We start from the raw sequence: 56,505 nt of genomic DNA on the forward strand, positions 1-56,505 counted from the left end.
CCCTAAACTTGGCTCAGCAATCGTTGGTTACATCTTTGATTTCTCGCGGAGTAACTTGTGATGCTGATAATCTTGTTGACTATCAGTCTGACTCCACAAGCACCCACACGAATTGCTTGATTCAGTTGTTAAAGAGCGGTTGGTTAAGATCTTTCGTCTCAACCGAGGCGCGCATTCTACAGCAGCCTCATTTGCTGTCAAGTGATTATTTTCAGAAGCTTTCGAAGAATTCTTCAACAACTTCAACCACTTGCGCTTACGATCTCTCGTTAGCGGGAGGCGAATTCTACAGCGTTACACGCTGCTGTCAACACCTCTTTTTCAACTCCCTTTTGGCTTCGATGAACTGAAGCAACCCGCTGCCGAAAACTTCATAACTCTTTGTTTATCAAGGAGTTTTCCGTTTCGACTGCGCCGGAAGTGGGGCGAATTATAGACAAATATAAAACACCGTCAACACTTAATTTAGGTTTTCTATCAAACAGCCCAAAATGCCCCATCTCCTTCTATATAAAGAGCACAGCAAGCCGAACTGAGCAATATATTGCTCAAAGCCAGACAGTTAAGCATCATAGGCGCTCTGCTTCTTTACCATGACTTCGGACACCCGCCCCAATGACCACACCACCTCGCAGCCTGGCCTCGGCATTGTTCCCGGTCGGCCTGCTGTTGATCGCCATGGCCTCCATCCAGTCCGGCGCCTCGCTGGCCAAGAGCATGTTCCCCATCGTCGGCGCCCAGGGCACTACTACTCTGCGGCTGATTTTCGCCAGTGTGATCATGCTGCTGCTTTTACGCCCATGGCGCGCCAAACTCACGGCCAAGTCCCTGCGCACGGTCATCGTCTACGGCATGGCGTTGGGCGGCATGAACTTTCTCTTCTATATGTCTTTGCGCACAGTGCCCCTGGGCATCGCAGTAGCGCTGGAATTCACCGGCCCGCTCGCCGTGGCTATCTATGCCTCGCGCCGGGCGGTTGACTTTGTATGGATCGGCCTCGCGATCGCGGGCCTGCTGTTATTGATCCCCACCGGCGAAACCAGCAGTGGTATCGACTTGATTGGCGCCACTTATGCACTGGGCGCCGGCGTTTGCTGGGCGCTCTATATCCTGTTTGGCCAAAAAGCCGGCAACGACAACGGCGTGCAAACTGCCGCCCTGGGCGTGATGATCGCCGCTTTGTTCGTGGCGCCGATCGGCATCGTCCATGCCGGCGCCGCCCTGCTGACGCCCTCGCTGATTCCCGTTGCCATCGGTGTGGCCATCCTCTCCACCGCCTTGCCTTATACCCTGGAAATGGTCGCGCTCACTCGCCTGCCCGCTCGCACCTTCGGCACCTTGATGAGCATTGAGCCGGCATTCGGTGCGCTCTCCGGCCTGTTCTTCCTGCAGGAGCACTTGTCCCTCGCGCAATGGCTGGCAATCACCTGCATTATCTTCGCCTCCGTCGGAGCCACACTGACGATGCGCAATGAATCCAAACCATTGGTGCCCGCTGATTGACGCTCATCGCAGGTAGCTCTGGTATTTGCCGCTCATTTAGGCCATGTTTAGGCCGTAAACGAATGTCTTTCATGGAGAATTTCGACAGGGACTGCTGAACGCTACAATCGAGAGCGAGTGAAGCCTGCATCGAGCCCTTTTGCGACGCGGCTATAAGGATAGTAATGAAACGAATTTTGATACTGTTACTGGTCGTGGGTATTGCTGGCTGTGCTGCGACCACCAAGACAGAAGTAAAACGGGGCAAAAAAGGCATGCACATCAATTGTTCCGGCCTGTCCTCCTCCTGGGACCAGTGCTACACCAGCGCAGCCAACTCCTGCGGCGCCAAGGGCTACCGGGTTGTCGCCAAATCCGGTGACAACTCCGAAGAGCCAGGGGACTATCCTTTCGGTATCAACCCTGCCGGCTATACCAGCCGCAGCATGATCGTCATCTGTAAATGACCGCCCGAGCAGTCCTATTCCGGCTGCTCCCTCCTCTTTACATGCCCTACGCCCTGCTGCGGCTACACTCCTGCTCGACATTCGAGCAACGGAGTTCCCATGACACCCAACAAGAAAATCGTATTGGTGGTTGGTGCCGGTGATGCAACCGGTGGCGCCATTGCCCGGCGCTTTGCCCGCGAAGGCTATGTAGCCTGCGTCACCCGTCGCAGTGCCGATAAGCTGCAGCCCCTGGTCGACAGCATCCAGGCCGCCGGCGGCGAAGCCCACGGTTTTGCCTGTGATGCGCGTAAAGAAGACGACGTGATCGCGCTGGTTGAACAGATAGAAACCCAACTGGGGCCCATCGAAGCTTTCGTTTTCAATATCGGCGCCAACGTGCCGTGCAGCATCCTCGAAGAAACCGCGCGCAAATATTTCAAAATTTGGGAGATGGCCTGCTTCTCCGGATTCCTGAACGCCCGCGAAGTCGCCAAGCGCATGGTCACGCGCGAACGCGGCACTATCCTGTTAACCGGTGCCACTGCCGGGCTGCGTGGCGGTGCAGGGTTTGCTGCGTTCGCCGGCGCCAAACACGGCATCCGCGCGCTCGCGCAAAGCATGGCGCGGGAATTGGGCCCGCGGAACATCCATGTGGCCCACGTGGTGGTCGATGGCGCCATCGACACCGACTTTATTCGCGACAATTTCCCGCACAAATATGCGCAAAAAGACCAGGACGGCATCCTCAACCCAGAACACATCGCCGACAACTATTGGTACCTGCATACCCAACCACGCGACGCCTGGACCTTCGAACTGGACCTGCGCCCCTGGAATGAACCCTGGTAAACGCACCGCCCCTGATCAAGAACAACAATAACTAGCGAGAATCGACCATGAGTAAAACCCTGGAATTTTTTTTCGACCTCGGCAGCCCCGCCACTTACCTGGCCTTTACGCAATTGCCTGCGCTATGTGCCGAGACCGGCGCGCAACTGGTGTATCAGCCCATGCTACTGGGTGGCGTGTTCAAAGCTACCGGCAACGCCTCCCCCATCACTGTGCCCGCCAAAGGGCGTTACATGTTTAATGACCTGGCGCGATACGCCAAGCGCTACAACGTGGCGCTCAAGTTCAACCCGCACTTCCCGATCAATACCCTGGTGCTGATGCGTGCCGTCATGGGTATCCAGATGCGCCAGCCCGAGCGCTTCCAGGCCTTCGTCGATTGCCTGTTTCGCGCCCTTTGGGTCGAAGGTCGCCACCTGGGCGACCCCGCCGTCGTGGCCGCGGTGTTGAGTGAGGCGGGTTTCGACCCAGAGGAAGTCCTGAACCTGGCCAACGATGAAAAGGTCAAGGCCGCCCTCAAGGACAAAACCGAACAGGCTGTTCAGCGCGGGGTATTTGGTGCACCCAGTATGTTTGTAGGCAATGACCTGTTCTTCGGTCAGGACCGTCTGGAGTTTGTGCGCGAAGCGCTCCGCTAAAACTGGATCGCCAAGCGCCCTTGAGCGCCGCTTACGAGCAAATCGTAAGCGGCGCTTACCGTTGCCGGTCGAAACGGTGTGGGTCCATGTCACGTTGCGTATCGGCGAATTACGCGGTGTCGACACCCAATCGACGCCAGTCAGCCAGGGGCAAGGCGTTCGACAACTGTCTCGCCGACGCCCTGGCCAAGGCTCCTGAGCTGCGACCGATCAGATCGCGGCGGTACGCACCTGCAGCCATTCCAGGGCTGCTCCGCTAAGCAGCGGGCTCAGGCGTTCACGCACCTCGGCGTGGTAAGCGTTAAACCACTCGCGTTCATCCGCCGTCAGCAACGACGGCTCCAGGCAACGGGTGTCGATCGGGCAAAGGGTCAAGGTTTCAAACTTGAGGAACTCACCAAACTCGGTCTTGCCCGCTTCGCGGTTCAACACCAGGTTCTCGATGCGTACGCCCCAGCGACCCGGACGATAAGTGCCCGGCTCAATCGAAGTAATCATCCCCGGCTGCATTGCCGTCTGCGGTGCCGCGACGGCCTGGTAGGCGATTACCTGCGGGCCTTCATGCACATTCAGGAAATAGCCTACGCCATGACCTGTACCGTGGCCGTAGTCCACGCCTTCGGCCCAGATCGGCGCACGGGCGATGGCATCCAGCAATGGCGAGAGAATCCCCTTGGGGAAGTGCGCACGCGACAAGGCAATCACGCCCTTGAGCACGCGCGTGCAGTCGCGCTTCTGCTCATCACTCGGCGTGCCGATCGGCACCATCCGCGTAATGTCCGTGGTGCCGCCCAGGTACTGGCCGCCGGAGTCGATCAGCAACAGGCCATCGCCTTCGATCAACGCATGCTCTTCTTCGGTGGCGTGGTAATGGGGCATCGCACCGTTGGCGTTGAACGCCGCGATGGTGTTGAAGCTCAGCGACACATAATCGGGGCGACGGGTACGCGCGGCGGTCAAGTGCTCGTCGATCGTCAGTTCGGTGATGCGCTCACGGCCCAACGCGCTGTCCAGCCAGGCGAAGAATTCGCACAGCGCTGCGCCGTCCTGCTCCATGGCTTGGCGGATATGTTCGGCGTCCGCCAGGCTTTTGCGCGACTTGGCCAGCGTGGTCGGGTTCAAGCCCTCGACCAGCTTGACACCGGCATCGAGGTTTTCCAGCAAACCGGTGGTCACGCGTGCCGGATCAACTTGCAGGCTGACACCCGCCGGAACTGCACGCAGCGCATCTGCCACTTCGCTGTAGTCGCGCAGGGTCACGCCGTCCCGCTCCAGTACCGCGCGCAGCTCGGCATCGACCTTGCTCAGCGCCACAAACAACGTGGCCTGCTGTTGATTGATCAAGGCAAAGGACACAAACACCGGGTTGAACGACACATCACCGCCGCGCAGGTTGAACAGCCAGGCGATGTCATCCAGGGTCGCGATAAAGTGCCAATCGGCGCCCTTCTCTTTCAAGCTGGCACGCAGGGCCGCGAGTTTGTCGCCACGGCTGACGGTCGCCTGCGGCGGCAGGTGTGGGTAGATCGGCTGGTTCGGCAAGGCCGGACGGTCTTGCCAGACTTCATTCAACAGGTCGATATCGGTACGCAGGCGAGCGCCGCGCTCGGCCAGCTTGGCGCCCAAGGTACGTGCCGAGGCCACGGCCATTACTGCGCCGTCCACTGCCACCACGCCACCCTCCGGGGTTTGCTCGGCCAGCCATTCCAGCGGGCCGGGTTGGCCAGGTTGCAGCTTCACCAATTCGATGCCGCTGCCCTTGAGTTCCTTGGTGGCCTGCTCCCAGTAACGGCTGTCGGCCCACACACCGGCAAAATCCGCGGTGACAATCAACGTGCCTACCGAGCCATAAAAACCCGACAGCCATTGCCGCCCCTGCCAGTAACCCGGCAAGTACTCGGACAAATGCGGGTCGGCCGACGGCACCAGCAGGGCATGGATCCCCTCGCGGCGCATCAGTTCACGGGTATGCGCCAGGCGCTCGGGAACCGTTCCATGGGTCAAAGGCTGCGTACTCATCATGTCTCCTGCTAAGCACTCATAATTGTTATGTGTTGTGACTGAAAAATCAGACCGCCCAGAACGCCGGCGCACTGGCCAACGCGGCTTTGATCAACTGCACTGCGGCATCGATATCCTGCTCGGTGGTAAACCGGCCCAGGCTCAAGCGAATGGTCCTGCCGGCGCTGCGTGCGTCCATGGCCCAAAGCCAGAAGCACGTGGGACGGCGCATTACTCGCCGAATTGCACGCCGAGGTGGCCGAAAACGCGATACCTGCGCTCAGGGCCTGGGAATTAAATTCACCCTCGGAGAACGTGAGGCTCAGTGTATGGGGAATGCGCTGGGTGGCGCTGCCATTGAGGCGCACGCCGGCAATCGTTTCCAGCTGATCGAGCAGGCGCTGACGCAACGCGACGATAGCGGCTTTTTCTTCAGCAAAGGACTGCGCCGCCAGGGCGAATGCAGTGCCCATGCCGGCAATCTGATGGGTCGCCAGGGTACCGGAGCGCAATCCGCCTTCGTGGCCGCCGCCGTGAATCTGCGCCAGCACCTTCTGCTGCGCACGCGGGCCGACATACAGCGCGCCAATGCCTTTGGGGCCGTACAGCTTGTGCGCCGAAAACGACATCAGGTCCACCGGCCATTCAGCCAGGTTGATCGCGACCTTGCCCGCGCCCTGCGCCGCATCCACATGCAGCAGCGCGCCGTGCTCACGTACGCGTGCACCAATGGCAGGAATGTCATTGAGGGTGCCCAACTCGTTGTTCACCAGCATCAGCGACACCAGGAAGGTGTCGTCGCGCAGGGCTTCACTGACTGCCTCGGCGCTGATCAAGCCTTCAGCGTCCGGCACCAGGTAAGTGACGGCCACGCCGGCTTCCTGCAACTGCCGCGCCGTGTCCAGCGTAGCCTTGTGTTCGATCTGGCTGGTGATGATATGCCCACCTGCCACACCTCGCGCCTGGGCCACGCCTTTGATGGCCAGGTTGTTGGATTCTGTGGCACCGGAGGTCCAGACGATTTGCTCAGGCTGGGCACCGACCAGCTCGGCCACTTGGCGCCGCGCCTGCTCGACCGTGTGCCGGGCCGCCTGGCCGAACGCATGGGAACTGGACGCAGGGTTGCCGAAGTTGGCATTGAAGCCCAGACACTCGACCATCACTTGAATGACCCGCTCATCCACCGGCGTGGTGGCGGCGTAGTCGAAATACAACGGACGTTTATTCATGACGTTAAGACTCGCAGAGCGTATTCCCCAGGACAGCGCCCAGGGAGGGCATCGACCGGAACAGAGGTCGTCAGGTTTAACCCGTCGGATGCCATAAAAGAAGGACCACTTTATGTAAATGTGCGTAGGAACGCTCCTGAAATTCAGCTTAACAGGCTGAAGTATCCCAATGGCAAACAAAAAGCCCGAGTTTCCTTAAGGGAATCCTCGGGCTTTTTGCCGCCTGGCGCCGGCTCAACTGGGGCGACCGTGCATCACCACGCTGCGCTCGGCGTTCATTTCGCCCTGGTGGTCGAAACCGAACGGCTTGTGTGGCTGACCGGTCAACGCGGCGCGCTGCTGTTGATATTCATCAAACGACAGGCCGCGACGGCTCAAGGCTTCAAGGGCCAACTGCCTGGTTTCTTCGGCGGTGTAAGGACGCGATTCAGGCGATGGATGGGTCGCACATCCGGCAAGGACAGCGCTGACAACTATTAAGGAAACAGCCAGGAAGTGGTTCATGGTTAAGGCCCTGCGAAGGAGGTTTTTAGTCAATGAACACAGGCTACTCCCGCCCTTGCGCAGTGAAAAATCATCCGCCGTGATAGTCGCTATCAACCGTTCCGGCATGCTTGATAGGGGGCCGCTCATATTCATTTACGATCTATAAATATGGAAATACGTTCGTTTACGGAATAAACGTAACCTTCTATAAATGGCTCTGCGCGCAATCAACACTGTTCGCCACGCAACTGTTGCCCAGGCAACAGCCATTCAACAAAACCGCTGACAGGCAACAGCTTCTTTTTTCAACAGGACGCCTGCAGCCCTCGTCAATCAAGGCTCGCAGCCATTGGTACAGCTCTTGCTCAACACGTTCCATCTCACCTGCTACCCACCCCTGTTGAAAAAGGAACTGTCCATGTCCCGTCCTCTGAATGTCGTTGCCCTCTCCGGCGGAACCTGGCGCCCGTCGCGCACCTTGGTGCTGACCCAAGCCGTGCTGGCCGAACTGGCGACGTTGCTGCCGATCCAGACCACCCTGATCGAGTTGGGTGACATTGCCCGGCCCTTGGGCGGCGCACTCTCACGTGATGAACTGCCGGCCGAGGTCGAAGCGCAACTGTTGGCCATCGAACAGGCCGACCTGCTGATCGTCGCCGCGCCGGTGTATCGCGGCTCTTATCCTGGCCTGCTCAAGCACCTGTTTGACCTGGTTGGCCTCAACGCCTTGATCGACACTCCGGTATTGCTCGCGGCCACCGGCGGCAGCGAGCGCCATGCGCTGGTGCTCGATCACCAATTGCGCCCGCTGTTCAGCTTCTTCCAGGCCTTGACCCTGCCGATCGGCGTGTACGCCACCGAAGCTGACTTCACCGACTACCAAATAACCAGCGAGTTATTAAAAGCCCGCATTCAACTGGCCGCAGAACGCGCAGCGCCGTTGTTTGCCGCGCACTCCCCTTCTCTGCTGAAAATCGCTTAAGGATTTGTCATGGATGTTTTCTGGTTTCTGCCCACACATGGCGACGGCCATTTCCTCGGCACCACCCAAGGTGCGCGCCCGGTCACCCTCAATTATCTGAAGCAGGTGGCGCAAGCGGCTGACAGCCTCGGTTATTTCGGCGTGCTGATTCCTACCGGGCGCTCGTGTGAAGATTCCTGGGTAATCGCCTCAGCACTGGTGCCACTGACCGAACGCCTGCGTTACCTGGTAGCGATTCGCCCGGGGATTATTTCGCCCACGGTGTCGGCGCGCATGGCCGCGACTCTGGACCGCCTGTCCAACGGCCGATTGCTGATCAACGTGGTCACCGGTGGCGACCCCGACGAAAACCGTGGCGACGGCAGTTTCCTCGACCACAGTGAGCGCTACGAAGTCTCCGACGAATTCCTGCAGATCTGGCGCCGAGTGTTGCAGGGCGAGTCGGTGGACTTTGAAGGCAAGCACCTGCGTGTGCAGAACGCCAAAGCGCTTTATCCACCGGTGCAGAAGCCGTATCCGCCGCTGTACTTCGGCGGTTCGTCGGAGGCTGCCCACGACCTGGCCGCCGAGCAGGTCGACGTGTACCTGACCTGGGGCGAGCCGCCCGCCGCCGTTGCGCAAAAACTTGCCGACGTGCGTGAACGCGCAGCGCGCCATGGGCGCACCGTCAAGTTCGGCATTCGCCTGCATGTCATCGTGCGCGAAACCGAAGAAGACGCCTGGAAAGCCGCCGACAAACTGATCGCGCACATCAGCGATGAAACCATCGCTGCCGCGCAAAAATCCTTCTCGCGCTTTGATTCCGAAGGCCAGCGGCGCATGGCGGCGTTGCACGACGGGCGCCGCGACAACCTGCAAATCGCCCCCAACCTGTGGGCCGGTGTCGGCCTGGTACGCGGCGGTGCCGGCACCGCGTTGGTGGGCAACCCGCAGCAAGTGGCCGAGCGCATCAAGGAATACGCCGACCTCGGCATCGAGAGCTTCATCTTCTCCGGCTACCCGCACCTGGAAGAAGCCTATCGCTTTGCCGAGCTGGTGTTCCCGCTGTTGCCGGAACCTTACGCCAGCCTCGCCGGGCGCGGCATCACCAACCTCACGGGGCCGTTTGGCGAAATGATTGCCAATGATGTGCTGCCGAACACTAAAGCCTGAGCGCACTGAAACCCACTTCGTGTGGGCACTGCTTTCCTGTGGGAGCCGGGCTTGCCCGCGATGCAAACGACACGGTGTTTCAGTTGCACCACAGTGATGCTATCGCCGGCAAGCCAGCTCCCCCGTTTGAACGTGATTGCCAGACCGACATTGAGGAACCCCGTGTGACAGCCAAACCCCACAGCGTCCTGCCTTCACCTTTGCAGACCGCCAAACTGCTGGCCGCCGAGTTCGCCCTCACCGCCGTTGAACGCGATGAGCGCGGCGGCACGCCCAAGGCCGAACGGGACGCGCTGCGCCAAAGCGGCCTGCTGGCTCTGAGTATCCCCACGCAATACGGCGGCCTCGGCGCGCGGTGGAGTGAAACCCTGGGCATCGTGCGCGAGTTCGCCAAGGTCGACAGCTCCATCGCCCATGTCTTCGGCTTTCACCACCTGATGCTCGCCACCGTGCGCCTGTTTGCGCGCCCGGACCAATGGCAGCCGTGGTTCGAACAGACCGCGCGCAAAAACTGGTTCTGGGGCAATGCCCTCAACCCGCTGGACACGCGCACGCTGGTCAAGGATTTCGGCGGCTGGCGCGAATTTTCCGGCAAGAAAAGCTTCTGCTCCGGCGCCAGCGATTCGGAAATGCTCATCGCCTCGGCCGTGGACGAAAGCGCCGGCGGCAAGCTGCTGATCGCTGCGATTCCCAGCGGGCGCAGCGGCATTACCTTGCACAACGACTGGAACAACATCGGCCAGCGCCAGACCGACAGCGGCAGCGCCAGCTTTGAACGGGTGCGTGTCGAAGAGTCGGAATTGCTGCTGGATCCCGGCCCGTTGAGTACGCCCTTCGCCTGCCTGCGCCCGCTGATCGCGCAGTTAACGTTCACGTATATGTTTCTCGGGATTGCCGAAGGCGCCTTTGAAGAAGCGCGCAATTACACCCTCACCGAAACCCGTGCGTGGCACAAATCTTCGGCTGGCGATGTGCGCCAAGACCCTTACGTGCTGCACCACTACGGCGAATTCTGGGTGGCCCTGCAAGGCGTGCGCCTGCTGGTCGAACGCGCTGGCGAATTGCTCGACCAGGCCTGGGCCAAAGGTGCCAGCTTGAGCGAACAGCAACGGGGCGAACTGGCCATTGCCATCGCCACCGCCAAAGTCGCCGCCACGCGCCAGGGCCTGGACCTGTGCAGCCGCCTGTTTGAAGTCACCGGCGCGCGCTCGACCCATGCCTCGCTGCGCCTGGACCGCCATTGGCGCAACTTGCGCACGCAAACCCTGCACGACCCGGTGGATTACAAACTCCACGAACTGGGGGACTGGGCGTTGAACCAGTCCCTGCCGATCCCGACGTTCTACTCCTGAGAGAGGTGCCCATGCAGCTGTTGACCTTACCGCCCTCGCCCGCCCTCGCGACCTCGATTCGCGCCACGGCCCAGGTCTTCGAAGACCCCAAATCCCAGGCGTTGCTCGACCATATCCAGCAAGTGGCGCCCAGCGAAGCCAGCGTGTTGATCATCGGCGAGACCGGCACCGGCAAAGAGCTGGTGGCGCGCCATATTCATAACCTCAGTGCGCGGCGCAACCGGCCCTTTGTGGCGGTCAACTGCGGCGCGTTTTCCGAATCCCTGGTGGAAGCCGAGTTGTTCGGGCACGAAAAAGGTGCGTTTACCGGCGCCCTCAGCGCCAAGGCCGGCTGGTTCGAAGAGGCCGACGGCGGCACCTTGTTCCTCGATGAGATCGGCGATTTGCCGATGGCGATCCAGGTCAAATTGTTGCGCGTACTACAGGAACGTGAAGTGGTGCGCCTGGGTTCGCGCAAGAGCATTGCGATTGATGTACGCGTACTGGCGGCCACCAACGTGCAACTGGAAAAAGCCATCAACGCGGGGCACTTTCGCGAAGACCTCTACTACCGCCTGGATGTGGTCAGCCTCGAACTCAGCCCACTGCGCGAGCGCCCCGGCGATATCCTGCCGCTGACCCGGCATTTTATCGAAGCCTATAGCCGGCGCCTGGGCTACGGCCCCATCACCATCAGCCGCGAGGCCGAGCACAAGCTCAAAAGCTACAGCTGGCCGGGCAATATCCGCGAGCTGGAAAACGTGATTCACCACACGTTGCTGATCTGCCGTAACGGCCTGATCGAGCGCGATGATCTGCGCCTGTCGAACATGCGCATCGAGCGCCAGGACGACAGCCAGCACGGCACCGACAACAGCGCCGACGCCTTGCTGGCCCGCGCCTTTCAAAAGCTCTTCGAAGAACAGGCCGGCGCCCTGCATGAAAAGGTCGAAGACGCGCTGTTGCGCGCCGCCTACCGTTTCAGCCATTACAACCAGGTGCACACCGCCAACCTGCTGGGCCTGAGCCGCAACGTCACGCGCACGCGCCTGATCAAAATCGGCGAACTGGCGGTGAACAAACGCCGCCCCGGCGAAAACGTGCAGGGCGAACGCATGCTGCACTTATCCATTTAGGCGGCAGTGCAACGCGTTGTCATGGCTGCGCTCGAAACTGCGCAGCACCTGGAATGAACCGAAGGTCACCGCCGTGGCCTGGTGGGCGCGAATCAGCGTCCAGAAGTCTTCCTCGCCGTGCTCAAAACACTTGAACGCCGCCTCGCCGTCCTCACGCGAGCGCCATTGCAGGTAATTGAGCACCCGCCGCCCGTCGTCGCTGACTTGCACACTGGCATTGATAAAGCCGCCATGGCCCTGGGCCAGGCGTTCGCTCTGGGTGGACAAGGCCGCCACCAGGGCAAATTGCTGCTGAGGTTCGATCTGAAACTCGATCAACTGAGTGAAGCTGCGATTTTTCTCTGATACCTGCATGAACACTCCCCTCTCTCTGTAGGCAGAATCTTGCGATTCGATGCCACGCAGCGTAAAACCTCTAGTTAAGTCAAGGTCAAGCGCTTATCCGGAGTTTTTATGCTTACCAAGGAACTCACCGTCGGCCAACTCGCCGCACGAAGCGGCGTGGCGGTTACGGCGCTGCACTTTTATGAGTCCAAGGGGTTGATCAAGAGCAACCGCAACGCCGGTAACCAGCGGCGCTACCCACGGGATGTGTTGCGGCGCGTGGTGGTGATCAAGATCGCACAACGCCTGGGGATTCCACTGGCGACGATTGGCGAAGCGTTACAGACCTTGCCGAACGGGCGCACGCCCACTGCACAGGACTGGGAACGCTTGTCGGCACTGTGGCGTGAGGATCTGGATCAGCGCATCAACAAGCTGATGCTGCTGCGCGACAAACTTAGTGGTTGTATTGGTTGCGGGTGTTTATCGCTGGAGGCGTGTCCGTTGCGTAATCAGGATGATCAGTTAGGTGAGCATGGCCCAGGCGCCCAGTTACTGGAGCCCACCGCATCCTCCTGAATTGGCCATGCGATCAATGTGGGAGCTGGCTTGCCAACACCTCGTCGGTTACCTGCAGGCTACGGCGGGCGTGGCCTATAGTGAAAATACCGGACCTCCACAACCACCACCTAAGGAGAACGATATGAGCGTTAAGCCAATCCCCGAGGGTTATCACAGCGTCACGCCGTATATGGGCATCGATAACGCCGCCGAGGCCATCGAGTTCTACAAGAAAGCCTTTGGCGCTACCCAGGTCATGCGCCTGGACATGCCCGATGGCAAGGTCGGCCACGCCGAGCTGCGCATCGGTGACTCGGCGATCATGCTCGGCTCGCCCTGTGCCGACATGGCCCTGCGCAATCCGGATGAGCACACCAGCGTCGGTTTGCACCTGTATGTGAACGATGTGGATGCGCAGTACAAACAGGCTATTGTGGCGGGCGCTACTTCGGTGTCCGAGCCCAAAGACCAGTTTTACGGCGACCGCTCGGCGAGCGTGAAGGACCCCTTCGGTCACCTGTGGTTTTTGGCTACGCGCAAAGAGGATCTGACTGAAGCGCAGATCCGCGAGCGGGCCATGGAAATGTTCAAGCAAGGCTGAAGTTTCAATAACCCTGCACATCCAATGTGGGAGCTGGCTTGCCTGCGATGCAGACACCTCGGTGTGTCAGGTACACCGAGTTGATGCCATCGCAGGCAAGCCAGCTCCCACAGAAAAGCAGATCCCAGGTGTATGCAAATCCGCTTTTCGCTTTTGATCCAACCACTCAGGTCGGCTACTAGGCCGCCGTTACCCAAATAACGGATATGCACACCGAAAAACCGCCACCGCAACCCACCCCGCAACACACTTCATGAACAACCCCTCCACGCTTTCCCCCTTGCCCCAAACCCCGCGTGATTCCACGATGCAAGCACTTACAAAGAGGAGTCATTCCATGTTCGCCGGATTCCAAAAAGACCAGTGCCACGTCAACGGCGTGGACATCAGCTACCGCAAAGGCGGTACAGGTCCCGGTCTGCTCCTGTTGCACGGGCACCCGCAAACCCATGTCATCTGGCACAAAGTCGCCGAACAGTTGGCCGAACACTTCACCGTGGTTGCCGCCGACCTGCGCGGTTATGGCGACAGCAGCAAGCCACCGGCCAACGACCAGCACACCCATTATTCCAAACGCGAAATGGCCCGCGACGCCGTCGAGCTGATGCAAGCCCTGGGCTTCGACAATTTCTCGGTACTGGCCCACGACCGTGGCGCCCGCGTCGCCCATCGCCTGGCCCTGGACCACCCCGCCGCCGTGCAGCGCATGGTGCTGCTGGACATCGCGCCCACCTTGTCGATGTACGCCCAGACCGACGAAGCCTTCGCCCGCGCCTACTGGCACTGGTTCTTCCTGATCCGCCCGGCGCCGTTGCCCGAAGCGCTGATCGAGAGCAACCCCGAGTTGTACCTGCGCAGCGTCATGGGCAGCCGCAGTGCCGGGCTCAAACCGTTCACCGATGAAGCCTTCGCCGAATACCTGCGCTGCCTGCAACTGCCCGGCACCGCTCGCGGCATCTGCGAGGACTACCGCGCTGCCGCCGGCATCGATCTTGAGCACGACCAGGCCGACATCGACGCCGGCAATCACCTGAACCAGCCGTTGCTGGTGATGTGGGGCGCCGAAGGTACGGTCGGGCGCTGCTTCGAGCCGCTCAAGGAATGGCAGAAAGTCGCCACAGACGTGCGTGGCAAAGCCCTGCCGGCCGGGCACTACATTGCCGAAGAGGCGCCTGAGTTGTTGCTGGGCGAAATCCTGGCCTTCCTGCGCTGAATGCACTGACACCCTGATCTGAAACACCCGCCTCGCAGGCTGCCAATGGCCTGCGACGGGGTCGCTTTGCCCAAAAAACATCCCGAGATAATAACAATGACAATCCGAAAACTGCTGGGAACCCTGTATGTCCAGGTGCTCATCGCCATCGCGCTGGGTGTGTTGATCGGCCATGTCCGGCCGCAAATCGGTATCGACCTCAAGCCCCTGGGCGACGGGTTTATCAAGCTGATCAAGATGATCATCGGCCCGATCATCTTCTGCACCGTGGTCTCCGGCATCACCAGCATGCACGACGTGAAGCAGGTGGGCCGCGTCGGCGGCAAGGCGCTGCTGTACTTCGAGATCGTCTCCACCATCGCCCTGCTGATCGGCCTCCTCGCCGCGCACCTGCTGCAACCGGGCGTGGGTTTCAACATTGATGTGAAGAGCCTCGACAGCTCGGCCATCGCCGGTTTTGTCGGCCAGGCCGAACACGGCGAAGGCATCACCGGGTTCCTGCTGCACGTGATCCCCACCACGTTTTTTGATGCCTTCTCCAAAGGTGAAATCCTGCCGGTACTGTTTGTCTCGGTGCTGTTCGGCGTCGGCCTGGTGATGGTCGGGGAAAAAGGCCGGCCATTGGTGGGCGTGGTCAACCAGGCCAGCGAAGTGTTCTTTCGCATCGTCGGCATCATCAGCCGCGTGGCGCCCATTGGCGCGTTTGGGGCGATTGCCTTCACCATCGGCAAATACGGCGTGGGCTCGTTGCTGCCGTTGCTCAAGCTGGTGGGTACGTTCTACCTCACCGCGTTTTTCTTTGTCGCCGTGGTGCTGGGCAGCATCGCGCGCTACGCCGGCTTCAGCATTTTCAAGTTGATGGGCTATATCAAGTCGGAGCTGTTGATTGTGCTGGGCACCAGCTCGTCGGAGTCGGCGCTGCCGCAACTGATCCAGAAACTCGAAAGCCTGGGCGCGTCCAAAGGCGTGGTGGGCATCGTGGTGCCGACCGGCTACACCTTCAACCTCGACGGCACCAACATCTACATGACCCTGGCGGTGTTGTTCCTGGCGCAAGCCACCAATATTCACCTGCCGCTGGAGCAACAATTGACCTTGCTGGCGGTGGCCATGCTCACCTCCAAGGGCGCCGGTGCGGTGGTTGGTGCAGGTTTTGTGGCGCTGGCCGCGAGCCTGGCGGTGGTGCCCACCGTACCGGTGGCGGCGATGGTGCTGATCCTGGGTGTCGACCGCTTCATGGCCGAATGCCGCTCGCTGACCAATATCATCGGCAATGCCGTCGCGGCATTGGTGGTAGCCGCCTGGGAGGGTGAGCTGGACCGCGAAAAAATGGCCCCTATCGCCCTCAAGCATGGCCGCCATGCGCGGGCTGCCGCGCAGGCGAAGGTCGCCGCCGAGTAAGCAGTAACGGATCGGCAGGCCGGAAGGCATGCCGATCCGGTGCTATTCTGGCGGCTCATACCGCCACGTCTGTTTCTGATGACTCATAAGAAAGATACCGTGCCCCTACCCGAAGACCTGCGGGTGTTCCTCACCGTGATCCGCAAGGCCGGCTTCGCTGCCGCCGCTGATGAACTGGGGCTGTCGCCTGCGTATGTGAGCAAGCGCATTCAGATCCTCGAAACCACCCTGGCCACGCGCCTGCTGCACCGCACCAGCCGCCGCATCGCCCTGACCGAAGACGGCGAGCGGGTGCAACGCTGGGCCGTGCGCATCCTCGAAGATTTCCAGCAACTGTCCGATGAACTCAGCGATGCCCACGACAGCCCGCGCGGGCATCTGCACTTGTGCAGCAGCTTCGGCTTCGGCCGCAATCATGTGGCGCCGGCCCTGTCGCTGCTGGCCGAGCAGTACCCGGACCTGGAAATCCGCCTGGACCTGTTCGACCGCGTGGTGGATATCGTCAGTGAAGGGTTCGACCTGGAAATTCGCGTCGGCGATGACATCCCTGGTCAGCACATCGGCAGGCGGCTGGTGAGCAATCGCCGGGTGCTGTGCGCAGCACCGGCGTACCTGCAACGCAAAGGCACGCCGCAACAGTTGAGCGACCTGGAGCAGCACGACTGCCTGGTGCTCAAGGAGCGTGACAACGCCTTCGGTATCTGGAACCTGGAGCGTGACGGCGCGCCCGAAAGCGTGCGTGTACGCGGGCCGCTCTCATCGAACAACGGCGAGATCGTGTTGCAGTGGGCTTTGGACGGGCGCGGCGTGTTACTGCGCTCGATGTGGGACGTAAAACCGCTGCTGGAACAGGGCAGGCTGGTGCAGGTGCTGCACACCTACACCCAAAGCGCCAACGTGTGGGCGGTGTACCCGACACGTTTGGCCTACTCCGGCAAATTGCGCGCCTGCGTGGAGTTTTTACAGGAGCACTTCAAGGGGTTGTCGATCTGACGCCCCGCGTGGCGTTGACACCCAGCCATACCGTCATGATCACCAGGGCCGTCAACGGCAGCCCGTGGAACAGCACGATCACCTGGGCCGGCGTCCACGTCAGGTAGAACGGCCCCACCACCAGCATGCCCACGCCAAAGCCGGCCATCTGGATCAGCGTCAACAGGCTGAACAGCGGCAGGCGCAAGCTATCGGGTTCACTTTGTGCGCGGGAAACCAGCGCCACTTCGGAGATACCATCGCCCAGCCCGGCCCACACCACCAGCAACAGCGCCAGCCACAGTTCGGTTTGCTGGAAGGTCAGGATAAAGCCGCTGGACATCAGCGCCACACCCGCCATGAACCAGCGTTCCATGCCTTGGGTACCACGGCTCTTGAGTAGCGCACTGGCCACGCGCGCGCCGATGAACTTGCCGCAGGCCCACACCGCCAGCAGGTAGCCCATGACGGTTTTCGCGGTGTCCGGCGAAATGTATTGCGACAACACCGGCCAGCCGACGTTATGTGCAGCACTGCCGAGGGTGTCGAGCATGCTGATCAACAACATCGCCGCCAACACCGGCGCACCGCGCAGGCCTTTGGTCAGCTCATGCCATTCGGCGGCAAGCCCGCGATGCGCGGCCACGACGACTGAATACAGGGCGCGCAACGGCAGGATCAGGCAGGCCGCCGCCACGTAAGTGCCGATGTTGACGGCAAACACCGCCTCGAATCCGCCCGTGGCGATCAGCAAGCCGGAGAGCAAGCTGCCAAATACCGCACCGGTAGCCGCCGCCGAGGTGATCCAGGCATTGGTGCTCACCCGCTGCTCGAGCGCCACCCAGGTCGGCAACTGGCTATTGAGGCCAATGGCAAACAGCGAGTTGCACAGGCCGATGCCGAACGCGATAAACGGCAGCACGTTGAGTTGATGCGCCGGTATCAACACCAGCAGCGGCACCAGTAACAACGCGCGGGCCAGGTCCAGCCCGGCCAGGGTACTGCGCCCCGGGAAGCGCCGGAAAAACGGGATGCCGAACAGGCTGGCGACAATCCCGCCCGTGACCCGGCACGCCAGGAACACACTGACAAACACCACGCTTTGGCTGAGCCAGTAAACATAGGTCGAGAGCGCCACCATGTTGAGGAATGCGCCGAAGTCCGACACGCCCCGCGCAAAGATGATCAAGCGGGCGTTGCGGGTCGACAAGCCCAATGGCTGAACGTCGCTCATGCAGGTTGCACCTCGTCTTCCAGCTGAACATCAGCAGCCACGCCGCGCAGGCTGACCAGCAGCACATCACGCCAGGCCGGTGCCGAATCGGCCTGCGGCCGGACAGCGCCGGCGCGGTGATACAGTCCACGGTCGTTGATCACAATGGTTTCCAGAAACTGCTCCATCGCCAGGTTCAGCACGCGGCTGTGCTCGGCCTCAGCGGTAAATACCTCGGACACCACCGGCACGGTATTGCTCTGGCCAATGAAGTGCATGAACACCCAATCCAGGCCGTCCTGGTGAATCCCCGAGGTGGTCGGGCTGGCCGATGGCCCCTCAGCACGCACGCGGAACTGGTGGATATCAATGGTGTAGGCATGCGGGCCCAGGTGCGGTTCGATCACCGCCAGGTCGGTGGCGAGCAATTTCTGCATCAGTGGGTGCTCGATAAAGCCCTCCTCGCTGTAGCTCAAGTGGTTCACGCCCTGGCGATAGTTGACCGCATAGGTGACCGGCGACTTGAACGCGGTCGTGCGGTCGATCTGCAACTGCCGCGACGGGGATAAACGATAGCGCAGGATCCGCCGTTCGCGATGGGTGTATGCCTTGAACGCCTCGTCGCGCACCAGGTTCGCCCAGTAGGCGCGAAAGCTTTGCTCCTCGCCGGGCTCAACCTTGAGCAACTGGACAAAGTCCCGACGGTGACAATAGTGGTGCTCGCGCAAATGCGCGCCAATCTGTGGGATGTCCATATCGCTAAACCTTACTGTCGATGATCACGCGCAGGTTGTGCCGGATTGCATCATGCACGGCATGGGCGTCGGCAGCATCGTCGACCTTGGCCCAGCACTTGAGCAAATAGTGCTCCTCGATATCTGCATCGATGCAGTTGCCGGGTTCCTGCTGGAAATACTCCAGCACCGCTGGGTGCTCATCGAGGAACTGCGTCCCCTCAATGCCCTTGAACCGACCACTGTGCTCCGGGTAGAGCGCCAGCATCGAGTAATGCTGGGAGGCGCTCGCGATGTTATGCGCACAGGCTTGCAACCGGGCATTCAGGTCCGGCTCGCCCAACAGCAGGGACAGATAAAGGTCGTACGGGTCAATACCGGCCAGGTCACGGAACGCCGCATTGACGTAAAGCCCGCCGACGCGCGGGTTGATCTCAATCACCACCGGCCCCGCCTCCGTCATACGAAATTCGAAATGCACCAGCGCGTTGGTCAGCCCCACAGCACGCAGGCAATCCCCGGCGTACTGACGAATTTGCTCGCACTGGGTGTCGGTAAAAGACGTGGGCGGGGAAATCAGCAGGTTCTCCAGCACCGTGCCACTGCGCTCGGTCAACATCAGTTTTTCGTTGATCAACAGCGCATGAACCTGACCACCGACGATTACACACTCCACGCTGCCTTCAACGCCTTGGATAAACCCCTCCAACAATAGGCTGTGCCCTGGAATGTAACGGCGTTGCTGCCCTTCTTCGTCAGCCAGGATGTGCTCACAACCGTAGAAATCGGCGTAGGCCGCATTGGCGTGACCACTGCGAAATTGCGCATAGTGCCGGCTTAACTCTGGCCAATTGAAGCACTTCTTGATAAACGCCGAGGCGCCACCAAACGGCGGTTTGGCAATCAGCGGATAGCCCATGCGCTCGGCGCTTTGCTGCAGTTGTTGTTCGTCATTGCACAGCGCGAAGGGCACGGAGCGCACGCCATGCCGGCTGAGCGCCCGGCGCATGAGGAACTTGTTGTTACACGCGGCAATGGCCTGCGGGCAGCTGTACACCAGGCCCAGGCGCTGACTGGCCTGCGCTACGATGCAACCGACTTGCCCCAGCGCAGACGAATGGCCGGCCTGGCAGAAAATCGCGCGGATCTGATAGCGCCTATCCAGCTCGCCCACCAAGTCAAGAATGGCCGGTTCGCTGAGTGTATCGAGCAGGAACACTTCATCACTGTCGTCCTGCAGCCGTTGCAGGTGCTTGCGCCCCACCAGACCCGCAGTCAAACACACCAGGCCTTTGGCCCGGGCCGCAACAAAGTGCGGCTCTCGGTAGCTATAGCGAATGGAAGCACTGTCATCGACATCAATAAAAAGAATGGCATCTTGTTTCATTATTCATACCGCCTCATGCGTCAATAACTTCAGGCATCCTGCCAACTGCACCACTGCCCTTCCCAATTACGGAAACGGTAATGACGTTGCCCATCGCGCACTTCAAAGTGCGGCAAGTCTTGTGGGTTTTCAAAGTCCAGCAGCGGCACGGTAAATTTGCCCTGTGCGTGGGGCAGTACATATTCCGGCATGGCTATATTGGACACGCGTCGCTTGAGGCGATCCATAATAGCGATGGCGTGGCTTATCGATGCTTTATATTCCGACGCCCCCGGTGAAAACGGCATGAAGTGATACAGGTAATACGGCTTTACGCCCAACCGATACAGATCAATAAACAGTTTATGCAAGGTGGCCTCATTGTCGTTCACGCCCCGCAACAGCGGCATGTTGGAGAACACAATCGGCACCACACTTTGGATACGTTTAACCGCCACGGCAAAGTCTTCACTCAGTTCCAGCGGGTGGCACACATGCACGCCAAACGCATTAACCTTGTACTTCTCCAGCATCGCCAGTAACTCATCGGTCACGCGAAACGGGTTAAAGCTCAAGGCCCGTGTGTGCAGGCGAATCAGCAAGTCATCGCGGATGCCACGCAGGGCGGCGAGGTTCTCTTCGAGCTTGCGGTCGGCGAGCATCAACGGGTCACCGCCGCTGAGAATCACCTCTTCGATGGCCGGGTTGTTGCGGATGTACTCAAGCGAGTCCTTGAACGAGTCGGCGCTGGCATTGGCCTTCTCGGTGCCGACTTGCAAGGTGCGCAGCGCTTCGAAGCAGAACTGGCAATAGGCGTTGCAGGTGTTGGTCATGCGCAGGATCACGCGGTTGTCGTACTTGTGCTGGCAGATCGGCGTTTTCATCTCGTGGCCGAGTTCCCAGTTCTCCGAGGTGCCGTCGTAATCGCCAGCGACCTGCTCGCTCCAGTAGGGCACCACTTGGCGCCACAGCGGATGGTCCATCACCTGGCCCTCGGTGAGGGAGCGCTTGATCAGGTCAATGTAATAAGGCGTTATCTGCAACTTGCGGTCTCGCAAGTTGTGCTCGATATGCGCGCTGGTTTCCTCATTCCAGCCACCGCAGGCGGCACGCAGTGCCGGTTCGTCGCGGATGGCATTCTTCTGCTGCCAACGCCAATCCTGCCACTGTACCGAACGATGGATCGCTTGATCAAAAATCGACATGAGTTTGAACTCTCTGTGTTCTGAACGGATGTTAAGGCATAGGCTTACGCGTCTTTTCACAGTGGAAAAAACAGTGGCAACCGCAACAATGACAACTGATTGACAGGTGGCAGAACTCGATCAAGTTACAAACTTGATTACCGCCACCAGAGAGGTATGAACGCTAACTGATTCATCGGTCATGGCTTCAACTTCCTTTTTTTTATAATGTGCGACTTTCCAAGTCAGCACTCACTTAAGCCGATGGCCTACAAGGTGTCAACAACCTGCCCATGTATTTTTTCAGGGTTTAACCTGGCACCTCAACGACGCCTTTGAAATCACTGAGGTTATGCGGTGTAACGCGCGTTATTTGAAAAGTAAATAGTCCAAGAAAAACGCCCTGCAGTAACGCGAGGGCGTTATTCTCTACTTATATGACTACGTAGTTAAACCATTGAGGCGTTTAACCCAGCCAGGGATTGGCCGCCAGATGCCGGCGCTCGAACGTTTTGATCTGCTCACTGCGTTGCAACGTGCTGCCAATTGCATCCAGGCCGAGTAACAAAGCGGTCTTGCGCAACGTATCGATCTGGAACGGGATCATCTGGCCATCGGCCAAGCGAATCTGCTGCGCCTCAAGGTCCACGCTGATCTGCGCCTGCGCAGGCTGGCTGACCGTCTGCCCGAGTGCGTGCAACACCGCCTCGTCCAAGGTAATCAACAACACCCCGTTGCGCTGGCAGTTGTCATAGAAAATCCCGGCAAAGCTGCTGCCGATCAGCGCGCGAATGCCCATCTGCTTCAAGCCCCACACCGCGTGTTCACGGCTCGAGCCACAGCCGAAGTTGGGCCCCACCACCATAAAACTCGCGCCCTGCCAGGCCGGCTGGTTCAGCACGAACTCGGGGTTGGGCGCGCCATTGGGCAAAAAGCGCAGGTCGAAGAACAGCCCACGGTCGAGGCCGGCACGGTCGATGCCTTTAAGAAATTGCTTGGGCATGATCACGTCAGTGTCGATATTTGCCGCCAGCATCGGCGCGGCCTGGCCGGTGACCTGGGTGAACGGTTGCAGGCTCATGGGCGGTCTCCAAAATGACGAATATCGGTGAGACGGCCGGTGATGGCCGCAGCGGCGACCATCGCCGGGCTCATCAAGTGGGTGCGCGCCCCGGCGCCCTGGCGGCCTTCAAAGTTGCGGTTGGTGCTGGACGCGCAGCGGTCGCCGGGGGCCAGCACGTCATCGTTCATCGCCAGGCACATCGAGCAGCCGGACTGGCGCCATTCGAAGCCGGCGTCGATAAAAATCGCCGCCAGCCCTTCGGCTTCGGCCTGGTCGCGCACTTCGGTGGAGCCCGGCACGATCATCGCCCGCACATGCTCGGCCACGTGTTTGCCGCGCACCACACTGGCGGCGTCGCGCAGGTCTTCGATGCGCGCGTTGGTGCACGAGCCGATAAACGCGTGGCTGATCACGATTTCACTGAGCGGCATGCCGGCTTCCAGGCCCATGTAGTTGAGGGCGCGGCGCATGTCCTGGCGCAGGATCAGGTCGCTGACGTCTTGCGGGTTCGGCACGCGGGCGCCGATGGGCGCGGCCTGGTCGGGGCTGGTGCCCCAGGTGACCATGGGTTCCAGGCTGCTGGCGTCCAGTTGCACTTCCTGGTCGAACACCGCATCGGCGTCGGTGTGCAACGTGCGCCATTGCACCAGGGCTTGTTCCCACAGCTCGCCCTTGGGCGCACGCGGCTTGCCTTTGAGGTAGGCGAAGACTTTTTCGTCGGGCGCCATAAACGCGCCACGTGCGCCGGCTTCCACCGCCATGTTGCAGATGGTCATGCGCGCTTCGACGCTCAGCGCATCGATGGTGGCGCCGCGAAACTCGATGGCGTAACCGGTGGCGCCGGACGCGCCGATCTTGCCGATCAGCGCCATGATCACGTCCTTGGAAGTCAGGCCGTTGCCCAAGGTGCCGTCTACCGTCACGCGCATGCTTTTCAGACGCTTGTACACCAGGGTCTGCGAGGCCAGCAGGTGCTCGATTTCCGAGGTGCCGATGCCAAAGCCGAAGGCGCCGAGGGCACCGTAGGTGGTGGTGTGGCTATCGCCGGCGGCGATCACCATGCCCGGCAGGATAAAGCCCTGCTCCGGGGCAATCACATGTTCGATGCCTTGGCGTTTGTCGAGGATGTCCAGCAGCTCAATGCCGAAATCCTGGCAATTTTCTGCCAGGTACGAGACTTGCCGCGCGCCGCCTGCGTCGGGCATTGCGGCAGTGCGCGTGGGCGTGGTGGGGTTTACGTGGTCGACCACCGCCAGCGCGGTGCCGGGGCGCCATACGCCACGCTTGGCCTCGCGCAGACCACTGAACGCCTGGGGGCTGGTGTATTCGTTGATCACCTGGCGGTCTATATAAAGCAGCACATGGCCCTGGTCATCCAGGGCACACACCGTGTGGGAGTCGACGTGTTTGTCGTAGAGGGTTCTGGCAGTCATTTTTGTGGACTCACTGTTATAAGCGCTCGCTCAACGGTATGCCCCCATCCTACGCAGCCCCCCGGCCCCATCAATGGCACCTGGGTGATGGCTTGGAACATGTTTCGTGTTCAATCCGGCAACGCTGAAACATTTTCTTTCATATCCCGCTTAGGGATTTCTCATTCTCATCCGTCTTAACTTAGATACAGCCCGTCGCGTCAGCAAAAGCTACGACCGGCCTTTTCCGGGCCTCCTTCGCCCTCCTCCGATCAAGACCCGCATCCACATGTCGAAGAAGTCACGCTCAAAACTCTGGTTTCTGGTTCATAGCTGGCTGGCGTTGCCCATCTGGTTTTTCGTACTGATCGTCTGCGTCACCGGCACCCTGGCGGTGGTCAGCCAGGAAATCGTCTGGCTGGCCAACCCGGACATCCGCGCCAGCAAGCCGTCGGACGATGCCGAACGGCTGAGTTACGACCAGGTCATCGGCGCCATCAAGCGCAACGAGCCCCAGGCGATCGTGCAGTCGATCACCCGCCCGGACGAGTCGCACTTCGCGCTGAGTGTCGACCTCAGTTACCCCGACGGGCGCTCGGTGGAGGTCTACGTCAACCCGTATACCGGTGTGATCCAGGGCATCAGCCCGGCGTTCAACTTCCAGCAATTTACCCGTGCGTTGCACGGCTGGTGGCTGGTGCCGTTCACCAATGGCTACAGCTGGGGCTGGTACCTGGTGTCGGCACTTGGCATACCGCTGCTGGCATCACTGGTGACCGGGCTGGTGGTGTACAAGCGGTTCTGGAAGGGGTTCCTGCGCCCGACCCTGCGCATCCGCCATGGCGCGCGGATCTTCTGGGGCGACTTCCACCGTTTGAGCGGTATCTGGTCGATCTGGTTTATCGCGGTGATTTCCATCACCGGCATCTGGTTCCTGATCCGGGCCATTCTGGGCGACAACCAGATTTCCATCTCCAGTGAACCCATCGTGCCGGTGATTGCCCGGGAGAAAGTGCCTGTGTCGGCACCGGGCGTACCGGCACCGATGATCCCGATCGATCGGGCCATCGAAATCGCCACGCAGCGCATCCCAGGGCTGGAGGCCAGTTTTGTGTTCCTGCCCAGCAACGCCTACAGCCACCTGCAGATCGGCGGGCGCGGCTGGTACCCGTTGATGTTCCAGACGGCGCAGCTCAACCCGTACGACGGTGAAATTGCCGTGTCGCACCTGCTGTCCGACCGCTCGACACTGGAGTTCGTCACCGAATCCATGCGCCCGCTGCACACCGGCGACTTTGGCGGCCTGTGGGTCAAGCTGATCTGGGCGTTCTTCGGCCTGATCATGAGCATGATGGTGTTGAGCGGTCTGCTGATCTGGACCAAACGCACCGCGCTGGCCACGCTCAACGCCTTCAAGCGCGAGGCCAAGACCCAACGCGCACCGGCCGTCGCCACGGCCAGGCAGGCTGAAACCTCGGAGGCCAACTGATGAACAAACGTGCGACCACCCCACCGCCTTCGCCGCTGCGGGCCTTTTGGCTAAAGTGGCGCTTCCACATCAATGTCCTGCTGTTGCTGGTGCCCCTGGGGTTCATGCCCAAGTACTTTGCCGACGCCGCACTGTTTCGCGGTGACAGCGGCATTGGCGAGCGAGTGGCCGGCGAAGTGCAGGTGGGGCCGTGGAGCCTGACCCTGGCAGAGTTTCGCAACGAAGGCCCGCGCCCGGACCCGGCCGGCCCGATGAAATTTTTCAACGCCGCCCTGTGCGGCACCTGCGCCGAGCAGGTCAAGGCCACTTACCTGCGTATCGGCAAACCGCGCAGCCTGCGCGCGGCCGGGGTGATTTTCTTCGGCACGCCGTACCGCATGGGTGCGGTGCTGCCGGTGCCGGAACGCACCCCCGTCGATGCCGAAGTGTGGGTGACCATGGAAGGCTGGGACGGCTCCATGCACCAGGGTTCCATCCCACTGAGCCAGGCCTCGCCTGCCACCATTGCCTGGCTGAACAAGCAAGGAGTTAAACCATGACGTTAATGCGCCTGACTCGCGCCGCTGTATTGCTCTGCGCCGGCTTCAGTGGCGTAGCCCTGGCCCATAACCCGATGTGCGAATGCAAGGAAATCCCCGGCGAGCAGATCCAGTGCACCGGCGGTTTTTCCGACGGCAGCGGCGCGCCGGGCGTGACCCTGGACGTGATCGGCTACGACGAAACCATCCTGCTGCCGGGCAAGCTTGGCCAGGACTCAACCCTGACCTTCAAAAAGCCCTCGGCCGAGTTCTATGTGCTGTTTGATGCAGGCCCCGGCCACGTGGTGGAAATCGACCAAGCGGATATCCAGCCACAATGAGCACCACACAGGTTGTACGCCCCGCCGGAGCCGGCCATGAAACCCTCTACGTGTTGCTGCTGTGCCTGATTATCCTCGCGGTGGCTGGCACCGTGGTGGCGCTGCACGGTGAAACCGAGGAGGTCGCCGCCGTGCCCAGCCACCAGTTGGATGCGCGCCGCGACCTGAGCGCTGCCGAGCAAGGCATCTACGCCGACCTGCGCGTAACCCTGGATGAAATCCAGCTGTTGCAGCAGGAGCAAAGCGCCCTGCCGACACCCGAGCAACTGGCCGAAGAAGGCTTCGCGCCGTTTGCCCAGGACGCCAGTTCGGTGAGCCGTGGCGACCATCGCTGGCAGCTGCTGGAGCCTGCGGCCTACCTGGGTTTGAGCCAGGCGCCGAGCACCAGCGGCTCGGTGCTGATGCGCGTGCAAGGCGCCGAGCCGGATGTGTGGCTCAACCGCCAGGCCGACCTCGCCGCCCCGGCCGACCTCACCGACGCAGCGCTGATCGCCGCCGGCTGGCGCCAGGTGGTCACGCAATTCGATGCCGGCGTGACCCGCCAGCACCGTCACTGAACCAGAAGACCGAGTGCCCATGTCTATTTCATCGCCCCTGTTACGCCTGTTGCTGGTTGGCCTGTTCAGCCTGATGCTCACCCCACTCGCAAATGCCGAGGCGGCCAAGCGCCTGCGCATCGGCATCACCCTGCACCCGTATTACAGCTACGTGGCCAATATCGTCGGCGACAAGGCCGAGGTGGTGCCGCTGATTCCGGCCGGTTTCAACCCCCACGCCTACGAACCGCGCGCCGAAGACATCAAGCGCATCGGCACCCTGGACGTCATCGTGCTCAACGGCGTCGGCCATGATGATTTTGCCGACCGCATGATCGCCACCAGCGAGCGCCCGGACATCCCGGTGATCGAAGCCAACGCCAACGTGCCGCTGCTGGCCGCCACCGGTAACGCCGCGCGCGGTGCGGGCAAGGTGGTCAACCCGCACACCTTCCTGTCGATCAGTGCGTCGATTGCCCAGGTCAACAACATTGCCCGCGAACTGGGCAAGCTCGACCCGGACAATGCCAAGACCTACACCCAAAACGCCCGCGCCTACGGCAAGCGCCTGCGCCAGATGCGCGCCGATGCCCTCGCCAAGCTGACCAGCGCGCCGAACCCGGACCTGCGCGTCGCTACCGTACACGCGGCCTACGACTACCTGCTGCGCGAATTCGGCCTGGAAGTCACCGCCGTGGTCGAGCCCGCCCATGGCATTGAGCCCAGCCCCAGCCAGTTGAAAAAGACCATCGACGAACTGCGCGCACTGGATGTGAAGGTGATCTTCTCGGAGATGGATTTCCCGTCCACCTACGTCGAGACCATCCAGCGTGAATCCGGGGTCAAGCTGTACCCGCTGTCGCATATTTCCTACGGCGAATACACGCCCGAGAAATACGAAGTGGAAATGACCGGCAACCTCAACACCGTGGTACGGGCGATTCAGGAGTCGGGGGCATGACGGCAGCGCAGCCATTGAAGGTGGCCAGCATTGGCCCGACCCTTGACTTCGACAAGGTCTCGCTGACGCTGGGCCGCACGGTGATTCTCGACGCAGTGAGCTTCCAGGTCGAACCGGGCAGCATCCACGCCTTGGTCGGCCCGAACGGCGGCGGCAAAAGCTCGCTGATCAAGACCTTGCTGGGGCAGACCCCGCACCAGGGCCAATTGCGCCTGCACTGGCCGACTACGCCAGGCACGGTCGGCTATGTGCCCCAGGCGCTGGAATTCGATCGGGGCCTGCCGATGACCGTCGACGATTTCATGGCCGCCATGTGCCAGCGGCGCCCGGCATTTCTGGGCCTGTCCCGGCATTACGCCGCCGCGATTGGCGAAGCGCTGGAACGGGTCGGTATGCAGGACAAACGCAAGCGCCGCATGGGCGCGTTGTCCGGCGGTGAGCGTCAGCGCGTGCTGTTGGCCCAAGGCCTGATCCCGGCGCCACAGCTGCTGGTGCTGGATGAACCGATGTCGGCACTCGATGAAGCCGGTATCCAGGTGTTCGAGCGGCTGCTTAATGACTGGCGCCTGGCCGGGATCACCGTGCTGTGGATCGAGCATGACCTGGAAGCCGTGGGCCGTCTGGCCGATCGCGTTACCGGCCTGAACCGCCGCGTGCTGTTCGACGCCACGCCGAAAGAAGCGCTGACCCCGGACCGCCTGCTGAGCCTGTTTTCCACCCACCCTCGGAGCCCGGCGTGATGAGTTATGAAGCCTTTCGTTTGATGGTCCAGGGCTGGGCTTCATCCGGCTACCTGCCGGAAGCGCTGGCCTATGGGTTTGTGGTCAACGCCTTGCTCGCCGGCTTGCTGATCGGCCCGGTGCTGGGCGGCCTGGGCACGCTGGTGGTGGTCAAGCGCTTTGCGTTCTTCTCTGAAGCCGTCGGGCATGCCGCGTTGACCGGCGTGGCCGTGGGCATCCTGCTCGGCGAACCCTATACCGGGCCTTACGGCAGCCTCTTCGGTTACTGCCTGTTGTTCGGCATCCTGCTCAATTACCTGCGTAACCGCACCGGTTTGGCGCCGGACACCCTGATCGGCGTGTTCCTCTCGGTGTCGCTGGCGTTGGGCGCGAGCCTGCTGTTGATTCTGGCGGGCAAGATCAACGTGCACATTCTGGAAAACGTGTTGTTCGGCTCGGTGCTGACGGTGAACGGCAATGACCTGCTGGTGTTGGCGGTCGTCGGCTCACTGGTGATGGCCCTGGCGCTGCCGCTGTACAACCGCATCATGCTGGCCAGCTTCAACCCGCAATTGGCCGCTGTGCGTGGCGTGGCCGTCAAAACCCTGGATTACCTGTTCGTGATCCTGGTGACCTTGATCACCGTGGCGGCGGTCAAGGTGATCGGCGCTATTTTGGTCGGCGCCCTGCTGGTGATTCCGGCGGCGGCAGCGCGCCTGTTGAGCCAGTCGCTCAAGGGGTTTTTCTGGGTCTCGGTGGTGATCGCCACGCTCAGCACGCTGTGCGGCATTCTGCTGCCGATCATCTTTGACCTGCCCATCCCGTCCGGTGCCGCGATCATTCTGGTGGCCGGTATCGCCTTCGCCTTTGCCGCTATCGCGCGCGGCACCGTGCCCAGCCTCAAAGGGAATCTTGGATAATGCGCCCTGTTTTTCATCCGCTGGCTTTGGCCATTGCCTGTTTATTCACTGCGCCGTTGATGGCCGCTCAAGCTGCAAAACCGCCGGTTCACGCCGCCAAACCGGTGAAAGTGCTGGCCTCGCTGCCCATCACCTACGGCCTGGCCGAGGTGCTGCTCAAAGGCACCGATGTACAGCTTGAGCGCGCAGCACCGGCCAACCTGCCCGGTTCGCGGCAGGTGTCCTACTTCACCGGCCGGGGTGCGCCGGCCCTGGGCAGTTTGGCCCAGGACGCCGACGCGGCTATCGGCCTGCGCTCGCTGTGGGCGGATGACCCGCTCTACCCGGTGGCGCGGCGCAGCAATATCCGAATCGTCGAAGTGGACGCCGCGCGCCCGGTGGACGGCGGCTTGCCGGGTATCGCCGTGCAACCGGGCAGCGCCGACGGCCTGAACAGCCAGCCATGGCAGTCGAGCAACAACATGGGGCGCATGGCCGATGTGATGGCGGCCGACCTGAGCCGCCTGGCGCCCACGGCCAAACCCAAAATCGACGCCAACCTCGCGGCGCTCAAACAACGCCTGCTCAAACTCAGCGCCGACAGCGAAGCAAGACTGGCCAAGGCGGACAACCTGAGTGTGCTCAGCTTGAGTGATCACTTTGCGTATCTGGTCAGCAGCCTGAACCTGGAAGTGCTCAGCACCGATGCCCGGCCGGATGCGCAGTGGACGCCTGAGGCCTTGCACACACTCACTGCCGACTTGAAGAGCAACGACGTGGCCGTGGTGCTGCATCACCGCCAACCGAGTGAGGCCGTTAAAGCGGCGGTGACGGCAGGCGGTGCGCAACTGTTGGTGTTGAATGTCGACGGGCCGGACCCGGTGGCGGAGCTGGAAGGGAATGTGGATCAGGTGATCAAGGCGCTGGTGCCGTAAGTGTGGGAGCTGGCTTGCCAGCTCCCACATTTAGCTCGTGGTACATCCGTTGAATGTCGGTCGCTCAAACCACATCCACACCCACATGAATCGCATCATGACGCCAGAACTCCAGGTCGCAGTCGATCAGGCGCTCATGCTGGTCATAGTTGACCCGGGCAATCCGCAAGCCGGGGCTGCCCACCGACACACGCAATGCGGCGGCGGCCTCCACCGGCAGTGAAGTCGGCACAATCTCGAAACGCACGCGGCCGTAATGCAGGTCGTACTTGCGGGCATACAACTCGGTCATCGACTGGTTCAGGTCGCACGCCAGAATGCCCGGGAAATACTGCGGGTTCAGGTAATGCTCCACATACAGCACCAAGCGCCCATCGATCCGCCGGCCCCGGCAGATCTGGATCACGCTCGACAACGCCGGCAACTGCAACCACGCACATACCGCCGCCGACGCCGGTTGCAGCCGCGCCGAAATCACTTCGGTCGACGCTACGCGCCCTTGTTCAGTGACCATCGCGTGAAAGTGGCTGCGCTGCATCAGGTTATAAGCCAGGCGCGGCGGCGAGACGAACCAGCCACGTCGTTCCTCGCGATAGATCTGGCCCTGGGCCTCCAGTTGTAACAAGGCTTCCCGCACCGTAATGCGGGTGGTACCAAACAACTCGCTGAGTTTGCGCTCGGCAGGCAATTTACTCGCAGGCGGCAACAGCCCGTGGACGATCTGCTCTTGCAGTGCCAGGCCGATGGATGTCACCGCCTTGATTGCCTCATCACGCATCAACGTTACCTATCTGGACTAGACCAGCACCGTTCAGGTGCATAAACCGGGCTGTATTCGGGCGTCTGCCGTTACCCGTCAGCCTAGGCATTACAGATGACCGACAGATGACAGTCCGTGCCGCCGCTTTACTCCACACCCTGCAATACATCGGCCAAGTCCAGGGGCTGCGGGCACTTGGGCATGGTCTACGCTGAGTCTGAAGTCAGCGACATAAACGCTTTAAAAACGACATCGACATGAAACTGTCATCCACCGAGCCTAAATTGGCTCAGGTATTGCTGACCTAGACCAACACCATCGCAATCGTTCGTAAAAACGCAGCGTTGAAAACGCCCAAAGGAGCTTCGGATGAAACAGCTTTTCCTGGCATCACTGTTAGGCTCGACCATTGCCATGTGCACCGCCGCCATGGCTGCTGATACCGATTTAAAAACGCTCGAAGCCGCCGCGAAATCGGAAGGCGCCGTCAACAGCGTCGGCATGCCCGATGACTGGGCCAACTGGAAAGGCACCTGGGACGACCTGGCCAAGACCTATGGCCTCAAGCACATCGACACCGACATGAGCTCGGCCCAGGAAATCGCCAAGTTCGCCGCCGAAAAAGACAACGCCAGCGCCGATATCGGTGACGTCGGCGCCGCCTTCGGCCCGATTGCGGTGAAACAGGGCGTGGCACAGCCGTACAAACCGACCACTTGGGCACAAGTGCCGGATTGGGCCAAAGATAAAGACGGCAACTGGGCCCTGGCCTACACCGGCACCATCGCCTTTATCGTCAACAAAAAACTGCTGCACGGCTCTGAAGCCCCAAAAAGCTGGGCTGACCTGAAAACCGGTAAATACAAAGTCTCTATTGGTGATGTGAGCACCGCCGCCCAAGCCGCCAATGGCGTGCTGGCTGCCGCCCTGGCCAACGGTGGCGACGAGAAAAACATCCAGCCTGCGCTGCTGATGTTTGCCGAGATCGCCAAGCAAGGTCGCCTGTCGCTGGCGAATCCGACCATCGCCACCATGGAAAAGGGCGAAGTCGAAGTGGGCGTGGTCTGGGACTTCAACGGCCTGAGCTACAAAGCCAAGATGGCTAACCCGGATGACTACGTGGTGCTGATCCCGTCGGACGGCTCGGTGATTTCCGGCTACACCACCATCATCAACAAGTACGCCAAGCACCCGAACGCCGCCAAGCTGACCCGCGAATACATCTTCAGCGACGCCGGCCAGACCAACCTGGCACGGGGCAATGCACGTCCGATCCGTGCCGAGCACCTGACCTTGCCGGCCGATGTACAGGCCAAGCTGCTGCCGAACGAGCAGTACAAGAAAGTCACGCCGATCAAAGATGCCGACGCGTGGGAGAAAACCTCCAAGGCACTGCCGCAGAAGTGGCAGGAAGAAGTCATCATCAATATGCAGTAAAGCTATAGACACATTGGATGTCCACTGGAGATCCAATGTGGGAGCGGGCTTGCTCGCGAAAGCGGTGGATCAGTGAAATAAGTATTGCCTGACACACCGCTTTCGCGAGCAAGCCCGCTCCCACAGTTTTGACCCCGTTCCTCAAGTGCAATTGAGTCAAGCCTATCGTCGCGGAGCGTCTCCCCCTATGAAGCACAACGTCATCCTTGTGGTGCTCGACGGCCTGAACTACGAGGTTGCCCGACATGCCATGGGGCATCTCCAGGCCTATATCGGCGCAGGACGCGCAGCGCTTTACAAACTGGAATGTGAACTGCCGGCCCTGTCCCGGCCGTTGTATGAATGCATCCTCACCGGCGTGCCGCCGATCGACAGCGGCATTGTCCACAACCATGTCTCACGCTTGTCCAACCAGCGCAGCGTTTTCCATTACGCCACCGATGCGGGTCTCACCACCGCGGCGGCGGCTTACCACTGGGTCAGCGAGTTGTATAACCGCACGCCTTTTGAAGCCGCCCGTGATCGTCACACCGACGACAAAGCGCTGGCGATTCAGCACGGGCATTTCTACTGGAATGACCACTACCCCGATTCCCACCTGTTCGCCGACGCCGAAAGCCTGCGGCTCAAGCACGCGCCGAACTTGCTGGTGGTGCACCCGATGAACATCGACGACGCCGGCCACAAGCACGGTCTGGACACCGCGCAATACCGCAACAGCGCGCGCTCGGCCGACATCATCCTCGCCGACTACCTGCAAGGCTGGCTCAACGCCGGCTACCAGGTGCTGGTGACCGCCGACCACGGCATGAACAACGACCGTTCCCATAACGGTGTGCTGCCGGAAGAACGCGAAGTGCCGTTGTTCGTACTGGGCTCGGCCTTCACCTTCGACCCTGGCGCCATCCCGAAGCAAACCGACCTGTGCGGCACCGTCTGCGAACTGCTCGGCGTGCCCCACGACAAACCTGTATGCCGGGAGCTGCTGAAGTGAACGCCATCACCCGTGGCAAATGGCTGGCGATCCTGTGCCTGGTGCCGTTTGCGCTGTTCTTTATCGTGTTTGAAATCGCCCCGCTGGTGTGGGTGATGATCAACAGCCTGCAGTCGGAGGAGTTCGGCTGGGGCCTGGCCAACTTCACCAAAATCTTCAGTTCGAAGTTCTACCTGCAAGCCATCCAGTACAGCCTGGAGATCAGTTTCTACTCCAGCGTGTTCGGGATCATCATCTCGGTGCTCGGCAGCTACTCGTTGCGCCGCGTGGATGGCCCACTGCGTAACTTCGTGACGGCCTTCGCCAACATGACCAGCAACTTTGCCGGCGTGCCCCTGGCCTTCGCCTTCATCATTTTGCTGGGCTTTAACGGCAGCATCACGATCATGCTCAAGCAGGCGGGGATCATTCAGGACTTCAACCTGTACTCCAAGACAGGCCTGATCATTCTGTACACCTACTTCCAGATTCCACTGGGCGTGCTGCTGCTCTACCCGGCCTTCGATGCCTTGCGCGAAGACTGGCGCGAATCGGCCTCGTTGCTCGGTGCCAGCAGTTGGCAGTTCTGGCGGCACATCGGCCTGCCGGTGCTCACTCCGGCCCTGCTGGGCACGTTCGTAATCCTGCTGGCCAACGCCCTCGGCGCCTATGCCACGGTGTATGCATTGACCACCGGCAATTTCAACGTGCTGCCCATTCGTATCGCGGCAATGGTTTCCGGCGACATCTCCCTGGACCCGAACATGGCCAGCGCCCTGGCCGTGGTGCTGGTGGCACTGATGACGGTGGTCACCGTCGTCCATCAACTGCTGCTCAAGAGGAGCTACCATGTCTCGCGCTGAAGCCGGCTCGGCCTCCGTCTACCATCGGGTAGTGGTGTACCTGTTATTTGCGATCCTGGTGTTGCCGCTGGTGGGCACCTTTGTCTACTCCATTGCCAGCAGTTGGTCGGCCACCATCCTGCCCGCCGGGTTTACCCTGAAGTGGTACCTGCAGTTGTGGAGTGACCCGCGCTTTCTGGCCGCCTTCGGTCAGTCGCTGTTGGTGTGCGTGGGTGCGCTGGTGTTGTCGGTGGTGCTGATTCTGCCGCTGCTGTTCGTGGTGCATTACCACTTTCCCAAGCTCGACGCGCTGATGAACATCCTGATCCTGCTGCCCTTCGCGGTGCCGCCGGTGGTGTCATCGGTGGGCTTGTTGCAACTCTACGGCTCCGGGCCATTTGCGATGGTGGGCACGCCGTGGATCCTGATCGGCTGCTACTTCACCGTGGCCTTGCCGTTCATGTACCGCGCGATAACCAACAACCTGCAAGCGATCAACCTGCGCGACCTGATGGACGCCTCGCAGTTGCTGGGTGCCAGCACCTGGCAGGCGGCGATTTTTGTCGTGCTGCCAAACCTGCGCAAAGGCCTGATGGTGGCGCTGCTGCTGTCGTTCTCGTTCCTGTTCGGTGAGTTCGTGTTCGCCAACATCCTGGTGGGCACCCGCTACGAAACCCTGCAGGTGTACCTGAACAACATGCGCAACACGAGCGGCCACTTCACCAGTGCCATCGTCATCTCCTATTTCTTCTTTGTGCTGGTGCTGACCTGGGCCGCCAATATCTTGAACAAGGACAAAAGCCAATGAGCTTCGTCAGCGTCCAACACCTGCAAAAAGCCTACACCGGCACGCCGGTATTCAGTGATATCAACTGCGAAATCGCCAAGGGTGAATTCGTCACCCTGCTCGGCCCGTCGGGTTGCGGCAAGTCGACCCTGCTGCGTTGCATCGCCGGGTTGACCTCGGTGGACAGCGGCAAGATCCTGCTGGATGGCCAGGACATCGTGCCCTTGAGCCCGCAGAAACGGCACATCGGCATGGTGTTCCAGAGCTATGCGCTGTTCCCCAACATGACCGTGGAACAGAACGTCGCCTTCGGCCTGCGCATGCAGAAGGTCAACGCCGACGACAGCCACAAGCGCGTGCAGGAAGTGCTGCAACTGGTGGAACTCAAAGACCTCGCCGGCCGCTACCCGCACCAGATGTCCGGCGGCCAGTGCCAGCGTGTGGCACTCGCCCGCTCGTTGGTGACGCGCCCACGCCTGTTGCTGCTGGATGAACCGCTGTCGGCGCTGGATGCACGGATTCGCAAGCACCTGCGCGAGCAGATCCGCCAGATCCAGCGTGAGCTGGGCCTGACCACGATTTTCGTGACCCATGACCAGGAAGAAGCGCTGACCATGTCAGACCGCATTTTCCTTATGAACCAGGGCAAGATCGTACAAAGCGGTGATGCCGAGACCCTTTACACTGCGCCCGTGGATGTATTTGCCGCCGGTTTTATCGGCAACTACAACCTGCTCGACGCCGACAAGGCCAGCCAGTTGTTGCAACGGCCTATCAGCGGGCGCATCGCGATTCGCCCGGAAGCCATCGAGCTGAGCCGCAGCGGTGAGCTCGACGCGCTGGTACGCAGCCACAGTTTGTTGGGCAACGTGATCCGCTATCGCATCGAAGCGCGTGGCGTGGAATTGGTGGTGGACGTGCTCAACCGCTCGGCCGACGACCTGCACCCGGATGGCCAGCGCCTGGCACTTTCCATCGACCCCAGTGCCTTGTGTGAAGTAGCCTGACGCAACGATTGATTTGAGAGAGCGTGACCGATGGCATTGGTAATTTTTGATCTGGACGACACCTTGATCCACGGCGACTGCGCCACCTTGTGGAGCGAACAGATGGGCCGCCTGGGCTGGGTCGACCCCGCGTCGTTCATGCGCCGCAACGACGAACTGATGGCCGCCTACAGCCGCGGCGAGCTGGCCATGGAAGACTTCATGGACTTCAGCCTGGAGCCGATGATCGGGCGCACGCCGGAAGAGATCGAGCATCTGGTCGAACCGTGGGTGGAGGACATTATCGAGCCGCTGATCTACAGCGACGCCACCAAGACCATCGCCCGCCACCGCGCGAAGGGTGACCGGATCCTGGTGATCTCGGCGTCGGGCACGCACCTGGTCACGCCGATTGCGGCACGTATCGGGATTGATGAAGTGCTGGGCATTGACCTGGACGTCAGCCATGGCGTCTACAGCGGCAAGACCGTGGGCGTGCTGACTTACCGTGAAGGCAAGATCACACGGTTGCTGGCATGGCTCGAGCAGGAAGGTGAAAGCCTTGAAGACGCGTATTTTTACTCGGATTCGCGCAATGACTTGCCGTTGTTGCTGAAGGTCGATCATCCGCAGGTGGTGAACCCGGATCCGGTGTTGCGCGAGCATGCTGAAAAGGCTGGCTGGCCGATTCACCATTGGGTTTGACCGTTTGAATTGAAAACCCAATCCACTGTGGGAGCTGGCTTGCCTGCGATAGCGGTGCATCAGATGAAACATTCTTCATTGATACACCGCTATCGCAGGCAAGCCAGCTCCCACAGTGGTTGTATTTCTACTTGAGATCAGGCCAGGGTCTCGTCTATCACCAACACCAACTTGCCGGAAATCCGGTTGGTCGCAAGCTCGGCAAACGCCGCCTCGGCATCCTTGATCGGGAAGGTTTTGGCCAGTTGCGGGCTCAAGCGCCCCTCAACAAACAGCGGCCACACATGCTGGCTCAAGTCGCTGAACAGGTCTGCCTTGAACTGATCGCTGCGGCTGCGCAGGGTCGAACCCAGCAGCTGGATGCGCTTGCCCAGCACCTGTGCCAGGTCCAGTTGCGCATCACGGCCGCCCATCAAGCCGATCAATACCCAGCGCCCATCGAGGGCCAACAGCTTCAGATCCATCGCCGCATAATTGCCGCCGACCGGGTCGAGGATCACGTCGAACGGTCCGAAATCGCGCAGCCCTTCAATGCCGTCGGTACGCACCACGCCGCCCTGGGCACCGAGTGCTTCGCAGTAAGCCAGGCGCTCTGCCGAGCCGACACTGACCCAGCACGGGCTGCCAAACGCCTTGCACAACTGGATCGCCGCCGAGCCCACGCCGCTGGCGCCGGCATGCAGCAAGACTTTTTCACCGGGCTTGAGGCCCGCCAACTGGAACAGATTCAGCCACGCAGTGCTGTACACCTCGGGCAACGCCGCCGCTTCGGTCAACGACAAACCTTCCGGCACCGGCAGCACATGACGGGCATCCACCACCACTTCTTCGGCCATGCCGCCCCCCGCCAGCAGCGCGCAAACGCGGTCGCCGACTTGCCAGGAAGAACCCGCGCCCACTTCGCTGATGACCCCGGAACACTCCAGGCCCAGCACTTGGCTGGCGCCAGGAGGTGGCGGATAGAGCCCCGCACGTTGTAATAAATCGGCGCGATTAAGGCCCGCAGCCGCCACACGAATGCGGACTTGGCCTACATCGCAGGTAGGACTGGGTTCTTCCATCCACTCCACATGACCTTCAACGCCTTGCAATGCTTTCACAGTGCCTCCATAGTGAGTCTGGACTGAGCCCGTAGCTGTAGCGCCGGGCTTTTTGCATTATGCGACCGGATCATATGGAACCGGCTCCCTCAAAGACGGCCTAATATGCGTTATCAATTGCCCCCGCGTCGAATCAGCATGAAGCATTTGTTCCCCAGTACCGCCCTCGCTTTTTTCATTGGTCTCGGCTTTGCGTCGATGTCGACCAATACGTTCGCAGCCAACAGCTGGGACAAACTTCAGCCTGATCGCGATGAGGTGATTGCCAGCCTTAACGTCGTCGAGTTGCTCAAGCGCCATCACTACAGCAAGCCGCCGCTGGACGACGCGCGCTCGGTGATCATCTACGACAGCTACCTCAAGCTGCTGGACCCGTCGCGCAGCTACTTCCTGGCCAGCGATATCGCTGAGTTCGACAAGTGGAAGACCCAGTTCGACGACTTCCTCAAGAGCGGCGACCTGCAGCCTGCGTTCACCATCTACAAGCGCTACCTGGATCGCGTCAAAGCGCGTCTGGACTTCGCCTTGGGTGAGCTGAACAAAGGCGTCGACAAGCTCGACTTCACCCAGAAGGAAACGCTTCTGGTGGATCGCAAGGACGCGCCCTGGCTGACCAGCACCGCCGCCCTCGACGACCTGTGGCGCAAACGCGTCAAGGACGAAGTGCTGCGCCTGAAGATCGCCGGCAAAGAGCCCAAGGCCATTCAAGAGCTGTTGACCAAGCGCTACAAGAATCAGCTGGCACGTCTGGATCAGACCCGCGCCGAAGATATCTTCCAGGCCTACATCAACACCTTCGCGATGTCCTACGACCCGCACACCAATTATCTGTCGCCAGATAACGCCGAAAATTTTGATATCAACATGAGTCTGTCGCTGGAAGGCATCGGTGCCGTCCTGCAAAGCGACAATGACCAGGTCAAGATCGTGCGTCTGGTGCCGGCAGGTCCGGCCGACAAGACCAAGCAGGTTGCTCCGGCCGACAAGATCATCGGCGTCGCCCAGGGCGACAAAGAGATGGTCGACGTGGTCGGCTGGCGCCTGGACGAAGTGGTCAAGCTGATCCGCGGGCCGAAAGGCAGCGTGGTGCGCCTGGAAGTGATTCCGCACACCAATGCGCCGAACGACCAGACCAGCAAGATCGTGTCCATCACCCGTGAAGCGGTGAAGCTCGAAGACCAGGCCGTGCAGAAGCAAGTCCTCAACCTCAAGCAGGATGGCAAGGACTACAAACTGGGCGTCGTGGTGATTCCTGCGTTCTACCTGGACTTCAAAGCGTTCCGCGCCGGTGACCCGGACTACAAGTCCACCACCCGTGACGTGAAGAAAATCCTGACTGAGCTGCAGAAAGAGAAAGTCGACGGCGTGGTCATCGACCTGCGCAACAACGGCGGCGGTTCCCTGCAGGAAGCCACCGAGCTGACCAGCCTGTTTATCGACAAAGGCCCGACCGTGCTGGTTCGCAACGCGGACGGCCGTGTCGACGTGCTGGAAGACGAGAACCCGGGCGCGTTCTACAAAGGCCCGATGGCGTTGCTGGTCAACCGCCTCTCGGCTTCGGCTTCGGAGATTTTCGCCGGTGCCATGCAGGACTACCACCGCGCGTTGATCGTCGGCGGCCAGACCTTCGGTAAAGGCACCGTGCAGACCATTCAGCCGCTCAACCATGGCGAACTGAAGCTGACCATTGCCAAGTTTTACCGGGTTTCCGGGCAGAGCACCCAGCACCAGGGCGTATTGCCGGATGTGGATTTCCCGTCGATCATCGACACCAAGGAAATCGGCGAAAGCGCGCTGCCTGAGGCAATGCAGTGGGACACCATCCGCCCTGCGATCAAGCCGGCTTCGGACCCGTTCAAGCCGTACCTGACGCAGTTGAAGGCTGACCACGAGACCCGCTCCGCCAAGGATGCCGAGTTTGTGTTTATCCGCGACAAGCTGGCCCTGGCCAAGAAGCTGATGGAAGAAAAAACCGTCAGCCTCAACGAAGTCGATCGCCGTGCGCAGCACACCAGCATCGAAAATCAGCAGCTCGTGCTGGAAAACGCCCGCCGCAAGGCCAAAGGCGAAGACCCGCTCAAAGAGCTGAAGAAAGAAGATGAAGATGCGCTGCCGGCCGAGCCGGAAAAAACCAAGCCGGAAGACGACGCCTACCTGTCCGAGACTGGCCGGGTGTTGCTGGACTACCTGAAAATCAGCAAACAGGTGGCCAAGCAGTAAATGATGGCGATTTAATGTGAACGCTCCCCAGAGTGTCATCATATAGACATCATTCTGTCGTGAAATAAAGGGGCCGCAGGCGTTAAGCCTGCGGTCCTTTTTTTTCGATCGAGATCGCCATGACCATGACCGAACAGCTGAATGCATTGGGCTCAATCCTGGCTCAAGGCAGTTTACACAGCCTGTTCCAACCGATCATTTGCCTGTCCGAACGGCGTATCCTCGGCTACGAAGCGCTCAGCCGTGGCCCGTCCAACAGCCCCTTGCACTCCCCCGTCGCCCTGTTCAGCGTGGCCAGCCATGCCGGGCGCCTCAGCGAGCTGGAAATGGCCTGCCGCGAAAGCGCCTGCCGACGCTTCAGCGAGCAAAAGCTGCCGGGCAAGCTGTTCCTGAATATCTCGCCGGAGTCCTTGATGGAGACGGCGCATCAACCGGGCCGCACCTTGCAGTTGTTGCGCGACTTCGGCATCCCGCCAAGCCAGGTGGTGATCGAACTCACCGAGCAAACACCCACCGACGATTTCGACCTGTTGCAAACCGCGTTGCACCATTACCGCGACATGGGGTTTGCCATCGCCCTGGATGACTTGGGCGCCGGGTATTCGAGCCTGCGCTTGTGGTCGGAACTGCGCCCGGACTACGTGAAAATCGACCGGCACTTTATCGACGGCATCCATCAGGATGCGCTCAAGCGCGAGTTTGTCGGCTCCATCCTGCAAATCGCCAAGGCATCCCGCGCCCAGGTGATTGCCGAAGGTATCGAGTTGCCGGAGGAGTTGGCGGTGCTGACCGAAATGGGTGTTGATCTGGTCCAGGGCTACCTGCTTTGCCGCCCCCAGGAACAACCGCCCCAGGAAGCGCGCCTGATGCTGCCCAAGCAGGACCACACCCATATCACCCTCAGCGAAGAAGGCAGCGACCTCAGCGCCTTGCTCAACGAACAACCGGCGGTGGATCAGGACACCGCCACCGCCCAGGTGCTCGAATCCTTCCGCCGTCAGGCCAACCTCAACTCCCTGGCCGTGCTGGATGGGCGCGGTCACCCGGTCGGCATCGTGCACCGGCATTCGCTGTCGGATGCGCTGCTCAAGCCGTTCGCCACCGACCTGTTCGCACGCAAACCCATCAGTCGCTTGATGAGCGATGACTTCCTGGCGGTGGAGTTGAGCCAATCCCTGCAACAGGTCAGCCGCCTGCTCACCAGCCGTGCGCGGCAACGCATCGAGGAAGACTTCATCATCACCCTCAACGGTGACTACCTGGGCCTGGGTCGGGTGATCGATGTGCTCAAGTTGATCACTGAGCTGAAGATCCAGCAGGCGCGTTATGCCAACCCGCTGACGCTGCTACCGGGCAATGTGCCGATTCAGCAGTGCCTGACGCGGTTGCTGCAACAACAGCGCGAGTCGGTGATCTGCTACGTGGATATCGACAGCTTCAAGCCGTTCAACGATATCTACGGCTACGGGCGTGGGGATGAGGTGTTGTTGTGCCTGGCTCAGTGCCTGAACGATCGGGTCGACCCCAGCCGCGACTTCGTCGGGCACATTGGCGGCGATGATTTTTTGCTGGTGCTGGGCCCGCAGGATTGGCGCAAGCGGCTCAACCAGTTACTGGATGACTTCCACACCCAATGCCGACGTTTCTACCGCGCCGAGCACCTGGACGCAGGTTGCTTCGTGGCGTTGAACCGCCAGGGCGCGCGCCAGGAATTCGCCTTGCTGTCGTTGTCGATCGGCGTGGTGCATTTATATCCACAGGCTTGTGCGCACCTGGATGCCAGCCAGCTGGCGGAGCTGGCCTCGCAAGCCAAGCACCAGGCAAAAGACATTGCCGGTTACAGCATCCATGTGATCGACAGCATGGACAGCCTGCACGCTTAGGCCTCGGCGGACTCCGGGTACTCGTACTCGAACACCCGCACCACTTCCGAAGCGTGCCAGGACGCAGCAGCCACACCGTCGGACGGCCCGCTGAAGCGCCCCAGGCGCTCCACACATTCAAAGAAACCGGTACGCGGCAAACGGCTGGCGCCCTGGCTGATCACCAGCGAGCTGCGCAAAGGCTGCTCGGCCTTGGCGTCCAGCGCCGCCAGGTGCTCAAGGGCAGCGGCCAGGGTTTGCATGGCCGGCGTGGGAAATTGCAGGCGCTCCAGCAGCGCGCGGTAGGTGAGCAAATGGCGCTGCCGGCGTGCCTGGTCCAGTTCGTTGAGTAACCCATCCCAGTGTTGACGACTGATTCGAAGACTCAAGATTCATCCCTCCAACCTGCAACGCCCAATTCCCAGGCCAGGCTGCGGCGTATGGCGGCATCCGGCTGGCGTTCACCACTTTCAATCAATCCGAGGTACGAAGGGCTGATGCCCACGGTTCGGGCCAGGCTTTCAATGGCCAAACCCTTGGCCTCACGCAGGCCGCGCAGGTCCGCGAGCGGGCGCAAAGCCTGATCGGGCGCGACCTGAGTAGTAGAAGAAGGGGTGGCTACAGGCTGTTGCTGACCGGCAGCTTTTAGTAGCGCCTGGTACTGGTCCCATGGCAACACCGCATACTCGGGTGCGCCATCGCGTGAAATTATCTGAATATCCATGACTGCCCCGTAGGATAACAACACTTACTAAGTAAGTTCTTTCCTTAGAAGTGTAATCCTAACAGCCACAAAGGTCGCAGGGGGATATAAGGGTGTTCAGTTTTTTTGCGGGTTTTCCTCGGCCAGCAGCGCAGGCGTCGCAGGCAGCCGCTCAACCACGGCGAGTTTTTCCGGGCGCTGGGCGTCGCGCCAGGCGCGAAACGCGCTCAGTTCGCCGTCCAGGGTCTTCATGACCCATGCCAACACGGCAATGTCATCGAGCATGCCGAACATCGGGATAAAGTCCGGGATCGCGTCAATCGGGCTGAGAAAGTACATCAGCCCCGCCACTACCGAGATCAGCGCCTTGGGGCTGATGGCTCGGTACTCACCGCGCCAGTACGCCAGGCACAGGGCCTGGAGCAATTTGAGATCATCCTTGAGTTTACCCAGCCGGTTGCCCTGACTTGAGCCTTTGGCGGCCACGGCAAACAGCAGGGTCGGCAAGCGCCCACGGCCGAGCAAGCGCGCGGCCATGGGCAGGAAGCGGGTGAAGTTGAAGGGTGGTTTCATCGGTCACTCCAGTTCCAGGCGACATAAAAGGTTATCCACACAAATTGTGGATAACCTTGTGAACAGAGCCTGTTTTATCGGCTGAAAGCCACGGGCTACAAGGCTTGCAGTCAGATCGGGCGTTTTTTGCGCACATGAAAAAAACCCAATAATTCATTGACTTGGCATGGATGTGCGGCTACCCGTGCTCGAGTCTTATATCAGACTGTTACAGGTTGGGGATGTTCGATTGGATTTGCAAAGGCGCAGATCAGCAAACGCCAGAAACAACAACGCCCCGTAAAAACGGGGCGTTGTGTGTTCAGGTGCCGATTACTTCTTGGCAGCTGGGGCCGCAGGTGCGTCAGGGGCTTCAGCCTTGGCTGGGTCCTTGATGGCCAGCAGCTCCAGGTCGAAAACCAGCACGGAGTTGGCTGGAATCGCCGGGCTCGGGCTCTGTGCGCCGTAGGCCAGGTCGGACGGGATGTACAACTCGACCTTCTCGCCCACGTGCATCAGTTGCAGGCCTTCGACCCAACCCGGGATCACGCCGCTGACCGGCAGGTCAATCGGGCTGCCGCGATCTACGGAGCTGTCAAAGGTGGTGCCGTTGGTGAGCTTGCCGGTGTAGTGAACAGTCACTACGTCGGTCGGCTTGGGCTGAGCGCCATCGGCCTTCTTCACGATCTTGTATTGCAGACCGGATGCGGTGGTGACTACGCCGTCTTTCTTGGCGTTTTCTTCGAGGAATTTCTTGCCGGCGGTTGCCGACTCTTCGCTCATTTTGGTCATGCGCTCTTCAGCACGCTTTTGCAGTGCGGCAAACGCTTCAACCAGCTCGTCGTCTTTGAGCTTCTGTTCTTTCTTGCCGACGGCATCTTCAATGCCTTGGGCTACCGCTTTGGAGTCCAGGTCATCCATGCCTTCTTGAGCAAGGCTTTTGCCCATGTTCAGGCCGATGCCGTAGGAAGCTTTCTGCGCCGGGGTTTTCAGCTCTACGCTGGTCTGCGAATCACAACCCGCAAGTACCAGGCTAACCAGGGCCACCGCCGCCGCCAACCGATGCTGTTTCATGCTATTTCCTTGTTCGTGCGCCAAAAGGGCATTCGAGTAAAGTCGCGAGCTTATCAGGCGGCCACGACCAATGGCTACCGGCATCTGAGCAGGAAACTTCTGATAAGTTCACGTGTTTAAAAGCATTTTCATTCATTATAGGGGCCCGCGAAGGATCGCGGGACCATTCGCAACCAGGCTGCTGGCCACTTGCCGCACCCGTGATGCAATGGCATAAGAACCCTACAACTCGACAAGGCCGAGACAAGGATAGCCATCTTGCGCATTTTTCCCCGTGTTTTACTCCTGATACTGCTCGCCCTGGGCCTGCTGCTGGCCATGGTGCTCTATTACACCCTCAACCCCAAGCTGCCGGATTACGTGCCCGTGGAGCAGGTGCACTATCAGGAACAATGGAGCGAGGCCGATCGCCAGACCTACTACTTCACGCCCCAGGGCACCCAAGTAAAAGGCCTGCATTACGACTGGTTCACCGCCCTCGAACTGCCGTTTTCGGACCAGCGTTTTGCCACGCCCGACTACCTCGCACGCTTCGGTTTTCTGGTCGATCCCAAGCAAGTGCCCAGCGCACAAAACCCCGGCAACCTGCCCGTAGGCTTCGCCCGGCACCAGAACGCCGACAGCGAGGTGCAATACCTGGACATCACCTGCGCCGCCTGCCACACCGGCGAGCTGCACTTCAAAAACCAGGCGCTGCGCATCGACGGTGGCTCGGCCCAGCATGTGCTGCCGTCCAGCGTACCGACCTTGCGCGGTGGCAGTTTTGGCCAGGCCTTGGTGGCCAGCCTTGCCGCCACCTACTACTTGCCCTGGAAGTTCGATCGCTTCGCCCACAACGTGCTCGGCCACGACTATGACGACCACAGCAAGCAACAACTGCGTCAGGACTTCAAACAGTCGCTGAATCAGTTCCTCAAAGTCGCCTGGAACGACACACACCGCGGCCTCTACCCTACCGAAGAAGGTCCGGGCCGCACGGACGCGTTTGGCCGTATCGCCAACGCCAGCTTTGGCGACGCCATCTCGCCGTCCAACTACCGGGTCGCCAATGCGCCGGTGGACTACCCGCATCTGTGGGATATCTGGACCTTCGACTGGGTGCAATGGAACGGCTCGGCCCAGCAGCCCATGGCACGTAACATCGGCGAGGCCTTGGGCGTGGGTGCCACCCTGGACTTTTTCGACGCAGCCGGCCAACCCCTTCAGGGCGATGCCCGCTACCCTTCCAGCGTGCGCGTGCGCGACCTCAACCGGATCGAAGAAACCCTGCAACGCCTCAAGCCGCCGACCTGGCCGCAAGACTTGTTCGGCGCCATCGACAAGCCCCTCGCCGCCCAAGGCCGTGCGCTGTTCGCCGAGAACTGCGCCGGCTGCCATGTGCCTGCCGTCACCCAGGAAAACGGCCGCCCGGTGCAGCAACTGAAAATGCTGCCCGTGGATTACATCGGCACCGACCCCGGCACCGCCAACAACATCGCCGAGCAACGCTATGACCTCAGCGCCCTGCAGTGGGACCCTGCCGAACTGGCCAGGCTCAATGTCGAGCTGCACCCAACGCCCACCGCACCGCTGGACCTGCACAACCTCTCCGTGGCCCAGGGCCTGGCCTACGTCACCGCCTTCGTCGAAGCACACGCCTACCGCGCCGCCGGTGTGACCCCGGCCGAGCGCCCCGGCCTGGACGGTTTCGGCCTGCCCATCGGCGTGCGTGAATTACGCGCCTACAAGGCCCGGCCGCTGGCCGGTGTGTGGGCAACGCCACCGTTCCTGCACAACGGCTCGGTGCCGACGATCTACCAATTGCTCTCGCCCCAGGACGAACGCAGCACCACCTTCTACAAAGGCACGTTCAATTACGACCCGCGTCATCTGGGCTTTGAAACGGCTGCCTTCAAAAACGCATTTTTGTTCGATACAAAAATCACCGGCAACCACAACAGCGGTCACGAATTCCGTGATGGCAAGCGTGGCAACGGCGTGATCGGCCGTGGCCTGCTGCCGCAGGAACGCTGGGCGCTGCTGGAATACCTAAAAGTGCTGGGCGGCCCGCTGGAGCAAACACTGCCATGATTATCCGATCTCAATACAACCAACGTTCGCTGCTCGCACGCCTCTGGCTGCGCCTGGGCGCCTTCCTCGGTAAAACCCTGCTGTGGCTGCTGGGTTTGGGGCTGTTGGGCTGGCTGATCGCAACGGCCTGGTTCGCCTGGCAACACAACGGCCCGGTGTCGCCGGATGAACAGATCCCGCCCGATGAAGCAGCCATGACCCAAGGCATCATCCAGACCGCGGTGCGCATCGTCGATCAGCATCGCGAAGGCACGCGCTACCTGCGTGACGCGCATGCCAAGGCCCACGGCTGTGTCAAGGCCGAAGTCAGTGTGCTGGCGGACCTCGACCCGGCGCTGCGCCAAGGCGTGTTCGCTGAACCTGGCAAGACCTGGCAGGCGCAGATGCGCTTGTCCAACGGCAACGCCTACCCGCAGTTCGACAGCATCCGCGATGCGCGGGGCATGGCGATCAAACTGCTGGATGTGCCGGGCAAACAGTTGATGGCCGACCAACAAACGCGCACCGAACAAGACTTCGTGATGTTCAGCCACCCGAACTTTTTTGTCAGTGATATGGCCGAATACGCGCAGAACATCGGCGCCCAGGCTGACGGCAAAAAGGTGCTGGCGTTCTTCCCCAAGGCCGACCCGCGCAGTTGGCAAGTGCGTCACCTGTTTATCGCCCTGGCCACCCTGGCGCCCGCACCCGCGAGCCCGACGCAAACGACGTATTTTTCAGTTTCACCCTACAAATTTGGCTCGGCAAATGCCAAGTTTCGTGTAGCGCCTGACCCACAGAGTTGCCCTGAGTATGTGCTGCCCAAGCAGAATCAGGACCTGCCGAACTTTCTGCGCAGTGCGCTGAACCAGCAGCTGTCCACCGACCGCGTGCCCGCGTGTTTCGTGTTGCAGATTCAGCGGCAGAACCCGCAGAAGTTCATGCCGATTGAAGACACCAGTATCGAATGGAAAGAAAGTGATGCGGCGTATGAGACCGTGGCCAAAGTACGGATTCCTGCGCAGGATTTTGATACGCCGGCGTTGAATCTTGCCTGTGATAATCAGTCGTTCAACCCGTGGTTCGGGCTTGAGGCGCATCGGCCGATTGGCGGGATTAACCGGTTGCGCAAGGCGGTGTATGAGGCGGTCAGCGATTATCGGCATAGCCGCAATTTGTGAGGTGATGATCGTTCTCACGCTCTGCGCGGGAACGATCGACTTCAAGCCGGCCATAAAAAATCCGTATAAATTCGAAGTTCCCCATAACGATTACGTCGCCTCTATTGAACAACTAATCCTCAAACCTTACCGTCACTTCCTACCTCCAAAACCCGTAGGAAGTCATCGTGGAAAGTTCAACTTTGGGCATGGTCGTCCTGTCAATGATTGCGCTCTTCGGCACCGCCGCGTTTTGTTTCGAACACCTCGCCACCCGCAGCGAAAAGAAAAAGAAAGCCAAATAAGCTGAGCATCGAAATCAGCCGAACCCCAGACTTTCTGGGGATCTCCCGTCATTTGTGCCGGGGAGCTGTTCGCTTACTTGGGCTACGCCCTCATTCGCACGGCTATTGCTGGAGGTGTGGGGGCTGGATTACATCGACCGCCCGCATTATTTGCGCGTGCACATGGCGCACTTACGGCAAAAACTGGAGGCGGCCCCGGCGCAGCCGCAGCATTTTATTATCGAGTTGCAGGTGGGGTATCGGTTGATGGGAGTGAACGGATATTCAGCGCTACCCCAATCCAAAGCATCACTAAAAGTCACTGACAAAAGTACACGCTCTATTTGACCGGCCAACTTAAACTCACGCGCGTTAGATATAGGAATTTTCCCAAATCAGCAAATCCACTTATAGAGCCTACTGCACTAACAGGCGCTACCGCAAAGAAACATCTCCTAATGGTTCGAATCTTCCAAAACGCTAAACCCTTTTCATAGACTGGCTGTGTTCAACCGAACCATTCTATACCGCTCGCTGCCAGGTGATTATTATGAACATTAACCCTCCTGTTCCAATGATGCCCCCGACCGTTACTCCGACGGAAAATCTACCAAGCCCGCACATTGACCCCGACACGCGCCCTGCCGCTGATACTTACTGGAGCGGTGTCGATAATTTGGCCACACGATCTTCACGCTGGATAGACAAGGACGGGAACGGAAAAATAGATATCGAAGTGGACTTTTCTGCAGGCCCGGGCAGCTACTTCAAAAAGCTGGGACTCACCGGCCACTCACAACTGAGCGCCGAGCAGAAACAGGAACTTATTGATCAAATGATCGATATCAGCCACGAAACAAATTTGGTATTCCATGACAAAGGCACACTGGAAAAACCTGACGGCACTATAAATTTTGGTAACTTCGCGCCGGTCCCATCGAACGGCAGAAACCTGGTTCAGGTCAACTTTCCGGAAAACACTTGCGCTCCACATAACCCAGATAAGCCGGACGAACCTGCTGAGGCCTATGTCAGGGGCGATGCGCGCAATTTAAAGGCCAACGGCCGTAATCGCGGCGGCCACGCGCTTGCTCACGCTCTGCTGCATGCACTGGGCTTGCCTCATCCGAATCCTGACGATAAGAGCAATAAACCTGCAAACCCTACAGACTCTCAAGGTTACAGCCTTCTCAGTTCTGTGCCGGAAACAGCAACAGGTCACGACTTTCAGGGCAATTACGTAACGCGAGCCCAACTGCATGATATGGCCGCACTACAACTAAGGTACGGCGCTAATAGTGAGAGCCGAGACAAATCACTGGAAACAGAATACGATGCAAACTTTATTACTCAAAGTGATACGGCCGTCACATTTACGATAGCCAGCGGGGACGGTCACGAAACGCTGCTGGCAGATAAAGATACACACGATCAACACATCAACTTGAATCACGGCACTTTCTCCAGCATTGGCGGGTTCACGAATAACGTCGCCATTACCCGCGGTACGCACATTGAAGACGTTGCAACAGGTTCGGGCACCAACAAGATTATTGCGAGCACCGTCACCAATTCAATTATTTTAGGCAGTGGCCAAAATACGGTTGTTTTTAACAACTCATGGGACTCTACGCCCCGAGATACCGATATCCTCCATCACTTTAAAAGCGGTACGGACAAAATAGATATCAGTGAATTTTCCCAAAAACTTTACAATGGAACATTTACTGGCGGAACCCCCCACTTAGATATTCAAAAGGCAGCGGATGGAGCATCCTATGTAAGGTACTGGAGCGTCTACAATCCCGCAGATCCTTCAGAACCTGATTTCAAAGTGCGTGCGGATGGCGTTCAAATGAGCGATATCATTACAAAGAAATAACAATCGGTAGAACACCTGCAGATAATGCTGTGTCACTAGCGTAGCCATCAGGAAGGCTGGAGAGCTAACTTAATTTTTGGCAAAAAAAAGCCCGCTCAATGAGCGGGCTTCTTGCGGTGACCTGGCGTTCAGTGTTCCAGGTGACCAAATATGGCGCAGCGGACGGGACTCGAACCCGCGACCCCCGGCGTGACAGGCCGGTATTCTAACCGACTGAACTACCGCTGCGCGTAACACTTGAAACGAATGGTGGGTGATGACGGGATCGAACCGCCGACATTCTGCTTGTAAGGCAGACGCTCTCCCAGCTGAGCTAATCACCCTTCGCTTCGGTGTGGGCGGCATAATACACCAAAAATCTGCAATGTCTTGATTTAAATGCAATTTATTTAAAATAATTTCTCTGGTGCCCTCCGCGCCCCGAAAAACGGGGCCTCAAGCCCCCAAATGCGAGTCTATTGCGTTTATACGCTGCTTGGCGGCACAATTAAAAACCATTCTCAATAACACCTGAGCCGCGCCAATGTCTGTGGGTGAACCGCCATTCCAACGGGAAATAACCCTGCTCTACAGTGAGCATCACGGCTGGCTGCTCAGTTGGTTACGGCGCAAACTCGGTTGCCGCCAGAACGCAGCCGATCTGGCGCAGGACACGTTTGCGCGAATCCTCAATACCCGCGAATCCGTGGCAAGCATTCGTGAACCGCGTGCTTATTTAAGTACAACGGCTCGACGCCTGCTGATCGATCAGGCGCGGCGTAAGCAGATTGAGCAGGCTTACCTGCAAGAGCTGGCGCTCACGGTAGACGCGTTGGAAGGGTTTCAGTCGCCGGAGCAAATCCACACTACCCTGGAAGCCCTTGAGCACATCGCGTTTATTCTGGAAGGCATGCACGACTACTCGCGCCAGGCATTTGTGCTGTATTACCTGGAAGAGCTGACCCAACAACAAATCGCCCGCCAGCTCAAGCTGTCGGAACGCACCGTACGCAAATACCTGATCCAGGCACTGGTGCATTGCAGCCATAGCATGGACACCTGACCCGCGCATGCCTGACACCCACCAACAGATCGAAGAACAAGCCGCTCAATGGCTGCTGCGCCTGCACGAAGGTGACTTGAGCGAAGCCCAGCGCATGGCGTTCGAGCGCTGGAAGCAACAAGGCCCGCAATACGCCGCAGCCGCTGCGCGTATGGAGGCCGTGATTACCCGAATGCAGGCGTTGCGTGCGGAGAAATCACCGGCGCGGGCGGCACTCAACGCAGCATTTGCTCAACCAAAACCGCGGCGCGGCAAAAACGCGGTACGCGCCCTGCTGCTCGCGTGCAGCCTGGCGATTCCTGCGGCGGCGCTGCTCGTCAGCCCTTATCCACAACGGTGGATGGCCGATGTGCGTAACGGCCCCGGGCAGTGGCAAACCCTGCAACTGGCGGACGGCTCGACACTCACCCTGAACGGCATCAGCGCGGCGAACCTGCATTTCGATCAGCAGCAGCGCCGGATTGAACTGCTGCAAGGCGAGATCCTGGTGGAAGTGGCTCATGACAGCGCACGGCCCTTTATCGTGCAGACTCCGCAAGGCACGCTACGTGCCCTGGGCACGCGGTTTGTGGTCAAGCGTGAGGGTGACGTGACCGTACTGAGCATGTTGCAGTCGCGCGTGGCGGCGCACAGCACGAATGCCCAGGAGACCGTGGAAGTGGACGCCGGCTCGCAGGCGCTGATGAGTTCGAACGCAGTGCGCCTGAGCGGCCGCATCGACCCGGCCAGCGTCAACGAAGCCTGGCGCCGTCATCAGTTGGTGGTGGAAAACCGGCCGTTGCCCGAAGTACTGGATGAAATCGCCCGCCATCGAGCCGGCTATCTGCAATTTGATCGCGCCAGCCTGCAAAACCTGCGGGTGTCGGCAGTCATACCGCTGGATGACAGCGATCAAGCCCTGCAATTGCTGGCGCAAACCCTGCCGATCAAGGTTCGCCACTACACACCCTGGCTGATGGTCGTGAGCCCTGAACCAGCGCCCAATAAATAATTATTCGCATTTGCTTCCGGTTTTTTCGGGGTTGCCCGTCAAGCAAGGTAATTCGACACGTAAAGGATTGCCCTGACCATGCACACCCCTTCTGACCCACGCGGGCGTTTTGGCCTGCTGAAAAGCGCGCCGCTTTCCCTGGCGATATTTGCCGCGTCCACCCTGAGTACTCACCTGGCACAGGCGGACACCGTCAACGTCGCCGCCCAAGCCTACGACATTCCCGCCGGGCCGCTGGGCACTTCGCTCAACCGCTTTGCCCAGCAAACCTCCGTGGCGATTGTGTTCCAGCCCCAGGCACTCGAAGGCCTGCAAAGCCCCGGGTTGAAGGGCAACTTTGCCACCCAGGACGGCTTTGACCGATTGCTGCAAGGCAGTGGCTATCGTGCCGTTAAGGTTGCCCAAGGGTACGCGCTGCAGGCCATTGCGACGGCCAGCAGCGACACCATGGAGCTAGGCCCCACCGAGGTGACTGCCACCCAACTGGGTAACGTCACCGAAGGCACCGGTTCCTACACGCCCGGTACGATCGCCACCTCGACGCGGTTGATACTGACGCCCAAACAGACCCCGCAATCGGTGAGCGTGGTCACCCGCCAGCACATGGATGACTTCGGCCTGAACAACGTCGACGACGTGATGCGCCATACTCCAGGCATCACCGTGTCGGCCTTCGACACCGAGCGCAGCAACTATTACGCGCGCGGCTTTTCCATCAATAACTTCCAGTACGACGGCATTCCTTCGACCGCGCGCAACGTCGCCTACTCGGCGGGCAACACCCTCAGCGATATGGCGATCTACGACCGCGTGGAAGTGCTCAAAGGTGCCACCGGCCTGCTCACCGGCGCAGGCTCACTGGGCGCGACGATCAACCTGGTGCGCAAGAAACCCACCGCCGATTTCCAGGGCCACGCCACCCTCGGTGTCGGCTCGTGGGACAACTACCGCAGCGAACTGGACGTAAGCGGCCCGATGACCGACAGCGGCAATGTGCGCGGCCGAGCCGTCGCGGCCTATCAAGACAAGCGCTCGTTCATGGACCGCTACTCGCGCAAGAGCCCGACGTACTACGGCATCATGGAGTTCGACCTGTCACCCGACACCTTGCTGACCGTGGGCGGCGACTATCAGGACACGTTGCCGACCGCCTCGTCGTGGTCCGGCAGCTTTCCGCTGATCAACTCTCAGGGCGAACGCAACAGCGTCAAGCGCTCGTTCAACAACGCCGCCAACTGGAGCAGTTGGGAGCAATACACCCGCACCGTGTTCGCCATGCTTGAACACGACCTGGGTAATGGCTGGGTCGGCAAGCTGCAACTCGATCACAAGATCAACGGCTACCACGCGCTGATGGGCTCGATCCAGGGCGACCAGCCACAGCCCGACGGCACGGCCAACCTCACCTCCGGCAAATACACCGGTGACACCGTCAGCGACTCGGCCGACCTGTATGTGAGCGGCCCGTTCAGCCTCGGCGGGCGCGAGCATGAGTTGGTACTGGGCGGCTCCATCAGCGCATCGCAGTGGAAAGGCAAGGGTTACTGGAACCTGGCCACCAATACCGTCGACTTCAACCACTGGCGCGGCCACGCCACGATCCCGGATTGGGGCAGCGCGCAATCACTGATCGACGACACCGTGCGCCAGACCGGCGCCTATGTCACCACGCGCTTGAACCTCGCCGACGACCTCAAGCTGCTGCTGGGCGGGCGCGTGGTCAACTACCAGGTCACCGGCAATAACCCGAGCTACCGCGAGTCCGGGCGTTTCGTGCCGTATGTGGGCGCCATTTATGACTTGAACCACACCTACTCGGTCTACGCCAGCTACACCGATATTTTCATGCCCCAGGAAAACTACAACCGCGACCGCGAGAACAAGCTGCTTGAACCGGACGAGGGCCAGAACTGGGAATTTGGCCTCAAAGCCGACTTCCTCGACGGCCGCCTGAACACCAGCGCCGCCTACTTTGAAATCCACGAATCCAACCGTGCGCTCTCCGACGACGAGTACAACAACCAGACGCCGATACCGTCCAACTACGCTTATAAAAGCAGCAAGGCGGTGACCAAGGGCTACGAAGTGGAAGTGTCCGGCGAGATTGCGCCAGGCTGGCAGTTGCAGGCAGGGTACACCCACAAGGTCGTGCGCGATGACAAGGACGTGAAGATCTCCACCTTCGAGCCCGAGGACCAGGTCAAGCTGTACACCACCTATAAACTCAAGGGCAACCTGGACAAGCTCACCGTCGGCGGCGGCGTGCGCTGGCAGAGCGTGGGCTGGCAGGATATCTACAACAACCCGCACAAGGGTTATGAAGAGTTCTCCCAGGACGCTTATTGGCTGGTGGACCTGATGACGCGCTACCAGGTCACCAAGAACCTGTCGGCGACGCTGAACCTCAACAATATCTTCGACAAGTCCTACTACACCAATATCGGTTTCTATAACTCCGCCGCGTATGGTGAGCCGCGCAACGTGATGGTGACAACGCGTTGGGATTTCTGATCGTCCCATAAAAAACGCCGCCGATCATCGGAAATGATCGGCGGCGTTTTTTCGGTTTTACAAACCCCGGACAGCAAAAAGCCCGCTCAATGAGCGGGCTTTCTGTGGTGACCTGGCGTTCAGTGTTCCAGGTGACCGAATATGGCGCAGCGGACGGGACTCGAACCCGCGACCCCCGGCGTGACAGGCCGGTATTCTAACCGACTGAACTACCGCTGCGCGTAACACTTGAAACGAATGGTGGGTGATGACGGGATCGAACCGCCGACATTCTGCTTGTAAGGCAGACGCTCTCCCAGCTGAGCTAATCACCCTTCGCTTCGGTGTGGCGCGCATTCTACGGAGCGACCCTAAGTCTGGCAAGCACTTTCTTAAATCTTTTTTTTCAGCCCTTCCAATGGCTTAGGCAGGGTTGGCCTCAGCCCGGATCAAGAGAATAATGCCCCCCTTTGTATAAAGGAGAGACTCACCCCATGTGGTTCAAGAACCTGCTTATCTATCGCCTGACCCAAGATCTGCCTGTTGATGCCGAGGCGTTGGAAGCGGCCATGGCCACCAAACTGGCGCGCCCGTGTGCAAGCCAGGAGTTGACCACTTACGGTTTCGTCGCGCCTTTTGGTAAAGGTGAAGACGCTCCCCTGGTGCATATCAGCGGTGACTTCCTGCTGATCGCTGCGCGCAAGGAAGAACGCATCCTGCCGGGCAGCGTGGTGCGTGACGCGCTGAAAGAGAAAGTCGAAGAGATCGAGGCCGAGCAAATGCGCAAGGTCTATAAGAAGGAACGCGACCAGATCAAGGATGAAATCATCCAGGCCTTCCTGCCGCGTGCCTTTATCCGTCGCTCGTCGACTTTCGCCGCCATTGCGCCGAAACAGGGCCTGATCCTGGTCAACTCGGCCAGCCCCAAGCGCGCCGAAGACCTGCTGTCGACCCTGCGTGAAGTGATCGGCACCCTGCCGGTACGCCCGCTGACGGTTAAAACCGCACCCACGGCGATCATGACCGACTGGGTCACCACGCAGAAGCCGGCCGATGACTTCTTCGTCCTCGACGAATGCGAACTGCGCGACACCCACGAAGACGGCGGCATCGTGCGCTGCAAGCGCCAGGACCTGACCGGCGAAGAGATCCAACTGCACCTGACCACCGGCAAAGTCGTGACGCAATTGTCCCTGGCCTGGCAGGACAAGTTGTCCTTCATGCTCGACGACAAAATGACCGTCAAGCGCCTGAAGTTCGAAGACCTGTTGCAAGACCAGGCTGAACAGGACGGCGGTGACGAGGCATTGGGCCAACTGGATGCCAGCTTTACCCTGATGATGCTGACGTTTGGCGAGTTCCTGCCGGCGTTGGTTGAAGCGCTTGGCGGCGAAGAGACCCCACAGGGCATCTAAGCCATGTGAAGATCAAAATGTGGGAGCGGGCTTGCTCGCGAATGCGGTGGATCAGTCACCCGATATATTGACTGACACACCGCATTCGCGAGCAAGCCCGCTCCCACATTTGATTGGGTTTCCAAGCAGACTTTAGCGCTACCGAACTTAACTGATAACAAGGACATCCCCCCATGCGTGCACTCGCCGCCTTGAGCCGCTTCGTCGGCAATACCTTCGCCTACTGGGTGTTGATTTTCGCGGTGCTCGCCTTCCTTGAGCCCGGCTGGTTCATTGGTCTCAAGGGCGCCATCGTGCCGCTGCTGGGCCTGGTGATGTTCGGCATGGGGCTGACCTTGAAACTGGAAGACTTCGCCGAAGTCGCCCGCCATCCCTGGCGCGTGGCCCTCGGCGTGGTTGCGCATTTTGTGATCATGCCGGGCGTGGCCTGGCTGCTGTGCCAGGCGTTCCACCTGCCGCCGGAAATCGCCGTCGGCGTGATCCTGGTCGGGTGCTGCCCAAGCGGCACTTCATCCAACGTCATGACCTGGCTGGCACGCGGTGACCTGGCGCTGTCGGTGGCCATCGCCGCCGTCACCACCCTCCTCGCCCCGCTGCTGACGCCGGCGTTGATCTGGCTGCTGGCCTCGGCCTGGTTGCCGGTGTCGTTCATGGAGTTGTTCTGGTCGATCCTGCAAGTGGTGTTGCTGCCGATCGTGCTGGGCGTGGTGGCGCAGCGCGTGCTGGGTGAGCGCGTCCGCCATGCGGTAGACGTGCTGCCGTTGGTGTCGGTGGTGAGCATTGTGATCATCGTCGCGGCGGTGGTTGCGGCGAGCCAGGCGAAGATCGCCGAATCCGGCCTGTTGATCATGGCCGTGGTGATGCTGCACAACAGCTTCGGTTATCTGCTCGGCTACTTCACCGGCCGTATGTTCAAACTGCCGTTGGCGCAGCGTAAATCCCTGGCCCTGGAAGTGGGCATGCAGAACTCCGGGCTGGGCGCCGCACTGGCCAGTGCGCACTTTTCGCCGTTGG

The 56,505-nt window shown here is 60.2% G+C and carries 52 protein-coding genes, 4 tRNA genes and 2 pseudogenes (1 of these 58 only partly in view); 38 read left to right on the top strand and 20 right to left on the bottom strand.

Annotation, left to right across the window (positions count from 1 at the left end; translation table 11 throughout):
* Positions 1-615 precede the first annotated feature (615 nt).
* The 4 genes from rhtA to BLV67_RS30815 all read left to right on the top strand — a co-directional run bounded on the left by rhtA (position 616) and on the right by BLV67_RS30815 (position 3,418).
* A complete protein-coding gene (gene rhtA, locus BLV67_RS30800) occupies positions 616-1,503 on the top strand; it encodes a threonine/homoserine exporter RhtA (protein ID WP_065931753.1) in 888 nt (295 codons plus the stop codon).
* Between the two features lie 164 nt (positions 1,504-1,667).
* Entirely contained in the window at positions 1,668-1,949 is a 282-nt protein-coding gene (locus tag BLV67_RS30805; RefSeq protein WP_056859698.1) for a hypothetical protein, read from the top strand.
* A gap of 99 nt (positions 1,950-2,048) precedes the next feature.
* Positions 2,049-2,780, top strand: a complete 732-nt coding sequence (locus BLV67_RS30810) for an SDR family oxidoreductase (RefSeq protein ID WP_069786302.1) — start codon at positions 2,049-2,051, stop codon at positions 2,778-2,780.
* Between the two features lie 47 nt (positions 2,781-2,827).
* On the top strand, positions 2,828-3,418 hold the full coding sequence (locus BLV67_RS30815; protein ID WP_065931751.1) for a 2-hydroxychromene-2-carboxylate isomerase: 591 nt from the start codon (positions 2,828-2,830) through the stop codon (positions 3,416-3,418).
* A 210-nt stretch (positions 3,419-3,628) separates the two neighbouring features.
* Here BLV67_RS30815 and BLV67_RS30820 read toward each other — a convergent pair whose 3' ends face one another.
* From BLV67_RS30820 to BLV67_RS30830, 3 genes and pseudogenes are all read right to left on the bottom strand, one after another.
* Positions 3,629-5,437, bottom strand: coding sequence for an aminopeptidase P family protein (locus BLV67_RS30820; RefSeq protein ID WP_065931750.1), 1,809 nt, complete (start codon positions 5,435-5,437; stop codon positions 3,629-3,631).
* 49 nt (positions 5,438-5,486) lie between these two features.
* A pseudogene (locus BLV67_RS30825) lies at positions 5,487-6,648 on the bottom strand (cysteine desulfurase family protein).
* Between the two features lie 234 nt (positions 6,649-6,882).
* A complete protein-coding gene (locus BLV67_RS30830; protein WP_056859693.1) occupies positions 6,883-7,152 on the bottom strand; it encodes a hypothetical protein in 270 nt (89 codons plus the stop codon).
* Between the two features lie 400 nt (positions 7,153-7,552).
* On the opposite strand from BLV67_RS30830, the gene msuE reads away from it, so the two are divergent.
* From msuE to BLV67_RS30850, 4 genes are all read left to right on the top strand, one after another.
* A complete protein-coding gene (gene msuE / locus BLV67_RS30835; protein ID WP_065931748.1) occupies positions 7,553-8,116 on the top strand; it encodes an FMN reductase in 564 nt (187 codons plus the stop codon).
* A gap of 9 nt (positions 8,117-8,125) precedes the next feature.
* Positions 8,126-9,268 carry an FMNH2-dependent alkanesulfonate monooxygenase gene (ssuD, locus tag BLV67_RS30840; RefSeq protein WP_069786303.1) on the top strand — a complete coding sequence of 381 codons (1,143 nt, stop codon included), beginning with the start codon at positions 8,126-8,128 and terminating at the stop codon, positions 9,266-9,268.
* Between the two features lie 164 nt (positions 9,269-9,432).
* Positions 9,433-10,620: an acyl-CoA dehydrogenase family protein gene (locus tag BLV67_RS30845; protein WP_056859690.1), complete on the top strand. Its 1,188-nt coding sequence runs from the start codon at positions 9,433-9,435 to the stop codon at positions 10,618-10,620.
* Positions 10,621-10,631: 11 nt separating this feature from the next.
* On the top strand, positions 10,632-11,735 hold the full coding sequence (locus BLV67_RS30850) for a sigma-54 interaction domain-containing protein (RefSeq protein WP_069786304.1): 1,104 nt from the start codon (positions 10,632-10,634) through the stop codon (positions 11,733-11,735).
* On the opposite strand, the gene BLV67_RS30855 is transcribed toward BLV67_RS30850, so the two are convergent.
* A complete protein-coding gene (locus tag BLV67_RS30855) occupies positions 11,724-12,089 on the bottom strand; it encodes an antibiotic biosynthesis monooxygenase (protein ID WP_056859702.1) in 366 nt (121 codons plus the stop codon). The two genes, BLV67_RS30850 and BLV67_RS30855, sit on opposite strands and share 12 nt — an antisense overlap.
* Positions 12,090-12,188: 99 nt before the next feature.
* Here BLV67_RS30855 and soxR point away from each other — a divergent pair, with 99 nt between their 5' ends.
* The 5 genes from soxR (at position 12,189) to BLV67_RS30880 (ending at position 16,828) form a co-directional block, all read left to right on the top strand.
* Positions 12,189-12,638, top strand: a complete 450-nt coding sequence (soxR, locus tag BLV67_RS30860; RefSeq protein WP_065931747.1) for a redox-sensitive transcriptional activator SoxR — start codon at positions 12,189-12,191, stop codon at positions 12,636-12,638.
* A gap of 124 nt (positions 12,639-12,762) precedes the next feature.
* Complete coding sequence (locus BLV67_RS30865; protein ID WP_065931746.1) at positions 12,763-13,221, top strand: VOC family protein; 459 nt, start codon at positions 12,763-12,765, stop codon at positions 13,219-13,221.
* A 337-nt stretch (positions 13,222-13,558) separates the two neighbouring features.
* Complete coding sequence (locus tag BLV67_RS30870; protein ID WP_069786305.1) at positions 13,559-14,434, top strand: alpha/beta fold hydrolase; 876 nt, start codon at positions 13,559-13,561, stop codon at positions 14,432-14,434.
* Between the two features lie 96 nt (positions 14,435-14,530).
* The gene (locus BLV67_RS30875) at positions 14,531-15,835 is read left to right on the top strand and encodes a dicarboxylate/amino acid:cation symporter (RefSeq protein WP_069786306.1); all 1,305 of its coding nucleotides are present in this window, start codon (positions 14,531-14,533) and stop codon (positions 15,833-15,835) included.
* 78 nt (positions 15,836-15,913) lie between these two features.
* Positions 15,914-16,828, top strand: coding sequence for a LysR substrate-binding domain-containing protein (locus BLV67_RS30880; RefSeq protein WP_167365900.1), 915 nt, complete (start codon positions 15,914-15,916; stop codon positions 16,826-16,828).
* Here BLV67_RS30880 and BLV67_RS30885 read toward each other — a convergent pair.
* From BLV67_RS30885 to leuC, 6 genes are all read right to left on the bottom strand, one after another.
* Positions 16,809-18,041, bottom strand: a complete 1,233-nt coding sequence (locus BLV67_RS30885) for an MFS transporter (protein ID WP_065931743.1) — start codon at positions 18,039-18,041, stop codon at positions 16,809-16,811. The two genes, BLV67_RS30880 and BLV67_RS30885, sit on opposite strands and share 20 nt — an antisense overlap.
* Positions 18,038-18,775, bottom strand: a complete 738-nt coding sequence (locus BLV67_RS30890; protein WP_069786307.1) for a 2OG-Fe dioxygenase family protein — start codon at positions 18,773-18,775, stop codon at positions 18,038-18,040. Before BLV67_RS30890 ends, BLV67_RS30885 begins: the two co-directional genes overlap by 4 nt.
* 4 nt (positions 18,776-18,779) lie before the next feature.
* A complete protein-coding gene (locus BLV67_RS30895) occupies positions 18,780-20,141 on the bottom strand; it encodes an ATP-grasp domain-containing protein (protein WP_069786308.1) in 1,362 nt (453 codons plus the stop codon).
* Between the two features lie 29 nt (positions 20,142-20,170).
* Entirely contained in the window at positions 20,171-21,325 is a 1,155-nt protein-coding gene (locus BLV67_RS30900; protein ID WP_069786309.1) for a KamA family radical SAM protein, read from the bottom strand.
* A 445-nt stretch (positions 21,326-21,770) separates the two neighbouring features.
* On the bottom strand, positions 21,771-22,385 hold the full coding sequence (gene leuD / locus BLV67_RS30905) for a 3-isopropylmalate dehydratase small subunit (RefSeq protein ID WP_069786310.1): 615 nt from the start codon (positions 22,383-22,385) through the stop codon (positions 21,771-21,773).
* Positions 22,382-23,800: a 3-isopropylmalate dehydratase large subunit gene (leuC, locus tag BLV67_RS30910; protein ID WP_069786311.1), complete on the bottom strand. Its 1,419-nt coding sequence runs from the start codon at positions 23,798-23,800 to the stop codon at positions 22,382-22,384. The genes leuD and leuC overlap by 4 nt, the downstream gene beginning before the upstream one ends.
* A 268-nt stretch (positions 23,801-24,068) precedes the next feature.
* Here leuC and BLV67_RS30915 point away from each other — a divergent pair, with 268 nt between their 5' ends.
* The 8 genes from BLV67_RS30915 to BLV67_RS30950 are packed head-to-tail and all read left to right on the top strand — an operon-like array spanning position 24,069 to position 30,177.
* A complete protein-coding gene (locus BLV67_RS30915) occupies positions 24,069-25,268 on the top strand; it encodes a PepSY-associated TM helix domain-containing protein (RefSeq protein WP_069786312.1) in 1,200 nt (399 codons plus the stop codon).
* Positions 25,268-25,807: a thiamine pyrophosphate-binding protein gene (locus tag BLV67_RS30920; protein WP_069786313.1), complete on the top strand. Its 540-nt coding sequence runs from the start codon at positions 25,268-25,270 to the stop codon at positions 25,805-25,807. The genes BLV67_RS30915 and BLV67_RS30920 overlap by 1 nt, the downstream gene beginning before the upstream one ends.
* Entirely contained in the window at positions 25,804-26,127 is a 324-nt protein-coding gene (locus BLV67_RS30925; protein ID WP_065931735.1) for a hypothetical protein, read from the top strand. Before BLV67_RS30920 ends, BLV67_RS30925 begins: the two co-directional genes overlap by 4 nt.
* Positions 26,124-26,684, top strand: a complete 561-nt coding sequence (locus BLV67_RS30930; protein ID WP_069786314.1) for a DUF6162 family protein — start codon at positions 26,124-26,126, stop codon at positions 26,682-26,684. Before BLV67_RS30925 ends, BLV67_RS30930 begins: the two co-directional genes overlap by 4 nt.
* Positions 26,685-26,703: 19 nt before the next feature.
* On the top strand, positions 26,704-27,624 hold the full coding sequence (locus tag BLV67_RS30935) for a metal ABC transporter substrate-binding protein (RefSeq protein ID WP_069786315.1): 921 nt from the start codon (positions 26,704-26,706) through the stop codon (positions 27,622-27,624).
* Entirely contained in the window at positions 27,621-28,364 is a 744-nt protein-coding gene (locus tag BLV67_RS30940; protein ID WP_069786316.1) for a metal ABC transporter ATP-binding protein, read from the top strand. Before BLV67_RS30935 ends, BLV67_RS30940 begins: the two co-directional genes overlap by 4 nt.
* Positions 28,364-29,263 carry a metal ABC transporter permease gene (locus BLV67_RS30945; protein ID WP_056859671.1) on the top strand — a complete coding sequence of 300 codons (900 nt, stop codon included), beginning with the start codon at positions 28,364-28,366 and terminating at the stop codon, positions 29,261-29,263. The genes BLV67_RS30940 and BLV67_RS30945 overlap by 1 nt, the downstream gene beginning before the upstream one ends.
* On the top strand, positions 29,263-30,177 hold the full coding sequence (locus BLV67_RS30950) for a metal ABC transporter substrate-binding protein (RefSeq protein WP_065931731.1): 915 nt from the start codon (positions 29,263-29,265) through the stop codon (positions 30,175-30,177). The genes BLV67_RS30945 and BLV67_RS30950 overlap by 1 nt, the downstream gene beginning before the upstream one ends.
* Before the next feature lie 64 nt (positions 30,178-30,241).
* On the opposite strand, the gene BLV67_RS30955 is transcribed toward BLV67_RS30950, so the two are convergent.
* Entirely contained in the window at positions 30,242-30,955 is a 714-nt protein-coding gene (locus BLV67_RS30955; protein ID WP_065931730.1) for a UTRA domain-containing protein, read from the bottom strand.
* A gap of 351 nt (positions 30,956-31,306) precedes the next feature.
* On the opposite strand from BLV67_RS30955, the gene BLV67_RS30960 reads away from it, so the two are divergent.
* From BLV67_RS30960 to BLV67_RS30985, 6 genes are all read left to right on the top strand, one after another.
* Positions 31,307-32,374, top strand: coding sequence for an ABC transporter substrate-binding protein (locus BLV67_RS30960; protein WP_056859668.1), 1,068 nt, complete (start codon positions 31,307-31,309; stop codon positions 32,372-32,374).
* A 187-nt stretch (positions 32,375-32,561) separates the two neighbouring features.
* On the top strand, positions 32,562-33,368 hold the full coding sequence (locus BLV67_RS30965; RefSeq protein WP_065931729.1) for an alkaline phosphatase family protein: 807 nt from the start codon (positions 32,562-32,564) through the stop codon (positions 33,366-33,368).
* Complete coding sequence (locus BLV67_RS30970; RefSeq protein ID WP_218177958.1) at positions 33,347-34,210, top strand: ABC transporter permease; 864 nt, start codon at positions 33,347-33,349, stop codon at positions 34,208-34,210. Before BLV67_RS30965 ends, BLV67_RS30970 begins: the two co-directional genes overlap by 22 nt.
* On the top strand, positions 34,197-34,997 hold the full coding sequence (locus tag BLV67_RS30975; RefSeq protein WP_069786317.1) for an ABC transporter permease: 801 nt from the start codon (positions 34,197-34,199) through the stop codon (positions 34,995-34,997). Before BLV67_RS30970 ends, BLV67_RS30975 begins: the two co-directional genes overlap by 14 nt.
* A complete protein-coding gene (locus BLV67_RS30980; protein WP_056859664.1) occupies positions 34,994-35,983 on the top strand; it encodes an ABC transporter ATP-binding protein in 990 nt (329 codons plus the stop codon). The genes BLV67_RS30975 and BLV67_RS30980 overlap by 4 nt, the downstream gene beginning before the upstream one ends.
* 30 nt (positions 35,984-36,013) lie before the next feature.
* Entirely contained in the window at positions 36,014-36,667 is a 654-nt protein-coding gene (locus BLV67_RS30985; RefSeq protein WP_065931728.1) for an HAD family hydrolase, read from the top strand.
* Positions 36,668-36,804: 137 nt separating this feature from the next.
* Here the strand turns inward: BLV67_RS30985 and BLV67_RS30990 are convergent, their stop codons facing one another.
* Positions 36,805-37,767 carry a zinc-binding dehydrogenase gene (locus BLV67_RS30990; RefSeq protein WP_065931727.1) on the bottom strand — a complete coding sequence of 321 codons (963 nt, stop codon included), beginning with the start codon at positions 37,765-37,767 and terminating at the stop codon, positions 36,805-36,807.
* Positions 37,768-37,905: 138 nt separating this feature from the next.
* Between BLV67_RS30990 and BLV67_RS30995 the strand changes: the two genes are divergently transcribed.
* Together BLV67_RS30995 and BLV67_RS31000 are read left to right on the top strand one after the other, a co-directional pair.
* Positions 37,906-39,987: a carboxy terminal-processing peptidase gene (locus BLV67_RS30995; protein WP_439709943.1), complete on the top strand. Its 2,082-nt coding sequence runs from the start codon at positions 37,906-37,908 to the stop codon at positions 39,985-39,987.
* A gap of 119 nt (positions 39,988-40,106) precedes the next feature.
* The gene (locus BLV67_RS31000) at positions 40,107-41,870 is read left to right on the top strand and encodes a bifunctional diguanylate cyclase/phosphodiesterase (RefSeq protein WP_065931725.1); all 1,764 of its coding nucleotides are present in this window, start codon (positions 40,107-40,109) and stop codon (positions 41,868-41,870) included.
* Here BLV67_RS31000 and BLV67_RS31005 read toward each other — a convergent pair.
* From BLV67_RS31005 to bamJ, 4 genes are all read right to left on the bottom strand, one after another.
* On the bottom strand, positions 41,867-42,238 hold the full coding sequence (locus BLV67_RS31005) for a hypothetical protein (protein ID WP_005786715.1): 372 nt from the start codon (positions 42,236-42,238) through the stop codon (positions 41,867-41,869). The genes BLV67_RS31000 and BLV67_RS31005 overlap by 4 nt on opposite strands.
* Positions 42,235-42,573 (bottom strand): helix-turn-helix domain-containing protein, encoded by a 339-nt coding sequence (locus BLV67_RS31010; protein WP_065931760.1) that lies wholly within the window; start codon positions 42,571-42,573, stop codon positions 42,235-42,237. Before BLV67_RS31010 ends, BLV67_RS31005 begins: the two co-directional genes overlap by 4 nt.
* A gap of 96 nt (positions 42,574-42,669) precedes the next feature.
* Positions 42,670-43,125 carry a YkvA family protein gene (locus BLV67_RS31015; protein WP_065931724.1) on the bottom strand — a complete coding sequence of 152 codons (456 nt, stop codon included), beginning with the start codon at positions 43,123-43,125 and terminating at the stop codon, positions 42,670-42,672.
* A gap of 312 nt (positions 43,126-43,437) precedes the next feature.
* Positions 43,438-44,178, bottom strand: coding sequence for a BamJ family beta-barrel-assembly machinery protein (bamJ, locus tag BLV67_RS31020; RefSeq protein ID WP_064451669.1), 741 nt, complete (start codon positions 44,176-44,178; stop codon positions 43,438-43,440).
* 258 nt (positions 44,179-44,436) lie between these two features.
* Between bamJ and BLV67_RS31025 the strand changes: the two genes are divergently transcribed.
* The 4 genes and pseudogenes from BLV67_RS31025 to BLV67_RS31040 all read left to right on the top strand — a co-directional run bounded on the left by BLV67_RS31025 (position 44,437) and on the right by BLV67_RS31040 (position 49,553).
* A complete protein-coding gene (locus BLV67_RS31025; RefSeq protein ID WP_069786318.1) occupies positions 44,437-46,248 on the top strand; it encodes a di-heme-cytochrome C peroxidase in 1,812 nt (603 codons plus the stop codon).
* A complete protein-coding gene (locus BLV67_RS31030; protein WP_069786319.1) occupies positions 46,245-47,408 on the top strand; it encodes a catalase family protein in 1,164 nt (387 codons plus the stop codon). The genes BLV67_RS31025 and BLV67_RS31030 overlap by 4 nt, the downstream gene beginning before the upstream one ends.
* 383 nt (positions 47,409-47,791) lie before the next feature.
* Positions 47,792-47,947 (top strand): annotated as a pseudogene (locus BLV67_RS33560) (winged helix-turn-helix domain-containing protein); the annotation flags it as partial.
* A gap of 274 nt (positions 47,948-48,221) precedes the next feature.
* On the top strand, positions 48,222-49,553 hold the full coding sequence (locus tag BLV67_RS31040; RefSeq protein ID WP_069786320.1) for a M10 family metallopeptidase C-terminal domain-containing protein: 1,332 nt from the start codon (positions 48,222-48,224) through the stop codon (positions 49,551-49,553).
* A gap of 151 nt (positions 49,554-49,704) precedes the next feature.
* Here the strand turns inward: BLV67_RS31040 and BLV67_RS31045 are convergent.
* Both BLV67_RS31045 and BLV67_RS31050 read right to left on the bottom strand, forming a co-directional pair.
* Positions 49,705-49,781, bottom strand: a tRNA-Asp gene (locus BLV67_RS31045).
* 19 nt (positions 49,782-49,800) lie between these two features.
* Positions 49,801-49,876: transfer RNA gene (locus BLV67_RS31050), tRNA-Val, on the bottom strand.
* Between the two features lie 200 nt (positions 49,877-50,076).
* On the opposite strand from BLV67_RS31050, the gene BLV67_RS31055 reads away from it, so the two are divergent.
* The 3 genes from BLV67_RS31055 to BLV67_RS31065 all read left to right on the top strand — a co-directional run bounded on the left by BLV67_RS31055 (position 50,077) and on the right by BLV67_RS31065 (position 54,097).
* Positions 50,077-50,595, top strand: coding sequence for a sigma-70 family RNA polymerase sigma factor (locus BLV67_RS31055; RefSeq protein ID WP_065931720.1), 519 nt, complete (start codon positions 50,077-50,079; stop codon positions 50,593-50,595).
* Between the two features lie 7 nt (positions 50,596-50,602).
* Positions 50,603-51,586, top strand: coding sequence for a FecR family protein (locus BLV67_RS31060; RefSeq protein WP_069786321.1), 984 nt, complete (start codon positions 50,603-50,605; stop codon positions 51,584-51,586).
* Between the two features lie 78 nt (positions 51,587-51,664).
* Positions 51,665-54,097, top strand: a complete 2,433-nt coding sequence (locus BLV67_RS31065) for a TonB-dependent siderophore receptor (protein ID WP_069786322.1) — start codon at positions 51,665-51,667, stop codon at positions 54,095-54,097.
* Positions 54,098-54,239: 142 nt separating this feature from the next.
* Here the strand turns inward: BLV67_RS31065 and BLV67_RS31070 are convergent.
* Both BLV67_RS31070 and BLV67_RS31075 read right to left on the bottom strand, forming a co-directional pair.
* Positions 54,240-54,316: transfer RNA gene (locus BLV67_RS31070), tRNA-Asp, on the bottom strand.
* 19 nt (positions 54,317-54,335) lie between these two features.
* A tRNA-Val gene (locus BLV67_RS31075) sits at positions 54,336-54,411 on the bottom strand.
* Between the two features lie 159 nt (positions 54,412-54,570).
* On the opposite strand from BLV67_RS31075, the gene rdgC reads away from it, so the two are divergent.
* Both rdgC and BLV67_RS31085 read left to right on the top strand, forming a co-directional pair.
* Complete coding sequence (gene rdgC, locus BLV67_RS31080; RefSeq protein WP_069786323.1) at positions 54,571-55,491, top strand: recombination-associated protein RdgC; 921 nt, start codon at positions 54,571-54,573, stop codon at positions 55,489-55,491.
* A 173-nt stretch (positions 55,492-55,664) separates the two neighbouring features.
* Positions 55,665-56,505, top strand: partial view of a bile acid:sodium symporter family protein gene (locus BLV67_RS31085; RefSeq protein WP_069786324.1) — the 5' portion only. 125 nt of this gene lie beyond the right edge of the window; 841 of the gene's 966 nt are visible here — the first part of the coding sequence; the start codon lies at positions 55,665-55,667; the stop codon falls past the right edge of the window.

Origin of the sequence: Pseudomonas salomonii, assembly GCF_900107155.1 — a bacterium.
GTDB lineage: Bacteria > Pseudomonadota > Gammaproteobacteria > Pseudomonadales > Pseudomonadaceae > Aquipseudomonas > Aquipseudomonas salomonii.

Excerpts from the sequence above, each read along its gene's own strand:
- msuE (WP_065931748.1), top strand. The coding sequence starts at position 7,553 with ATGTCCCGTCCTCTGAATGTCGTTGCCCTCTCCGGCGGAACCTGGCGC.
- BLV67_RS30820 (WP_065931750.1), bottom strand. The coding sequence starts at position 5,437 with ATGAGTACGCAGCCTTTGACCCATGGAACGGTTCCCGAGCGCCTGGCG.
- BLV67_RS31030 (WP_069786319.1), top strand. The coding sequence starts at position 46,245 with ATGATTATCCGATCTCAATACAACCAACGTTCGCTGCTCGCACGCCTC.
- BLV67_RS30920 (WP_069786313.1), top strand. The coding sequence starts at position 25,268 with ATGAACAAACGTGCGACCACCCCACCGCCTTCGCCGCTGCGGGCCTTT.
- BLV67_RS30850 (WP_069786304.1), top strand. The coding sequence starts at position 10,632 with ATGCAGCTGTTGACCTTACCGCCCTCGCCCGCCCTCGCGACCTCGATT.
- BLV67_RS30975 (WP_069786317.1), top strand. The coding sequence starts at position 34,197 with ATGTCTCGCGCTGAAGCCGGCTCGGCCTCCGTCTACCATCGGGTAGTG.
- bamJ (WP_064451669.1), bottom strand. The coding sequence starts at position 44,178 with ATGAAACAGCATCGGTTGGCGGCGGCGGTGGCCCTGGTTAGCCTGGTA.
- BLV67_RS30955 (WP_065931730.1), bottom strand. The coding sequence starts at position 30,955 with ATGCGTGATGAGGCAATCAAGGCGGTGACATCCATCGGCCTGGCACTG.
- BLV67_RS31055 (WP_065931720.1), top strand. The coding sequence starts at position 50,077 with ATGTCTGTGGGTGAACCGCCATTCCAACGGGAAATAACCCTGCTCTAC.
- BLV67_RS31040 (WP_069786320.1), top strand. The coding sequence starts at position 48,222 with ATGAACATTAACCCTCCTGTTCCAATGATGCCCCCGACCGTTACTCCG.
- BLV67_RS30945 (WP_056859671.1), top strand. The coding sequence starts at position 28,364 with ATGAGTTATGAAGCCTTTCGTTTGATGGTCCAGGGCTGGGCTTCATCC.
- BLV67_RS30865 (WP_065931746.1), top strand. The coding sequence starts at position 12,763 with ATGAGCGTTAAGCCAATCCCCGAGGGTTATCACAGCGTCACGCCGTAT.
- BLV67_RS30900 (WP_069786309.1), bottom strand. The coding sequence starts at position 21,325 with ATGTCGATTTTTGATCAAGCGATCCATCGTTCGGTACAGTGGCAGGAT.
- BLV67_RS30885 (WP_065931743.1), bottom strand. The coding sequence starts at position 18,041 with ATGAGCGACGTTCAGCCATTGGGCTTGTCGACCCGCAACGCCCGCTTG.
- BLV67_RS31060 (WP_069786321.1), top strand. The coding sequence starts at position 50,603 with ATGCCTGACACCCACCAACAGATCGAAGAACAAGCCGCTCAATGGCTG.
- BLV67_RS30815 (WP_065931751.1), top strand. The coding sequence starts at position 2,828 with ATGAGTAAAACCCTGGAATTTTTTTTCGACCTCGGCAGCCCCGCCACT.
- leuC (WP_069786311.1), bottom strand. The coding sequence starts at position 23,800 with ATGACTGCCAGAACCCTCTACGACAAACACGTCGACTCCCACACGGTG.
- BLV67_RS30875 (WP_069786306.1), top strand. The coding sequence starts at position 14,531 with ATGACAATCCGAAAACTGCTGGGAACCCTGTATGTCCAGGTGCTCATC.
- BLV67_RS31065 (WP_069786322.1), top strand. The coding sequence starts at position 51,665 with ATGCACACCCCTTCTGACCCACGCGGGCGTTTTGGCCTGCTGAAAAGC.
- BLV67_RS30830 (WP_056859693.1), bottom strand. The coding sequence starts at position 7,152 with ATGAACCACTTCCTGGCTGTTTCCTTAATAGTTGTCAGCGCTGTCCTT.
- BLV67_RS31015 (WP_065931724.1), bottom strand. The coding sequence starts at position 43,125 with ATGAAACCACCCTTCAACTTCACCCGCTTCCTGCCCATGGCCGCGCGC.
- BLV67_RS30935 (WP_069786315.1), top strand. The coding sequence starts at position 26,704 with ATGTCTATTTCATCGCCCCTGTTACGCCTGTTGCTGGTTGGCCTGTTC.
- BLV67_RS30855 (WP_056859702.1), bottom strand. The coding sequence starts at position 12,089 with ATGCAGGTATCAGAGAAAAATCGCAGCTTCACTCAGTTGATCGAGTTT.
- BLV67_RS30810 (WP_069786302.1), top strand. The coding sequence starts at position 2,049 with ATGACACCCAACAAGAAAATCGTATTGGTGGTTGGTGCCGGTGATGCA.
- BLV67_RS30895 (WP_069786308.1), bottom strand. The coding sequence starts at position 20,141 with ATGAAACAAGATGCCATTCTTTTTATTGATGTCGATGACAGTGCTTCC.
- BLV67_RS30970 (WP_218177958.1), top strand. The coding sequence starts at position 33,347 with ATGCCGGGAGCTGCTGAAGTGAACGCCATCACCCGTGGCAAATGGCTG.
- BLV67_RS30950 (WP_065931731.1), top strand. The coding sequence starts at position 29,263 with ATGCGCCCTGTTTTTCATCCGCTGGCTTTGGCCATTGCCTGTTTATTC.
- BLV67_RS30915 (WP_069786312.1), top strand. The coding sequence starts at position 24,069 with ATGTCGAAGAAGTCACGCTCAAAACTCTGGTTTCTGGTTCATAGCTGG.
- BLV67_RS30880 (WP_167365900.1), top strand. The coding sequence starts at position 15,914 with ATGACTCATAAGAAAGATACCGTGCCCCTACCCGAAGACCTGCGGGTG.
- BLV67_RS30930 (WP_069786314.1), top strand. The coding sequence starts at position 26,124 with ATGAGCACCACACAGGTTGTACGCCCCGCCGGAGCCGGCCATGAAACC.
- BLV67_RS30980 (WP_056859664.1), top strand. The coding sequence starts at position 34,994 with ATGAGCTTCGTCAGCGTCCAACACCTGCAAAAAGCCTACACCGGCACG.
- BLV67_RS30805 (WP_056859698.1), top strand. The coding sequence starts at position 1,668 with ATGAAACGAATTTTGATACTGTTACTGGTCGTGGGTATTGCTGGCTGT.
- BLV67_RS30985 (WP_065931728.1), top strand. The coding sequence starts at position 36,014 with ATGGCATTGGTAATTTTTGATCTGGACGACACCTTGATCCACGGCGAC.
- BLV67_RS31000 (WP_065931725.1), top strand. The coding sequence starts at position 40,107 with ATGACCATGACCGAACAGCTGAATGCATTGGGCTCAATCCTGGCTCAA.
- rdgC (WP_069786323.1), top strand. The coding sequence starts at position 54,571 with ATGTGGTTCAAGAACCTGCTTATCTATCGCCTGACCCAAGATCTGCCT.
- BLV67_RS30940 (WP_069786316.1), top strand. The coding sequence starts at position 27,621 with ATGACGGCAGCGCAGCCATTGAAGGTGGCCAGCATTGGCCCGACCCTT.
- BLV67_RS30890 (WP_069786307.1), bottom strand. The coding sequence starts at position 18,775 with ATGGACATCCCACAGATTGGCGCGCATTTGCGCGAGCACCACTATTGT.
- BLV67_RS30960 (WP_056859668.1), top strand. The coding sequence starts at position 31,307 with ATGAAACAGCTTTTCCTGGCATCACTGTTAGGCTCGACCATTGCCATG.
- soxR (WP_065931747.1), top strand. The coding sequence starts at position 12,189 with ATGCTTACCAAGGAACTCACCGTCGGCCAACTCGCCGCACGAAGCGGC.
- ssuD (WP_069786303.1), top strand. The coding sequence starts at position 8,126 with ATGGATGTTTTCTGGTTTCTGCCCACACATGGCGACGGCCATTTCCTC.
- rhtA (WP_065931753.1), top strand. The coding sequence starts at position 616 with ATGACCACACCACCTCGCAGCCTGGCCTCGGCATTGTTCCCGGTCGGC.
- leuD (WP_069786310.1), bottom strand. The coding sequence starts at position 22,385 with ATGAGCCTGCAACCGTTCACCCAGGTCACCGGCCAGGCCGCGCCGATG.
- BLV67_RS31010 (WP_065931760.1), bottom strand. The coding sequence starts at position 42,573 with ATGGATATTCAGATAATTTCACGCGATGGCGCACCCGAGTATGCGGTG.
- BLV67_RS30965 (WP_065931729.1), top strand. The coding sequence starts at position 32,562 with ATGAAGCACAACGTCATCCTTGTGGTGCTCGACGGCCTGAACTACGAG.
- BLV67_RS30995 (WP_439709943.1), top strand. The coding sequence starts at position 37,906 with ATGAAGCATTTGTTCCCCAGTACCGCCCTCGCTTTTTTCATTGGTCTC.
- BLV67_RS30925 (WP_065931735.1), top strand. The coding sequence starts at position 25,804 with ATGACGTTAATGCGCCTGACTCGCGCCGCTGTATTGCTCTGCGCCGGC.
- BLV67_RS30870 (WP_069786305.1), top strand. The coding sequence starts at position 13,559 with ATGTTCGCCGGATTCCAAAAAGACCAGTGCCACGTCAACGGCGTGGAC.